Raw genomic sequence first — 56,704 nt, 5'->3', positions numbered from 1 at the left:
TCGGATTCGCGGCCCTGGTCCTCATCCCGCAACCCGGCAATCTCGTGGCGCTGATTCCGCGGATTCTGTTCGTCGGCATCCCACTCGTCGTGCTGGCGATGGTGACGCGGGAGCACTGGACCGCACTGTTCCGGAAGGTGCACGGCCGGGACGTTCTCACGATGATCGGCTTCGCGGTACTCAACCTCGTGGTCACGTCCGCGCTGGCGCTGATCGTGCAGGCCCTGTTCGGGGTGGCGTCCAACGAAGCCGTCGAGGATGCAGGCAAGGGTGGCGTGCTCGACACGGCCGCGTTCTACGTGGGAACCGGGATCCAGTTGGTGGGCGAGGAAGTCTTCACCATCGTCCCGTTCCTCGCGTTGCTGTATTTCCTGTACGCCAAGGCGAAGCTGTCCCGCAAGACGGCGATCGTCCTCGCCTGGCTGCTCAGCGCGGTCTGGTTCGGCGCCGCGCATCTGCAAACCTACGACTGGAACTTCGCTCAGGCGTTCATCGTGATCGGCGGGGCCCGGCTGGTGCTCACGCTCGCGTACATCCGCACCAAGAATCTGTGGGTGTCGACCGGCGCGCACATCATCAACGACTGGACGCTCTTCACCCAGGCGATCGTGATCAACGCCGCGCTCGTCACCCTGTAGGCGAGCTCGTCAGTTCGGAATCGGGATGACGATCGGCGGCAGACCCGGTATCTGCACCTGAATCTGTTGCGGCGGAGCGGGCACCGGCGCGGGAGCCGGCGGCGGGTTGTACACCGGCGGCTCGGGTGCGGGCGGCGGCACGGCGACGGGTGCCGGCGGCGGGGGAGGTGGTGGCGGCGGCGGTGGCGGAGGCGCGGGTTCCGGGGAGGGGACAGGCGCGGGCCGGGGAGCGGCCTGCTGCACCACGGCGGGCGGCGAATCGACCACCGGCGCCTGGGCTTCCACGGGGGCTACCGGATTCGGGCGCTCCGCGGGCTGCTGCGGACCGGAGCCTATCGGCACCGACGACAATCCGCCGGTCATCAGGTCGACCACGGCCACTTCGGTCATCGCCAGGTTGGAGGGCTGCACGACGTACAGCCGGTCCTGCTGGAAAGTCGGCCACGGATCGCCCTCGAGTTTCGCGTCCTGGTTCACCACCGGGGACAGCAGCGGGCTGCCGCGCATGCACCGGACGCGGGGAACGCCGTGGTCGTCGATCAGCACGATGGTCCCGGCCTGGAGCACCGACTGGAATGCCGTCGCGTGGCCGTCGTCGAAGCCGTGATTGGTGACGCGGGTGTCCGCGCGGAGCAGGACGGGGGTGAGGGTCCGGACGTAATTGCGCACGTCATCGACCTGGAACACACTCGACCAGGCCTCCAATCTCGCCGGATCCCCCTCGAGGTCGTCGACGAGACGCTGCCGGTCGCAGAGCACCCGGTCGGGGCTTCCGCCGTAGAGTCCGGCGCGGTCACCGATCACCCGGATACCGGCGGCCCGGGGCTCGCCCGGCAGGTCGGTTCCGGGCGGGCCGAACGGGACCGTCGTCGGCGTCTGCGGCGGGAGCAGCACCTCGGTCCACGGAAGTTGTCCCTGGTCGGTGGCCCGATCGAGGTCGATCGGGTCGGGGTTGCCCCCGGAACCGGAGGAGCATGCCACGGCCACCGCCGCGGTGAGGGCCCCAAGCACCGCCAGCCAGCTACGCGGTGCGCGCCCGGGGCGCGTACCGGCTCGAACGACTCGTCTGCGTCGGGCACGCCGTGCAGCCGGCCCGGCGTCGTCGGTGGCCACCCCGCCATCGTAGGCACAGTCGCTGATCGGCCGGGCCGTATTGCGGTGTGGTTGCCGGCCCGGCCGTCGGTCAGCCGGTGATCATGTCCTCTTGCGACCAGAACGCCCGCATCGACGTGATCTTGCCGTCGTCGTCGAAGGTCATGACGTCGATCGGCGCGATCTCGAGCTTCTGCTCACCGAGGTCGGTGACGAGGGAGAAGTGGAACGCCGCCGAGTTGCCGGCGATCTTCAGCGTCAGGAGTTCGCCGGTCTGCTTCAGCGGTTCGATCACCCCGTAGAACTCGTGCAGCGATTCCACCGAGGTCCGCGGCTCGGTGCCCACCGGGTCCTCCACGGTGGCGCCCTCGGCGTACAACGCGACGACGTCGGCGGCGGTCCCGGTGGCCACCGCCTCGATGTACCTCTCGACGGTCTTGCGGATGTCTTCTGCGGACGGTGCCATGATGCGACTCCTCAGTCGGATAGAACGTGTTCTAGCCGAGAGAGTAACGCAGCACTGCGCCGGTGGGGAGCCCCTTCTCCCAGGCAGCGGGACGTGACCGCGCAGGGGTCCGCCCCTGCCGACGGGAGCGAAGGTCGGCAGGGGAGGAGGAAGGCGATCTCTCAGGTTCGCGGCGCGGACGCCTCCTCCAGCTTCTCCAGCCGCGGAGCGCTCCTCCCCGTCACCGGCGCCGCGGACACGGACGACACCTCCTCCAGCGACTTGCCCTTGGTTTCGGGCGACATGAAGAAGCAGATCACGAACGCGACCGCCGTCAGGACCGCCCCGAACAGCATCGTGGTGCCGGTGCCCAGCGAGGAGATGCTCAGCGGCAGCAGGTAGGTGCCGGTCGCAGCGCCGAACCGGCTGACGGCGGTGGCGATTCCCACGGCCGTAGCCCGGAACTCCGTGGGGAAGAGTTCGTTCGGGTAGATCCACACCAGGATGCTCGGGCCGCCGGAGATGAACGCGTACGCGCAGAAGGCGGCGACGACGAACCAGAGCGGTCCGTCCGCCCACAACCACAGCCCGGCCAGCGGAATCACCATCAGCGCCAACGGGACCACGGCGATCGGGCGCCGGCCCCACTTCTCGACCAGGAACAGCGCGGGAATGGATCCGGCGACGATGAGCCCGATGATGACGGTCTCGACGATGAGCCCCGCGGAACCGTCGCCGGAGATCGAGAAGCCGGACAGGATCGTGGGCAGGAACGTCAGCAGCGCGTAGAGCGGGGTGACGACCGCCAGATACAAAGCGCTGCACATGATCAGCCGGGCGAGGTACTGGCCCCGGAAGTAGATCTTGATGTCCGCCTTCGGCTTGTCGGCGGTGTCTTCGACGGTGACGGTGCTCAGATCCAGCTTTTCGCCGTAGATCTGCTCGACCACGGCCTCCGCGTCCGCGACCCGGCCGTTCTTCAGGAGCCACCGCGGCGACTCCGGGATTCCGCGCCGCACGAGGATCACGATCAGGCCCAGAACCGCACTCGACGCGAGCAGCAGACGCCAGTGGTCGTTGCCGCCGGAGATTCCGACGACGAGCGCCCCGACCACGTAGGCGGCCACGGCGCCCGCCGACCATGCGACGGCGGACATCCCGACCATCGCGCCGCGTTTCCTGGTGGGGGTGAACTCGGTGAGGAGCGAGGTGGCGATGGGGTAGTCCGCACCGATGGCCGCGCCGATGACGAACCGCAGCACGATCAGCTGCCACGGCAACTGGACGAACACCGACAGCACGCACGCGACAACCAGCACCACCAGGTCGAGGGCGTACATCTTCTCCCTGCCGACCCGGTCGGTGAGGAAGCCGAACACGGTGGCGCCGAAGAAGATACCGATCAGCGAGGCCGCACCGATCAACCCCGCCTCGGCCGTCGTCGGGTGTAGCTGCTCGTGCACGCCGAGCAGGGCCACGCCGATGATGCTCATGACGTACCCGTCCAGGAATGGTCCGCCACAGCACGCGATCAGGAGCTTGGTGTGGAACCCGCGTTTGGCGGGTCTGTCCATCACGTCGAAGGAACTCATGTCGTCTCCACTACGTAGATTGGTGCCGTCACCCTCGGGGTGGCGGTCGAGTCGGCCGTACTCGGCCGGTACCGCTAAGGGGTTGTCTTGTTCAGCGCCGAGTAGGCGAGTTGCTCGAGCAGCAGCGACGCGTGGTGCGGGGCGTCCGCACTGACATCCAGCACCTGCTTGGTGATGCTCAGCGCCAGAGGCGAATACGCCGCGAGTTCGTGCGCGATGCTCAGGGCCTGCTTCACGTGCTCCGCCGGAGGGGCGATCTCGCTGACGACGCCCCAGCGTTCGGCGTCCGCGTGATCGAAGCGCCGACCGCGCAGGACGAGGTCGCGGGCACGGCCGGCCCCGACGATGCGGGTGATGCGGGTGACGCCGCCGGAGCTGGGGAGGATCCCGATGCCGATCTCCGGGAACCCGAAGACCGCGGCCGGATCGGCGACCCGGATGTCGGTGGCGAGGGCCAGTTCGAGGCCGCCGCCGAGGCAGTAGCCGGTGATCGCGGACACCGTGGGCTGGGGGAGCGCCGCGAGCGCCTCGTACACCGACCCGGAGGTCCGGTAGTACTCGGCGATCGCCTCCGGCGTCATGTCCCGCAGTTCGGTGACGTCCGCGCCGGCCGAGAACACCGAGTCGCCCCCGGTGACGACCACGGCCCGACTGGACTTCACCTCGGGTGAGCCCAGCGCGGCGAGCAGTGCGGCTTCCATGTGCGTGGACAGCGCGTTCCGCTTCTGTTCGCGCCGGAGGGTGACGACGGCGACGTCGCCGTCCCGGCGCACGTCGACGGTTCCGGTGTTCTCGGTCGGCATCGTGTTACTTCTCCCCGGCCTCGTAGCGGAAGGACAGCAGGTTCTTGAGACCCCGCTTGTTGGCCTCGTTCGCGATGACCAGGCGCTGGATCTCCGACGTGCCCTCCCAGATGCGGTCGACGCGCAGTTCGCGCCACAGCCGCTCGACGGGGTAGTCGCGGATGTAGCCGCGGCCGCCGAAGATCTGGACGGCCCGGTCCACCACCCGGTTGGACGCCTCGGAGGCGGCGAGCTTCACGGTTGAGGCCTTGGCGTGCAGGGTCTTTCGAAGGTCGGCGTCGTTCGGGTCGGCCTGGTCGAACTCCCACGCCACCTGGTGGGTGAGCGCCCGGTTGGTGGTGATGTCCACGACGGAATCGGCGATCATGCCCTGGATCAGCTGACGGTTGATCAGCGGCTCGCCGCCCTGCACCCGCTCCCGCGCCCAGTCGACGGCCAGGGTCAGCGCCCGCTCGGCCGCACCGATCGTGCGTGCGCCGATCATCAGCCGCTCCTCCGTGAACCAGTCCCGGGTGAGGTCGTGGCCCTGCCCGATGCCGCCGAGCACGGCGTCCGCGCCGACGCGCACGTTCTCGAACGTGAACTCGGGGTGCTCGTAGACGAACGTGTGCGTGTAGCGGGGGATGTGCTTGATCTTCACGCCCGGGGTGTCGACGTCGATCAGGAAGATCGTCGCAGCGTGATCGGGTTCGACGTTGGCCAGCACGATGAGGTAGTCGGCGACGTCGCCGACCGTGACGAACCACTTCTCGCCGTTGATGATGTAGCCGCCGTTGCCGTCGGGGGTCGCGGTGGTGCTCGCCGCGGAGAAGTCCGAACCGGCGTTGGCCTCGGAGATCGCGACGGCGTCGCGGCGGTCGCCGCGGGCGCCGGGGATCAGGTAGCGCTCCCGCTGTTCGGGGGTCGCGTGGGTCAGCGGGTTCGCCGGCCGCCACACCGTGTCCCACAGCGCATTGGTGAGCTTGCCGAGTTCGTCCTGCACGACGGCCTGCTCGAGCACCGTCAGTCCGGCTCCGCCGTATTCGACGGGGGTGTTGATCGCCTGCAGTCCCGATGCGAGGACGGCCACCTTGATGGTGGCGTGGGATTCGTCGGAGATCCCGTTGTTGCGTTCGCACTCGTCCTCGAACTGCATGATCGTGTCGGTCAGGGCGCGGGCGCGCTCCTTGAGGTCGGCGAGGCGGGGGCTGTATGCGAATTCCATGGTTCAGAACTTCCTTGTGTCAGTTGGTGTTCGATGAGTTCAGGACGATGCGCGCGTCGAGTCCGAGGGCTTGCTTCGGGGTGACGAGCAGGGGGTTGATCTCGAGTTCCGCGATCTCGGGGTGTGCGGTGGCCACGGCCGTGATCGCGGCGACGGCGTCCGCGGCGGCGTCGAGGTCGATCGGCGGCCTGCCGCGCACCCCTCGGAGCAGAGCGGACGCCCGCAGGTTGTCGAGCAGGCCGCGGGCGGTCTCCGCGTCGACCGGCGCCAGTGCGAAGGACACGTCGGCGAGAACCTCGGTGAAGATGCCGCCGAGACCCACCATCGCCACCGGACCGAACCGCGGGTCGGTCTGGACCCCGACGATGAGTTCGACGCCCTCGCTCAGGTCGGCCATCGCCTCGACGCAGTAGGCGGACGCTCCGAGCGAGGCGTCCATGCGGGTGAACGCGTCGGCGAGTTGTTCCGCCGACCCCAGACCCAGGGCGACCCCGCCGGAGTCGGACTTGTGCAGCAGGCCCATCGCTTTCAGGACCACCGGGAATCCGACGGTTTCGGCCGCCGCCACCGCCTCGGCGCAATTCTGCACCAGACGCGCTGCGGGGAATTCGACGCCGGCGGCGCGGAACAGTTCACGCGAATCCCAGTACGCGTCGCTGGTCACCGAGACGGACGGCAGGCTGTTCGTACTCGTCCGATGTTGCGGCGCAGCGGTTTCGGCGATGACGCCGAGCGCCCCGGCGGCGTCCTCCACCGCACGGAAGACGGGGACCCCGCTGTCGGCGAGCACCCTCGCCGCGGCGCTGTCGGGATGCATCGTGTGCACGACGACCGGCTTGCCGTGGGCACGCGCCGTTTCCGCCATCGCCCGGGCGGTGTCGATCTCCTTGCGCGCCAGGTTCTCGCCGTAACTGCCGTAGCCGCCGAAATATCCGGTGAGAAGCACGGAATCGACCGCCGGGCTCTGCAGGATGGTGTCGAGGACCGAGACGAACGAGGTGATGTCCTGTTCCCCGGCGCCCGCGAGGTCGACCGGATTGGTCACTCCGGCGGACGGCGGCAACAGGTCGCGCAGTGCGCCGCTGATGTCGGCGGGGAACTCCGGAACCGTGAGTCCGGCCGCCTCCACCACGTCGGACGCGACACCCGCGTGCCCGCCGCCGTCGGCGACGACACCGACCCGGCGCACCTCCGCCGGTCCGTACCCGAGGAGTGTCGCGGCGACGTCCGCCAGCTGCCGCGGACTCGACACCCGGTACACCCCGGCTGCGCGGCAAGCCGCGTCGATGACCGCGCTGTCGGACGTCAGCGATCCCGTGTGTGACTGCGCCCCGCGGATGGAGGCCTCGCTGCCACCCACCGTCAGCAGCAGCACCGGCTTTCCGGCCCGCGACGCCTGGGCGGCGGCATCGACGAACGCCCGCCCGTCGCCGAAGTCCTCGCAGTACACGGCGATGAGTTCGGTCTCGTCGTGCTCTACGCACGAGCGGATGAGGTCGGCGGCGCCGAGGTCCGCCTGGTTCCCCAGCGAGGCGAACCGGGAGAACCCGTGTCCGCGAGCCTCGAGGAACTGGCTGAGTTCGAGTGCCATGTTGCCGCTCTGCGAGAGCAGCGCGACCCGTCCGGCGGGCAGCGGGTTCGACGCCAGCGTCAGCGCGGTGCTCGAATCCAGCACACCCAGGCAGTTCGGCCCGAGGAGAACCGCTCCGGCCGCCCGCACCCGCGCCACCACCCGATCCTGCACCGCCTTTCCGGCAGCGCCGAGTTCGGCGAAGCCGGCGGTGACACCGACGATCGCGGTGGCGCCCGCCGCGAGGGCGTCGTCCACCGCCTCCTCGAAACCCTGTGCCGGAACGGTGATGACGACGAGGTCGACCCGTTCGTCGAGTTCCGACAGGCTCCGGAGCGACGGCTGACCGAGAATGCGCTCGCCGCGCCGGTTGACGAGGTGGACCGACCGGTGGCCCGTCATCCGGAGCGCCTGGACGCTGATCCAGTTGCCGTACTTGGTTTCGTCGTTGCTCGCACCGAGGACGGCGACCGACCGCGGGTCGAACAGTGCCGTGAGGTCGCGGCCGGTGATCGTGCTCATCGGGTCTCCTCGACCTTCGGTGCGGGGTGGCCCGTGCCCCAGGCGTCGGCGCCGCCGTCGATCACCAGCGTGGTCCCGGTGACGTAACTGCCTGCGGGCGAGGCGAGGAACGTGACGACCCCGGACACGTCCTCGGCCGTGCCCAGGCGTCCGAGCGGCACCGCCGACGTCCACTGCGCGCGGGCCTCTTCCGTGTAGTTCTCCTCCATGCCCTCCGTGGCGATGGTGCCGGGGGCGATGCAGATCGACCGGATTCCGTACCGGCTCCACTCCAGCGACAGTCCGGAGGCGAGATTTTCGAGGGCCGCGCGGGCCGACGTCGCGTGGACCATCGATGCGATCCCCCGGCGCGGGGAGAACGCCATGAAGAAGATGCATCCCGACCGCTGCGGAATCATCGCTCGGACGGCGACCTCCCGGGTGACCGCCCACGTGGCGTCGACGGCGAGACGGTGAACGGCGCGCCACCCCTTGCTCGTGATGTCCTCGGCAGGCGCCGCGAACTGACCGCCGGCGTTGTTGACCAGAATGTCGATGCGTCCGAACCGCTCCAGGGCCCGGCCGACCAGGGCGGTCACCTGCTCTTCGTCGCGAATGTCCGCGGGCACGGCGAGCGCCCGTCCGCCCAGTGCCTCGATCTCGGCGACGGTCTTCTCGAGGGGCTCGGGCCTGCGGCCGCTGATCACGACGTCGGCTCCACACCGCGCCATGTCCAGTGCGATCGCGCGCCCTATCCCGGTGCCTCCACCGGTGATCAGTGCCACCCGCCCGCGATGGACGTCGGGGCGCAGCACCTGCCCGGCGCCTCCACCTGGGTTCTCACATTCCATCGAGCGTTCGCCTCTCGTCGCTACTGTTCCGACCAATGGGGTCTGACTGATGCATCAGTTATACCGTGATCCAGCCCACAGATGTCAAGGGTTGCGTCGAAACTGATCCGACGATCAGATGTGAATTTAGCGTGATTACCACCATTTACCTGCTGTTATGCGCGTTCAGATCGGCCGTTGACGATTTCCGGGTCCGGAAACAGCTGTCTGACTGATGCGTCAGTTTGACGCGTATGATTTGATGAATCAGTCAGATGACAATCGAAGGAGGGACAGTGACCGCTCAACTCACCGAGGACGCGCGCCGAACGGCGATACTCGATGCTGCGGCTCAACTGATCGCCGAGCGCGGATACCACTCGGTCCGCATCTCCGACATCGCCCAGGTCGTCGGCACCAGCACCGGGGCGGTGCACTACTACTTCCCCGGCAAGAGCGACGTCCTGACCGCGGCCCTCCGCCACGCCATCGACAACGCCTTCGACCGGCAGAGCCGTGAACTCAAGGCGATCGACAACGCCCACGAACGACTGCTCCGCCTGATCGACATGCAGTTGCCCCGAGTCGGGCCGCTGCGCGACGAGTGGTCCATCTGGTTGCAGTTCTGGGCCGAGGCAACGCTCCGACCCGAACTCCGCCCCTTCCACAACACGTACTACGCGCGCTGGCACGAGACCGTCGTCAAGATCGTCCGGCGCGGACAACGGCAGGAAATCTTCCGCACCGACGTCGACCCGGAGACGATCGCGCAGCGACTGACCGCGCTCACCGACGGGACCGCCATCCAGGTCCTCACCGGCGCACCGAACATGACCGTCGCCGCGATGAAAGAGGTACTCGTGCAGTTCGTCCACGACGAACTCGTCGCGCCGCGCACATGGTGACCCGGCCTCCGCGGGCCGCCCGGCGCGTTCGGGCCCATGGTCGCTAGCACCACGGAACGGCGGACGCGCGGCGGCGGTGCGGTCGCCTGGGGATGCGGTGCCGCCTCCGCGATCGCGTACGGACTCACCCCCACGTTCGCCGCGATCGGCTACGCCGGCGGCGTGTCACCGGCCGTCCTCGTCTGCCTCCGCAGCCTCGTCGGTGCCGCACTGCTGTTCCTTCTCGCCTGGTCCACCGGAAGGCTGAAGGGCGTCACCTGGAAGTCCGCCGTCGGACTGTGCTGCGTCTGCGGCCCGCTGTTCGGCATCCAGTTGCTGTGCTTCTTCGCCGCGGTGCGGGTCACCGGTGCCCAGATCGCGGTCGTGATCGTCCACATCTACCCGCTGTTCGTGATGGCACTCGTCTGGGTGGTCACCCGGAACAGGATCAACCGCGGTCAGCTGGTGCTGGCCGTCGCGATGTCCGGCGGCATCGCACTCGTCGCGGGTGCCAGCACCTCCGCGGTCGCCGTGAACGGGGCGGTGCTCGCCCTCCTCAGCGCCGCCGGGTACGCGCTGTACCTGGTAGTCGGGGAACGATGGGTGCACCAGGTCAGCCCCGTCGCCGCGGGCGCACTCGCATCACTCGGCGCCGGAATCGCCACCGGCGCGATCGCCGTCGTCGACGGACAGTCCTGGACGTTCGCACCCAGCGGGTGGGGGTCCATCCTGGTCCAGGGACTCCTCCTGATGCCCATCGGGATCGGCTGCTCCTTCATCGCCGTGCGCGCACTCGGATCGGCGTCCGTCGCCCTCCTCGGGCTGCTCGAACCGGTGGTCGGGGTGCTCGCCGCACAGGCTCTGCTGGGCGAGCAACTGTCCCCACCGCAGTGGGCGGGGATGGCCGTGGTCCTCCTCGCGTCCGCGGCCCTGCCCGCGTGCGCTCCGCGCCCGTGAGTACTTATTAACCGCCCGTGGTTAATAAGTACTCACGGGGGCGAAGCCCAAACTGGCACGACAGGCGACCACCAGACGCGCGGTGGCCGGGCTGCCACCGTCACCGCAGGCCGGGCAGACCATCGTGACCGTCCGTGTCACCTCGTCCACGGTCACCGTGAGCGGCACGGCGCATCGACGGCACCAGCGGTGCCGGGTGATTGCGTTGACGTGGACCGGCGAGGCGACGCACTGGTGGATCCACCGCCGGTGCAACGGACACGTCGTGCGGTCGTCCGGGGACAGGCGCTGCGCGTCCTCGGCGGCGTCCTCCCGCGCGAGTTGATCATTCAGTGTCGCGTGGCGAAGGCGCGGGGCCGGCCGGATCGTGCAGGGGGTTGTCATGGGGTCACCTCGACGAGATCGAACCGGGAGTGCAGTTGCGCCCACGTCGTGCGACGGCGGCCGTCGGGAGTGCGGTAACCGCTGCCCGGCTCCGGAACCCAGGTTCGCATGAGATCGTCACGTACGGCGGGACGGTCGGCGGGTTCGGACGTGTGCGCCAGCCCGGCGACCAGCCACACGCGGGCGGTCTTGCAGTGCGATTCCGAGCGGGTCACTGCGCCAAGCGGATTCGTGTTCATGGGTCGTCCTAGTCCACTCCGGCCGCGGATCCGTACCCGAAAGGGGTTGCTCGTCGACGAGTCGAGATCCGCGTGGGTTTTTCTGTCTGACCTCATGTTCCGCCGACTGCGGCGCGGTGACTGTCTCATTTCCTGACACGAACGGAGGGATGACAATAGGTTGTCTGACGAACGGCGCGTCACACGTCGATGCCGAATTCCTTGATCTTGCGGTAGATCGTGGCGCGCGAGATGCCGAGAGCTGTTGCCGCGGCCTTCTTGTTGCCGTGGTTCTCTTCGAGGCTGCGCACGATAGCGTCGCGTTCGAGGGCTTCGATCTGGGTGAGGGTGTGCCGGCTCAGGGCCCGGCACATCGGGGGCAGCTGCTCGACTTCGACGACGCCGGAGCGCTGACGTTGGACGACCTCGTGCAGGACCTGCCGGAGTTCGGTGACGTTTCCGGGCCAACTGTACTTGCAGAGTTGGCGCATTGCCGCAGGCGAGAGGGACAGCTCCGCGCCGCGACCGAGTTGTCGTAGCAGATGCGGTACCAGACTGTGCAGATCGTCGATGCGATGCCGGAGGGCCGGCATCGTGACGGTGTGGCTGAAGTGGGGAAGGAGCAGTGCATCGAGATCGGTGTTGTGATCGGTGCCGCCGATGGTCGCGCCGATCCATCCGGCATGTTCGCGCCCTTGGATCAGGTCGGCGACAACCCGCTGCTGTGGCTCGCTGAGCAGGTCGATGTCGCGCAGGATCACGCTGAATCGTTCCTGGTCGAGTTCCTGTTCGAGGGCCGGCAGCGCAGTGCCGTCGTCGGAGAGTTCGGCTGCCGTGAAGATCCGGGTTCGAATGGGAATATGCTCGACGGCAACAGCTTTGAGAGCGGATCCGCGACCACTTCCGGGCTCACCCGACACGATGACCCACTGCTGCTCGCGTGCGCAGCGAGCGATCTGCTGGCAAGTGCGGCGCCAGGACGCGCTGGTGCCGGTGACGCCGGGAAGCACGGCGCTTGCCGGTGCAGAGGCGACAGATGATGTGGGGACGTCGAGGAGATGTACGTAGAACAAGGCCATCGGCCTGCGGGCTCCGAGCCCGAAGTCCTCGATCGAGGACAACCTGGCCGTCTGACCGCTGGGCAGGGCGACGATATGCCGATAGGTGGCGTTTACGCTGCTCAGGTCGACGGCGTGTTCGAGTAGCGCTGCCTGATCCTGGGCGTCCAGCGCCACGCGAAGTCGTCGGTTGACGAGGACGACATCGTCTCCGAGCGCAAGCACCCCGGTCTGCGGCGATCGGCGACACGCCTTGAGATACGCGTTGAGCAACGAGGTCTGGTCGGCGCTGGCCTGCGCCAGGAGACGGCCTTCGATCTGAGCCGTGGCGGATTTGGCGAGCGTGGCCAGCAACGGGCCGCCGTCCTCTACCCAGCCGGTGAGATCGAGTGCACCCACGAGAGTGCCGGACATCGGATGGGTGATCGGGACACCCGCGCAGGCCAGTTGCCCGAGGCAGTCGGCATAGTGTTCGGCGCCCGTGACGAGGGTGGGCTGGCGGGTTTCCAGGGTCGTGCCGATGCCGTTGGTGCCGGCGAACTCTTCCGAGTAGCTGTATCCGGGTATCAGTTGGACGTCGTCGAGGGTGCGATTGAGTTGCCGGCTGGCGGTGATCCTGGTCAGGATCACTCCGTCAGCCGACGTCAGGATCACGCTGACCGGTTCGTCGACCAGGCCGTCCGCTAGTTGTCGCAACACGGGTTCGGCGGCCGCGACGAGAGGACAGTCCAGATTCGGCTCTCGGACGAATGGGAGGTCGAGCTGATCGGGGCTCACCTTGAGCGACTTCGATCGTTGCCAGGAGAACGAGATGGGTTGGCGAACGGAGCTGTCGAGATCGTTGTCGGCGAGAAACAGCTCTCGCGCCTTCTGCAGGTCCTTGGTGGTCATGCCGTGTTTACGCCCCGTTTCTCCACAGGTCTATGAACCTGAGCGTACGTCGTCTCGATGTGAGACGCGTCTCAATATGAGACGGTCCGTCGGGGGGTGTTCGACCGCTGCCCGGGTACCGGTCAGTACTTCGAGGACGCTGGCGAGGTCGGCCGGTGTGAGGGTGCCCGGAACCGGAGGAGGGCCGGGTTCAGTGGCGGGACGGCCGCGCCGCCGTCCGGGGTGCGCTGTCATGGTCGGGGCCTTTCGTCGCAGGGTGGGGCGGATGATCGATCTGCTGTATGCGCTCGGTGCAGACGGCGAGAAGACGGTGCCGGAGTGAGGCGTCGAGGGGCGAGAACCGACGCCCGGCCAGGACCTGCAGTCGTCGGAAGTACCGCGCCTCCGTCCAGCCGAAGGTCATGAAGATGTCTTCGGCGTTGCCGCCGCCGAACACCGCCCACCGTGTGCCGAATTCCAGGACCAGGTCGTCGTCCCGCGTCGACCGGGCATGCAGGGTCGTGGTCGTCATATCGCGCGGCCCGGGTTCAGAATTCCGGTCGGGTCGAACGCCGCCTTGATGCCTGTCATCAGGGATCTCTCCACCGAGCCGATCATGGGTTCGAGGTAGCGGCGTTTGAGGCTGCCGACGCCGTGCTCGCCCGTGATCGATCCGCCCAGCGCCAGACATCGGGTCACCATCTCGTCGAAGGCCCGATGGGCCCGGTCGGCGGAGTCGGGGTCGGCCGCGTCGAACACGATCGTGGGGTGGAGGTTCCCGTCGGCGGCGTGCCCGAACGTGCCGATGAGCAGTCGGTGGCGGTCGGCGATCCGGGTAATGGCCTCGAGCATGTGCGGTAGCCGGGGGACCGGCACGGCCAGGTCGTCGAGCAGGGTGCTGCCGCGGCGTTCCAGGGCGGTCAGCGCCACACGGCGCGCCTGCATGAGGGCGTCACCTTCGGCGGCGTCGGTGCTCACGTACAACTCGGTGGCCGCGGCGGCGCGGCAGGCGTCCGCGCTGCGCTGGGCTTCCGCCTCTGCGGCGTCACCGTCGCACTGGATCAGCAGCAGCGCGCCGGCCGTCTCGTCGAGACCCATGTGGGTCATGTCGTTGACGGCCGCGATGGTGGTGCGGTCCATGAGTTCGACCAGGCTCGGGTCGGCCACCGCCTGAATCGCCAGCACCGCGTCGACCGCCTGGACGGTATCGGGGAAGGCGGCGGCGACGGTGGCCGTGTGCACCGGCGTCCGGCGCAGCCGCATGGTCGCCTCGACGATCACCGCCAGGGTGCCCTCGGACCCGACCAGTAGTCGAGTCAGGTTCAAACCGGCCACATTCTTGCGGGTGACGGCGCCGGTGTGGATGATCCGGCCGTCGGCGAGGACCGCCTTGATCCGGGCGACGTGGTCGCCGGTGACCCCGTATTTTGCACAGCAGGCGCCGCCGGCGTCGGTTGCGAGGTTCCCGCCGATCGTGGAGATGGCGCGACTGCCGGGGTCGGGGACGTACCACAGTCCGCGCGCTGCCGCCGCGGTCGCGAGGTCACCGTTGATCACTCCCGCCTCGACCGTGGCGGTGCGGGACTGTTCGTCGACGGCGAGGATGCGGTCGAGTTTCTCGGTACTCAGCACGAAGCAGCCGTCGATAGCGTTTGCTCCGCCGGCCAGCCCGGTGCCCGCACCTCTCGTTACGACCGGAATACCATGTCGGTGCGCTGTTTTCAGAGTCGCGACGACATGGTCGACGGTCCGGGCGCGGACGACGGCGAGCGGAAGCCCGGACGGGCAGAGTAACGCCTGATCGCGGGTGTAGGCGATCATGGTGTCGCTGTCGGTTACCGCGGCATCGCCCAGTTCCGCGATCAGATCCGCGACGGGGCCGCTCGTCACGACCGTCATGCCTTGTCCTTCCCTGCCGGCCGGATGTGATGCGCCGGCTCGGATCGATTACGAGGTGATTTCCAGTTCGCCCATGCGGGACCAGTCGGTACCGGGTAGGTCGGTGTGGATGATGCGCGGTGTCTCACTCAGCGCGGGACGCATCGCGTCCAGTCCCTTCCGGAAGTGGTCGGCGGCGACGTGGTCAGAACCGGCCTGCCCGTCCCGGAACGCCTCGATCAATACGAATTCGGCGGGGTCGTCGGCGCTGCGGTGCCACTCGAACCACAGATTGCCCGGTTCGGATCGGGTCGCGTCGGTGAACTCCTTGGTGACGAGCAGCCAGTCGTTCTGATGCTTGTCGAGGACCTTGAACTTCACCACGATGAAAATCACGATGCTTCACTTTCTTTCGGGCATACGGGCGCCGGAGGGGTGGGTTTGCGCGAGCAGCGAGAGCGGGTCACCGCCTCGTCAGACGGTCGTGGCGGCGACCCACTCGGCTGCATCAGTAAATGTTCGACGGGCGAACCATGCCTTCGGCGAGATCGCCGAAGCCGGGCGCCATGATGGCGCCGGGATTGCCGATGATCTCCTCCACCACAGCGGTTTCGGTGGTGATCAGCAGTGCCGCGATCGAGGCCGCACTTTCGAGTGCGGCGCGGGTGACCTTGAACGGGTCGATCACCCCGTCGTCGAACATGTCTCCGTATTCACCGGTGAGCGCGTTGAATCCGTGCCCGAGCGGGAGACCGGCGACCACCTCGACGACTTCGTCGCCGTCGAATCCGGCGTTGATCGCGATCCAGCGCAGCGGTTCGGCGAGGGCGCGCCGTACGACGTCGCACCCGATGGCCTCGTCTCCGGACAGGTCGAGGTCGGAGAGTGCCCGGTGTGACTGTGCCAGCGCGGTGCCACCGCCGGAGACGATGCCCGCCTCCACCGCCGCGCGGGTGGCGGCCAGGGCGTCCTCGACGCGCAGCATCCGCTCCTTGAGTTCGACACTGGTCGCGCCGCCGACGCGGATGACGGCGACCCGCCCGGTGAGCCGGGCGATACGCAGTTCGAGGCTTTCCTGATCTGCCTCGATCTTGGCGCGCTCGAGCTGGGACTCCAATTGGGCGATGCGCGCGTCGAGGAGGCGCTGGTCGCCGTGGCCACCGACGATCGTGGTCTCGTTCTCGGTCACCGTGATCCGGTCACACGAACCGAGATGCTCGACGCTGACCTCGGACAGTTCGATCCCGGTGTCCTTGGCGATCACGTGCCCACCGAGCGCCACCGCGAGGTCTTCGAGCTCGGCGACCCGACGGTGCCCGAAACCGGGGGCCCGAACGACCACCGACTGCATCGTCTTGTGCATGTTGCCGCCGACGAGCAGTTGCAGGGCCGGTCCGTCGACCTCCTCGGCGAGCACCACCAGCGGCCGGTCGGCGCGCTTGGCGACCTCGACGGCCGGCATGATCTCCTGGACCTGGGTGATCTTCTTGTTGGTCAGCAGGATCAGCGGATTGGTGTGGACCGCTTCCATCCGCTCCGGGTCGGTGACCATGTACCCCGAGGTGTAACCGTGGTCGAACTCGATGCCGTCGACGATGTCGACCGACAACCCGAGGGTGTCGCTTTCCTCGGTGGTGACCACTCCGGACTTGCCGACGTAGTCGACGGCCTTCGAGATGGCGTGTCCGATCACGTCGTCGTCGCTGGCGGCGAGCGTCGCGATGCGTTGCAGATCGCTCTGGCCGCCGATCTGCGAGGCCTGCTCGCGGAGGGAGTCGACGACGACGGAAACGGCTCGTTCGATGCCGCGTCGGACCCGCATGGGGTTGGCTCCGGCCTCGACGGAGCGCAGCCCCTCACGGACCATGGCCTGGGCGAGCACGGTTGCGGTGGTGGTGCCGTCGCCGACGACACCGTTGGTCTTCATCGCCACCTCCTTCACCAGCTGGGCGCCCATGTTCGCGAACGGTTCGCGGAGCTGGATCTCGCGCGCGATGGTCACGCCGTCGTTGGTGATGGTCGGCGGCCCGGTGAGTTTCTCGAGCACCGCGTTGCGCCCCTTGGGGCCGAGGGTCACCTTGACCGCGTCGGCGAGGGCGTTGACGCCGTGTTCGAGTCGGGCTCGGGCGTCCGTGTTGTACCGCAGCTCTTTTGCCATGGCTGATGGTCCTTTCCTACTTTTCTTATGCGGAGAATGCGGCGTGCTACGGGACGAGAATCGCCCGGCCGCGCACCCGCCCGGCATCGAGATCGTCGAGGGCTTGCTGGAAGTCCTCGAGCCGGTACCGGGTTGTGTGCAACGTGACCTTGCCCTGGGCGGCAAGGGTCATGAGCTCCTGGAGGTCGTTGTAGGAGCCGACGAGGTTTCCGATGAAGTTGATCTCGGTGGAGATCACATCGATGGTCGGGACGTCGATGTTCTCGCCGTATCCGACGACGTAATAGTTCCCGGCGCGGCGCAGCATCGCGATGCCTTCCCGGGTGGCGCCGCCTTCGCCGACGAAGTCGACGACGGCCTCGGCGCCGTGTCCGCCGGTCAGGTCGAGTACCTGCTGGATGTGGGTGCCGTCGGCGACGATGCCGTGGTCGGCACCGATCTTCACGGCCAGTTCGACGGCTTCGGGGTTGCGGTCGAGCACGACGACGGTGACGCCGGAGATGGCTTTGAGGACCTGGATGCCGATGTGGCCGAGGCCGCCGGCCCCGATCACCACGCAGACGTCCCCGGGCCGGGTCGTGTTCGCGGCCTTGGCAACCGCGTGGTACGCGGTCAGGCCGGCGTCGGCGAGTGCGGCGACGTCCGCCGGTTCGAGCGTGTCGTCGATCTTCACGACGCTACGGGCGGTGGTGCGCAGGTACTCGGCGTAGCCGCCGTTGACGTCGATACCGGGGAACTGGCTGTTCTCGCAGTGGACGTCGTCACCGAATCGGCATGCCCGGCACAGCCCGCACGTGATCAGGGGGTGCAGGATCACCTTGTCGCCGACCGCGACGTTGGTGACGGCATCGCCGACGGCGTGGACCCAGCCGGCGTTTTCGTGGCCGATCGTGTACGGCAGCGCGACACCGGATTTCTCCTCCCACTGCCCCTCGAGGATGTGCAGATCGGTGCGGCACACGCCTGCGCCGCCGATGCGCACGACGACGTCGAGGGGGCCCTCGACCGTGGGTTCGGGAATGTCGGTGAGCTGCAGTTTGGTGTGGTATCCCACCACTTGCACGGCCTTCATCGCGGGCTCCTGGTTCTGAGGTTGGTGATTCGCGGTGTGGCGCCGACGGATTCGGTGTCGGCGTAGCGGGTGGCGAGCAGGCCGCGGCAGAAGTGGGCGTTGCCCTCCATCGAGATGCGCACCGATTTGGCGAAGCGCAGTCGCAGCGGCACCGATTCCGGGGGGATGCGCTTGCCGTCGTCGTCGACGAACACCCGACTGGCCGGGCAGATGCTCAACCCGATGCCGATCCGGCGGCGCAGCAGCGCGGCCTTGGATTTTCCCGAAGCGAGGTCGCTGAGAGTGAGCCGGTAGATCTCGTTCACACCCAGATCGGTGGTCTTCAGGTGCGCCTCCACGCAGCGTTCCATCGCGGCGGCGTGCGCCTTGGACCGGAACGTTCGGCGCAACTCGTGCAGACTGTCCTCCGCCTCGGAACCGAACGTCCCGACGTATCCGGCGTCGGCGGCGAGGCCGGCGTTGATCTTGTCGCTGTCGTGATGGTCGTCGAGCAGCACCCGCACCTCACCGATGTCCTCGATCAGACGCAGCGCGTCGAGGGAATCGGAGGCCATGAGGTAGGCGAAGTTCGGCGAGCAGAACGCGGTGGGCAACCGCAGGTGCACGGTGACCCCGTCGTCGTCGAGGGTGACCGACCGGACGAACCCGAGATCGGTGATGGGTTCGTCCAGTTCCGGGTCGCTGACCGTCGACAGGGCCATCAGGACGTCCTCTTCGGTGCAGACGACGGCGGCGGTCATGACGGTACGGATTCCGGCTCTCGCGCCCCGGCGGCGGCCTCCACACCTTCCTGCCCGGCCGGTTCGGCCAGTTGCAGGTCGGCGGGAACGTCGATGTCGTACAGCGCTGCCGCGTTGAGGCCGAGAATCTTCTGCTTTTGCTCCACGGTGATCGGGGCGTACTCGCTCTGCATGTCCTCGGGGATCTGGAAGTCGACGAACTTCTCGATCAGCCACTTCGGGGTCCACAGCGCGTAGTCGCTGCCGAAGAGGATCTTGTCCTCGCCGATCCAATAGAGCAGTTCGCCGATGATCTGGGCGAAATAGCGGGGCCGGGTGTGGATGAACGGCAGGGCAACGGCCAGGCCACCGTACACATTCGACTCCTGGGTGGCGATCCAGCAGAAGTCCTCGAGCCGCGGCAGGCCCACGTGCTCGACGACGAATCGCAGGTCCAGGTAGTCGGTGGCGACCTTGTCGACGTCGGAGACGTCGAACGCGTCGCGGTCCAGGGGACGGATCGTCGGGCCCTTGTGGACGTGAATGTTCTTGATCCCCAGCGTGATGCACTCTTCGAGGTAGCGCCGCGACCACGGGTCGTCGAGTTTGTAGCCGCGGGAGTCGCCGTGCCATTCGGCGGTGTAGAGCTTGACGCCCTGCAGGTTCATCCGGTCCGCGTCCCTGCGGAGCTGTTCGAGACCGGCTTCCTCGTGACGCGGGTCGTAGGCGTGGTTGTAGGTGAGCTTGCCCGGATTCTTTGCGACCAGGGCCAGCGCTTCGTCCGTCTGCCCGAATCCGTTGTGGTAGAAGTCGCTCAGCAGGGTGGCCTGGAAGATCGCGTGGTCGACGTATCCGTCCACGAAGAGGTCGCGCTCGAAGCGTTCGCTGCCGTAGTACGTGTAGGTGTCGTAGTCCCACACGACCTCTTCGGGGCTGAGGTTCTTGTGGTAGTCGTAGAAGCAATCGATGAACTGTTTGCCGTGCACGTTCTTCTGGTTCGACTCGCGGCCGTCCCAGATATGCACGTGCCCGTCGACGATGAAGTACTTTTCGCCGTTCTTCTCATACATGCTGGAGTCTCCAATGCTCGGGAACTATTGGTACAGAATTGACTACGGAACTCCCGTAGCGGCATTCATCGGCTGATGGTCACCTTCAAGGCATCGTGTGAGTCCGCGTGCGCGAAGACGTCRTACGCGTCGATCATCTGGTCGAGACCGAAGGAATGAGTGCTGAAGGCGCCGGCGTCGAGTTTGCCGTTGGCCAGCAGGTCCAGCAGGGTCGGAATGGTGGTGCCGTTGACGAGTCCCGTGGTGATCGTGATGTTGTTGATCCACAGGTCTTCGAGATGCAGGTCGACGGGCTTGCCGTGCACACCGACGTTGGCAATGCGACCTCCGGGACGCACCAGCGTTGTGCACAGTTCGAAGGTCGCGGGAATTCCGACCGCTTCGACCACCACATGTGCGCCCAGACCATTGGTGAGTTCGAGAACTCGGGCGCGGACGTCCTCGGTGCCGCTGTTGATCGTCTCGTCGGCACCGAAACTCAGTGACCGCTTCAGTCTCGCCTCGGAGAGATCGACCGCTACGACGGTGGCGGCGCCGTAGAGACCAGCGGTACGGATCGAGGCGAGCCCGACCGGTCCGACACCGACGACGACAACGGTGTCACCCGGTTGTACGTGACCGTTCTGCACACCGATCTCGAATCCGGTGGGCAGAATGTCGGCCAGGAAGATGGCCTGCTCGTTGGCGACGGCGTCGGGCAGCACATGGACACTGGTCTCGGCGTACGGCACGCGAACGTACTCGGCCTGCGTGCCGTCGATGAGGTGTCCGAAGATCCAGCCGATACCACCGACCGAGGCGCAATGTGAGGGCATGGCGGTCTTGCAGGGACCGCACTTACCGCAGGAAGTGATGGCCGGCACCAGTACTCGGTCCCCGATCGCGAGCGACGTCACCGCCGACCCGACTTCGGTGATGACGCCGACCGCCTCGTGCCCGAGCACGCGGCCGGGGATGACGGCGGGCACATCTCCCCCGAGAATGTGCAGGTCGGTACCGCAGATCGTGGTGGTATCGACGCGGACCACTACGTCAGTGGGGTCGATCAGGCGTGCGTCGGGCACATCGGTCCACGACATCGTGCCCGTACCTTGGAACACAAGTGCTTTCACAGTGATCTCATTCTCTGAGGGGTTGGCGAAGCAGCCACCGCTTCCCGGGTTGCCTCTCGGTCAACCGGCGCCGCCCACCACTGTTCGGTCGGCGGCGTCGGCCCGGACAACTGCGGTCTAGTGCTCCGTGAGGTCGAATCCGATGTACTCGGCGGCATCCTCGGGGCTGGCGAACAGTAGGGTCTTCTCGTCGAGGTGGACCATGCGCCCGTAGTGGGTGGAGCTGATCTCCTCGAAGATCGAGCCGTCGAAATCCTGCCCCAGGGCGTCGGTCAGTTCCTCGTAGTCGAAGTCGAGCAGCTTCTGGCCGTCGACGCGGATCATCGACGGGTACTCGGTCAGCTCCACACCGTCCTTCGCGCCCATCACCTCCGCGACGACCCGGCCGATCGGGGTGTTCATCAACGTGACGCCGCACATGTTGGAGAACTCGGTGGACGATCCGAATTGCATGCTCACTGGTCCAACTCCTTGGGGATGTCGAGCCCGATCTCCTCGAGCAGGGAACGGAACTTCGCCGTGGCGGCGTCGAGACTGTCGGCGAAGGTGACAGCCTTGTCGGCGGGCTGCGACCAGATCGGTTGCAGCGCGCGGGCGGCGTCGAGGCAGCGGGGCACCCAGGTGGCCAGCCACGTGCCGAACAGTTCCTTGTTCGACTCACCGTGCTCGGGGTCGCGGGTGAGCAACCGGAACAGGTTACGGGTGTACGCGAGGTCGCGGTCGTAGTCGTGCTCACCGGTGCCGACGATCGTGGGGGTGATGTAGTCGCCGTTGCCTGCGGCGATCTGCATGACCAGTTCCGTGCGGAACAGCGAACCGACCAGCTGTTCGAAGACGATGTTGGAGCCGAACAAAAGCTCACACCAATCCGGAACGGCGGTGAGCCGCTCGACGACCTCCCGGGTCGGCTGCCACTCGGGCGCCGACTGCCAGACGGCCTTGTGCGCGTCGCCGTCGAAATCCTCGGTGGCCTCGGACAGGTCCAGGTTGAACAACGCCAGGTCCTGGGCGAAGCGCATCTTGTGGGCGGCATTCACCGCGACGGCCGTGTTGATCATGTTGGTCGGCCCGGACCGCTGGATGGACGTGAAGACATGCAACGCCAAACCGTTCTCGGCATGCATCCACGCGCCGAGATTGCGGGAGATGAACGTCAACCAGGGGGTGTTCCAGGCGTCGTAGACGCGGGCGCGCTTGGCGTTGGAGAGGCACAATTCGACCTGGTGGACGACCTTGGAGTTGTTGCGAAAGATCGTCTGGTCCCACTCCTCGTTCGGGTCGAGGAAGGCATGCCAGTTCGACGACTTCGCGACGGTCCAGTCCTGCGGATATCCGCCCGGTCCATTGCCGAATCCGTAGATCCACCCCTGGGAGAGGTGGCGGTCCGGGTCGGGTTGGACGTCGACGGTCACGTCCTCGTACATCGTGGACCGCTTCTTGGCCGGCGTGTAGTAGTTGAACGTACGGCTGCGGGAGCTGGGGAACTCCAGCGCACCGGCTTCGGAGTCGGTGAACTCGATCTTCGGAAAGCTCCGCTGCTTGGGCTCGGAGGTTGCGGTCATCTCGTTTCTCAGTTCTGTCGGGGAAAGAGGGCTGTGAATTCCTGTGGTGGGCTACTCGAAGGCGGGGCTGGTGAACTTGTCGTAGAAGATCTGATCGCTCGGGGTGCCGGTGGCCTCGAGCAGGGCGAGCGCCGCGTCGACCATCGGTGGTGGTCCGCAGAGATAGACCTCGGTCTTGCCGATGTCCGGTTCGCGGCGGCTCACGACGTCGGTGACATTGCCTTCTTCGACGACGATCGACCCCGCCGGCTGTGGGACCATCGATTCCGACAGGCAGGCCACGAACGTGAAATCCGTGAGTCCCTCTCCGAGTCGGAGAATCTCGTCGACGTAGAACAGGTCGGCGGGCGTCCGGGCACCGTAGTAGAAGTGCACCGGTCGGGTATTGCCCGTCTCGCTCATGTGCCGCAGGAGTGAGAGGACGGGGGCCATTCCGGCTCCGCCGCCGATCAACACGATCGGCAGGACGTGACCTTCCTTGAGGGTGAACGACCCGTAGGGACCGGTCAAGCTGATCTCGTCGCCGACCGAGATGGCATTGTCGAGCAGCCCGGCGAACTTTCCGCCCGGATACTTCTTGATGAGGAATTCGATATGGCCGGGTGTCGACTGTGTCGTTGCCATCGAGAAGGACCGATGTTCCTCGGTCCCCGGGATCTTCAGGTCCGCGTACTGGCCGGGCCTGAACTCGTAGGCGGCGGGTTCGACGGGCTGCAATCGCAGCGAGACGATGTCCTTGGTCATCGACTCGATCCCGGTCACCTGGGTGCGTACATCCTGGATGGGGACACCGCCGAGGAGTTCGTCCTCGTCGAAGTTGAGCAGCTCGATCGTGCAGTCGCTGTACGCGGTTGAGCGGCAGAGCAATACCATCCCCTCGTCGACCTCGGATTCGTTGCACGCAAATGTCGAGTAGTTCTCCATCTGGATGTCGCCGTCCAGGACGAACGACTTGCAGGCCGAGCACCGCCCCTCGCGGCAGCCGTGCATCAGGTGGATGCCTTGCCGGAATGCGGCGTCGAGGATGTACTCGTCTTCGCCAACTTCCATCTCGATGTCGACGGGCTCGAAGTTGATACGGTGCTTGTCGGCCACGGGGGATTCTCCTGGGCTTGTGAAGTGAATGGTGAAGCGGTGGGTGGCGCCGGAAGTGGCCGCGGCGCCACCCACCGAGCCTGGATCAGGCAGGAACGGTGCTGCCTGCGCGGTACGCGGCGATGTGAGCGTCGCGTTCGGCGTCGGACATCTGGTTCAACAGCACGTTCGGGCTCTGGAAGGTGTTGCCCCGCACGTCGTCGAGGGTCCACAGCTTCTTCGGGTCGTCCAGATCGAGGTGCGGCTGACCGACCAGGGTCTTGCCGTCGTCGCGGACGTAACCGAGATCGGAGACGATGTCGGCGAGGTCCTTGCCGTGGTGCAGGGTCTCCCATTCACGGAACCCGGTGAGCCGTCCCATGTTCGGGGTCGGCTTACCCTGGTATTCCTCACGGAACGCGACGGCGTCGGTCCAGTAGCAGGTTTCCGAGCAATAGGTCCGCCACTGGTTGTCTACCTTCTCGACGACCATGTCTTCGCGGATGAGGGCGGGCACCATGCAGGTCCAGCACCGGTGCGGGTACTGGTACCCGACCTCTTCGAATGCGATCGGCTTGTTGCGACCGGGGTAGGCGAGCCGGTTGTACTCCTCCCACCACTTGCCGTACTTCGAGTACCAGCCCGGGTACTTGTGCTCGAACCACTCGAAGTCCTTGTCGGTCATGGCATCGATACGCCAGTAGTTGACCGGCCAACCGGTGGCGAAGAACCGGGCCACCTCGTGGACGTAACCCTTGTCCGTGATGCGCTTCCACGCCTCCTCGACCAGGTCGTGCGGAATCGTCAGGCCGTACTTCTCGAGCGGGATGAGGTAGCTGCGGTAGTAGTCGTCGTAGATCCAGCGACGCCACATTTCGGCGTAGCTCTCCCGGTCCTTGCGGCGGTCCTTGGTGCCGTATTCGATGAAGGTGCCGATTGCGGCGTCGACGACGCAGTGGTTGTTCCACCATGCGTACCGCAGGTCGCGTTCGAGCAGTGGGCGATTCCGCTCGTCGGCGAGGGCCATCAGCAGGATCGAGTAACCGTTGGAGATGTGCCGCGACTCGTCGGACTGCACCGAGTGGAAGACGGTCGGCAACAGGTAGTCACCGTTGGCGGCGGCCTCGTCGGGCATGGCGACGAACAGGGTGTTCGTGAACGCGGTCTCGGCGACCACGGTCAGGTAGATGTTTGCCGAGGTGATCGCGTCACCGGTGATGAATCCTTCGCCGAACTGCCGGCCGATGGTGCCCGCGTAGTTGTTCGCGAACGCCTTCTCCGTCATGTCGAACCCGGCCGGGTCGATGTAGTTGTTCATGTACAGCTTCTTGAGGTTCATCTGAATCGTCGAGTGACGCACCTCGTCGATCATCTGCACCGCGAGACCGTTGTGGATCTCCGGGTTGGGGACGGCGTCGATGGCCATCGGCATCGCTCGGGCGGCCGAGATCTCGGGGAACGGAATGATCGACAGGAACAGCTTCTGCCATTCGAGCCACCGTTGCTGCACCTGGCGGAACATGTTGCCGCGGATGGCACCGTCCATGGCGCCGTACACGCGGTTGTCCTTCTCCTCCTCCATCGGGAAGTAGGACCGCATGATCTGCTTGAGAGGATCCTTCTTCGGAGCCTTCTCGAAGGTGTAGTCGGTGCCGAACCGGGTGGCCGGGGTTGCGAATGTCGGATCCCAGGACAGTTCGGTGATCTTCGCGTGGGCCTTTGTCAGGCTTTGCCTACTCAATGTGCGCCTCCTGGATCAAGAGCCGGCCGGGTGCCGGCTGCGGGGGACGTTGTGCAATGAATTGAACCGTGTGACCCAGCTCTCGACCGTCTCAGTGTGAGACGGCTATCACATCCAGGCGTGGCGGGTGACGGGCGACGGGCGACGATCTACCGCACGATCCGCGAGTTCGGCATCGTGTTCCGAACGGGCTCACCGGGGGATGTCAAATTGAGACGCCATCGCGCTCGGTCCTGAGGGAAGCTCTCGCCGAACCACATTCACCCGACCAGCGCCGGGTGACAGACAGGAGAAATCGATGACCAACCCGAACGGACTCACCACCGTCGCCGGTGCACCGGTACCCGACAACCAGAACAGTCTCACCGCCGGCGCGCGCGGTCCGATGCTCTTGCAGGACGTCTGGTTCCTCGAGAAGCTCGCGCACTTCGACCGCGAAGTCATCCCCGAACGCCGGATGCACGCCAAAGGCTCCGCCGCCTTCGGCACCTTCCGCGTCACCCACGACATCACCGCGCACACCAATGCCGACGTCTTCTCCGAAGTCGGCAAACAGACCGAGATCTTCCTGCGATTCTCCACCGTCGCGGGCGAGCGCGGCGCCGCCGACGCCGAACGCGACATCCGCGGCTTCGCCGTCCGCTTCTACACCGCACAGGGCAACTGGGACGTCGTCGGCAACAACACCCCCGTCTTCTTCTTCCGCGACCCCCTCAAGTTCCCCGACCTCAACCACGCGGTCAAACGCGACCCGAAGTCCAATCTTCGCTCGGCGCAGAATAACTGGGACTTCTGGACCAATCTCCCCGAGGCCCTGCACCAGATCACCATCGTGATGTCCGACCGCGGCATCCCCGACGGCTACCGGCACATGCACGGCTTCGGCTCACACACCTACTCGTTCGTCAACGACGCCGGGGAACGCTCCTGGGTGAAATTCCATTTCCGCACCCAGCAGGGCATCAAGAACCTCACCGACGAAGAAGCCGCCGTCGTCGTCGCCGGCGACCGCGAGTCGGCGCAGCGCGACCTCTTCAACGCAATCGAGGAGGGCAACTACCCGAAGTGGACCCTCTTCGTCCAGATCATGCCCGAAGCGGACGCCCAGACCTACCGCTACCATCCCTTCGACCTCACCAAGGTGTGGTCGAAGAAGGATTACCCCCTCATCGAGGTCGGCGAACTCGAACTGAACCGCAACCCGGAGAACTACCACGCCGACGTCGAACAGGCGGCGTTCTCCCCGGCGAACATCGTTCCCGGCATCGGATTCTCCCCGGACCGCATGCTCCAAGGCAGACTGTTCTCGTACGGCGACGCCGCCCGCTACCGCCTCGGCGTCAACCATCACCAGATCCCGGTCAACTGCCCGAGAGGCGCAGCGCACGTCAATTCCTTCCACCGGGACGGTGCCATGCGAGTGGACGGCAACCAGGGCAGCATCCCGAGCATCGAACCCAACTCCCACGGCCGGTTTGCCGACCAGCCCAGCTACGCCGAACCGCCGCTCGGAGTGGGTGCCGTCGCCGACCGGTTCGACTACCGCGCAGACGACGACAACTACTTCGAACAGCCCGGGAACCTCTTCCGCAGCATGAACGCCGAGCAGCAGACTGCACTGTTCGAGAACACCGCCCGCGCCATCACCGGGGCGTCGGTGGCCGTCATCGAACGCCACATCGCCCACTGCACCCAAGCCGATCCCGCCTACGGCGAAGGTGTGCGCCATGCGCTCCGCGCCCGTGAGTACTTATTAACCGCCCGTGGTTAACAAGTACTCACGGGTGCGAAGCACATCGAGGGCGATGTCGGTGATCATGTCTTCCTGTCCGCCGACGAGGCCGCGTTTGCCGACTTCTTGGAGGATGGTGCGGACGTCGATGCCGTAGTTCTTCGAGGCGGTTTCGGCGTGCCGGAGGAAGCTGGAGTAGACGCCGGCGTAGCCGAGGGTGAGGGTTTCCCGGTCCACGCGCACGGGCCGGTCCTGCAGGGGCCGGACGAGGTCGTCGGCGGCGTCCTGCAGCGCAAACAGGTCGGACCCGTGCTCCCAGTCGTGGAGGTTGGCGACGGCGACGAACGCTTCGATCGGGCAGTTGCCGGCGCCGGCGCCGTGCCCGGCGAGGGAGGCGTCGACGCGGGTGACGCCTTCTTCGACGGCGACGACACTGTTCGCGACGGACAGCGACAGGTTTTCGTGGGCGTGGATGCCGATCTGGGTGCCGGGGTCGAGGATGTCGCGGTAGGCGCGGACCCGGTCGCGGACACCGTTCATGGTGAGCCGGCCACCGGAGTCGGTGACGTACACACAGTGCGCCCCATACGATTCCATCAACTTCGCCTGCTTGGCGAGGTTGTCGGCGGGGGTCATGTGGCTCATCATCAGGAACCCGGAGACGTCCATGCCGAGTTCGCGGGCCTTGGTGATGTGCTGGGCGGCGACGTCGGCCTCGGTGCAGTGGGTGGCGATCCGGATGGAGCGGACCCCGAGCTTGTGGGCCTGTTCGAGTTCGGCGATGGTGCCGATACCGGGCAGCAGCAGGGTCGTCAGGGTGGCGTGGGTGAGGTTGTCGGCGGCGGCCTCGATCCACTCCCAGTCGGTGTTGGAGCCGGGCCCGTAGTTGAGGGAGCCGCCGGCGAGACCGTCGCCGTGCGCGACCTCGATGGCGTCTACCCCGGCGGCGTCGAGGGCGGCGACGATCCGGCCGACGTCGCTGGGGGTGATGCGGTGCCGGACGGCGTGCATGCCGTCACGCAGGGTGACGTCCTGGATGTAGAGCTTGGTCATGGTGCGACCTCCGCGGGGATCGTGTTCTGGATGCGTCGGGCGATGGATTCCGCGGTGCGCAGGGCGGCGGAGGTCATGATGTCGAGGTTGCCGGCGTAGGCGGGCAGGTAATGGGCGGCGCCCTCGACCTCGAGGAACACCGACACCTTGGTGGTGACCGGTCCGGTGCCGTCGGGGAGCAGGGTGTGGACGGGTTCGCCGTCGGGGATCGGGGTGAACTGGACGTCCTGCTTGAGCCGGTACCCGGGCACGTACTCGGCGACGCGGGCGGCCATCTCGGTGATCGAGGCGCGGATGGCGTCGTGGTCGGCGTCGCCGATGAGGGCGAGGACGGTGTCGCGCATCAGCAGGGGTGGTTCGGCGGGGTTGAGGACGATGATCGCCTTGCCGCGGGCCGCGCCGCCGACCTGTTCGATGGCGTGCGACGTGGTTTCGGTGAACTCGTCGATGTTCGCCCGGGTGCCGGGGCCAGCGGACTTCGACGCGATGGACGCGACGATCTCGGCGTAGGCGACCGCGGTGACGGCGGAGATGGCGGCGACCATGGGGATGGTGGCCTGCCCGCCGCAGGTGACCATGTTGACGTTGTCGACGTCCCCGTCGAGGTGCTGCTCGAGGTTGACCGGCGGCACCACGTACGGGCCGATCGCGGCCGGGGTGAGGTCCACCAGCTTCTTCCCGTAGGGGGCGAGGGCGGCGACATTGGCCCGGTGGGCCCCGGCGGAGGTGGCGTCGAAGACGATGTCGATGTCGGCGAAGGTGTCGAGGGCGATCAGACCCCGGACGCCGTCTGCGGTGGTCGGGACGTTCAGGCGGGCGGCGCGGGCGAGGCCGTCGGAGTTCGGGTCGATGCCGACCATCGCGCCCATCTCGAGGATGTCGGAGTTGCGCAGGACCTTGATCATCAGGTCGGTGCCGATGTTGCCGGAGCCGATGATCGCGACCTTGATCGTGGGGGTCTCGCTCATGAGTGGGTGCCCTTCGAGAAGGTGGCGGTGACGGTGCCGAGGGTGGACAGTTCGGCGCGGACGGTGGTGCCGGGTGGGGTGGGGACCATCGGGCCGAGGGCGCCGGAGAGGATGACCTGCCCGGCGCGCAGCGGTTGCCCGTACTCGCGGGCGGTGCGGGCGAGCCAGGCCAGGGCCTGTAGGGGGTCGCCGAGGCAGGCGGCGCCGGTGCCCTCGGAGACGAGTGCGTCGCCCGAGTACAGCCGCATCACGACGTCGCGGGGTTCGAATTCGTCCAGGGTGAGCCAGTTCTCGCCGAGGACGTACAACCCGGAGGAGCCGTTGTCGGCGACGGTGTCGGTGATGGTGATGTCCCAGTCGGCGATCCGCGAGTCGACGATCTCCAGCGCGGCGGCGGCGCGGGCCACGGCGGCACGGATCTGGGTGTCGTCGAGGTCGCCGTCGATCAGGTCGGCGCCGAGCACGAACGCGATCTCGGCCTCGGCCTTCGGTTGCAGCAACCGGCCGCTGGGCACCTCGGGCAGGGCGGTGACGTCCATGTCGGCGAACAGCACCCCGAAATCGGGCTGGTCGACGCCGAGCTGCTGCTGCACGGCGGGGGAGGTCAACCCGATCTTGCGGCCGGTGACCGTCCCCCCGGCGGCGAGACGCCGGTCGGTCAGCAGCTGCTGCACGGCATACGCCGCGCCGATGTCGGTGGTCCCGAGCAGGTCCCGCACGGGCGCACACGGTCGTGCGGTCGCGGCCGTGAGCCGCTCCGCGGCGGCCTGAATCGACGAATTCGGGAGGGCCGTAGAGGTAGTGGGTGGCATCGATGACCTCGCTGTGGGCTGGTTCGAGTGGGACGTTGCGCGCGTTGCTGCTTGTACTGTGCTGGGCCGAATGGGGATACTCAACGAATGAGTCCCGTAGAACGGAACACTTCGGCAGCGGGTGACGAGCCGACGTCGGTGGTCCGGCGGATATCGGATCTGCTCGCGGCGTTCGGTCCCACCGACACGACGCTGGGTGTCAACGAGTTGACCCGGCGCACCGGGATCCCGAAGGCGACGGTGTCGCGGCTGGTGAAGGAGATGGAGGGCGTCGGGTTTCTCGAGCGCAGCGGCGTCAAGGTAGGGCTCGGACTGCGGCTGTTCGAACTCGGGGAACGGGCGTCGCGGCGACGTTCGGTCCGGGAGGTGGCGCTGCCGTTCCTCGCCGACCTGCGGGAAGCGACACGGCAGACGGTGCACCTGGCGATCCTCGACGGGGCCGAGGTGGTGTACGTCGAGATCCTCCCGGGGCGGGATGCGCCGTGGCTGCCGTCCGGCGTGGGTGGGCGTCTCCCCGCACACGCGACGGGGGTGGGCAAGGCTCTGCTCGCGGGATCACCGCCCGCGGCGTTCGAGGCCGTGGTCGCGGCCGGGCTGTCGCGGGTGGGTCCGCGCACCATCACCGCGCCCGGAGCGCTGGTACGTCAGTTGCGGCGGATCGCGTCGACCGGCATCGCGTACGAGCACGAGGAGTCGGCACCCGGCGTCGCGTGTGTCGCCAGTGCCGTCCGCGTCGACGACGGTCCGCCGGTGGCCGCCGTCTCGGCGTCCGGGTGGATCGGCAAGGTCGACATCCGGCGCGTCGGGCCCGCCGTGCACACCACCGCACTGAGCATCACACGAGCGCTCACCGAGGTCGGGGATCGAAGTACCGGTCGGTGAGGTCGGCGCTGGAATCAGCCGGCCGGCGACAGCAGGACGAGTAGGGCCCTCGTCCCTCGGCCATATCGAAGTGCGCCTGTGTCACTTCCGCCAGAACAGGTGGTGGGTCACGCCGCTCGGGCTGGGCACGACGTCGCAGTGGAACCGGTCGAGCAACTCGTCGGGAGATTCCCAGAGTCGCGCCCCGGATCCGAGTTCGATCGGTGACACCACCACGTGCAGGGTGTCGACGAGGTCGGCGTCGAGGAACTCCCGGATGGTGGTCGCCCCGCCACCGAGCCGGACGTCCTTACCCTGCGCCGCCTCCCGCGCCTGCTCGAGGACCGTGGCCGGATCGGTGTCGACGAAGTGGAACGTGGTGTCGGAGAGCGTGAACGACGGACGGACGTGGTGGGTCAGCACGAATACCGGGGTGTGGAACGGGGGTTCGTCGCCCCACCAGCCGCGCCACTCGTAATCCGCCCAAGGCCCGCGATGCGGACTGAACTTGTTACGGCCCATGATCTCGGCACCGATATTGCAGTCATAGTCGCGGATCAAGTAGTCGTCGAGGCCGCGGCTCCCGCCGGGGCCGGTGCGCATGTGCCAACTCGCCGTGGCACCCGCCCACGCGAACAGGACACCAGGGTCGGCGTGACCGAACGGCCTCTCGAAGCTCTGGCCGTCACCGGCACCGAACCCGTCACGCGACACGTTGAAGTTCTGGACCCTCAGCAGTTGACTCATTCGGTTCCTCCTGCGCTCTCGACGATGGTAACGAGGAAGAGACTCCGAGGGCAGGACAAACTCATCGGCGCGGGTTCCTGGGGCCTGGTTCAGTGGACGTCGTCGGGGTGAGGTCCTGTTCGCTCGTTCCGGTCCAGTGCCGTGATCTGCGCGATCTCGTCGGCGTCGAGCGCGAAGTCGAACACGTCGATGTTCGCGCGCATTCGTTCCGGTGAAGACGATTTCGGCAGAGGGATTGTGCCGCGCTGCAGATGCCACCGCAGCACGAGCTGAGCGAGGGACACGTCGTGCCGGCGTGCGAGTTCGGTGAGTACCGGATTCTCCTGCAGCCGGCCACGGGCGAGTGGTGCCCATGCCTGGGTGTGGATGCCCAGGCTCCGGTGCAGTTCCACCATCGGCTGCTGGGGGAGCAGTGGATGTATTTCGATCTGGTTCACCATCGGACGCACGGCGGCGACCTCGAGCAGCCGGTCCAGGTGATCGGCCTGGAAGTTCGAGACTCCGATCGCCCGGATCCGTCCGGCGGCGTGGAGTTGTTCGAGTGCCCGCCACGTGTCGAGGTACGCGCCACGAGCGGGGGCGGGCCAGTGGATCAGGCACAGGTCGACGTAGTCCAGGCCGAGGCGGGCAACGCTGCTCTCGACGGCGTCGAGGGTCGACTGGTAACCCTGGTCCTCGTTGGAGACCTTGGTGGTCACGAACAGTTCCTCGCGGGGCACACCGGAATTGGTGAGAGCACGACCGAGGGAGCGTTCGTTGCCGTACATCGGAGCGGTGTCGAAGGCCCGGTACCCGGCCGCCAGTGCGTGCCGGACGGTGGTGCACATGGCGTCGTCGGGAATCTGAAACACCCCGAATCCGATGGCGGGCATCACGACCCCGTTGCTCAGGGTGACCGACGGAATCGTCGTTGCTTCGGTCATGTGATCGAGTACCCTCCGTCGACGGGCAGCACGACGCCGGTGACGTAGCGGGCGGCGCCGGAGACGAGGAAGAGCACGACATCGGCGACGTCGTCACCGTCGGCGAACCGCTGCAACGGAATCCGGCTCAGCTTCTGGGCGCGGAACTCCTCCTGGCCGAGCACCTCGGCGGTCATCGGGGTTTCGATGTAGCCCGGCGCGATCGTGTTCACGCGCACGCCCTGCGGCCCCAGTTCGACCGCCAGGCCCTTGCCGAGTTGGGTGAGCGCCGCCTTGGTCGCACCGTAGGGCACGATGCCGGGCACCGCGCGGTCGGCGGACAGCGAGGCGATGTTGACGACACTGCCGCCCGACGCGATCAGCGATTTCATCGCCTGCCGGGTCAGCCGGTACACGGCCGACAGGTTCACGTCGACCAGCCGCTGCCAGCCGTCCTCCTCCACATCGATCGCGGGGGTCCGCAGCTGGATGCCTGCCGCGTTGATCAGGATGTCGAGGCTTCCGGCCACCTGCTGGGCGAGGTCGACGGCGGATGCGCTGAAGGCTGGATCGGTGAGATCCCCGCACAGCCCGTGCCCGCCGATCCCGTCCATGACCTCGGTGATCTTCGGGTCGGCGTCGACTCCCACCACCACGACGCCCTGCGCCGCGAGCGCCCGGGCGATAGCGGATCCGATTCCTCCGGCCGCGCCGGTGACGATGGCGGCCTTGCCCTTCAGTTCGGTGACCTGTGTTGATGCGCCCACGGTGTGGCTCCCTTCGGGTGGCGCGGCGACGGCGAACAATGCCGACCCAGTCGCGCCGGAAAATGCTTTCAGTGAATGAACTGAGACTCAATACGGTCTAGACCTTGCTATTCATCACAGTATATCGTGATCCATACTTCAGCAAGAAAGCGATTTCAGGAGATTTCATGGCCTCGATTGTTCTTCCCGACCTCGATCGTTCGACCGGCACGCTCGTGCTCGGTGAGCCCGCCCGGCTGGACACCCGGTCCACGGCACCGACCAGCAGAGCGGTGTACGCGGCCTCGCACGTGGTCGCCGATCCGCTGCGCGCGTCCGCCGAGAACGCCGCGGACCAGATCGACTGGGACGCCACCCTGCAACTGCGCCGCGACCTGTGGTCGCTGGGACTCGGGGTGGCCGAGTCGATGGACACCGCGCAGCGGGGCATGGGGCTCGACTGGGCCGGCGCGCGCGAACTCGCGGTCCGCACCCTCACCGAGGCGAAGTCGGTCGGCGGCCGGGTAGTCGTCGGTGTCGCCACCGATCAGCTGAAAACGGATTCGCCCTCGCTGGAGGAGATCCGCGACGCGTACCTCGAGCAGGTCGAGGCGATCGAATCCGCCGGCGGCGAGGTGGTGCTGATGGCCAGCAGGCACCTCGCCCGGGCGGCGAGCGGCCCCGACGACTACCTCTCCGTCTACGACGCGGTGCTGTCGGCGGCCACCCGGCCGGTCGTGCTGCATTGGCTGGGTTCGGTGTTCGACCCCGCACTCGACGGCTACTGGGGATTCTCCGACCCGTCAGCGGCGATGGACACCGTTTTGCAGATCATCGACAACCACCGCGAACGGGTGCGTGGCATCAAGGTGTCGCTGCTCGACCCCGCCCTCGAGATCGCCCTGCGGCGGCGGATGCCCGACGGTGTCCGGGTATTCACCGGCGACGACTACAACTACGTCGACCTGATCGCCGGCGACGGCACCCACACCAGCGACGCGCTCCTCGGTGCGTTCGCCGCGCTCGGCCCGTTCGCCTCCGCCGCGTTCGCCCGCCTCGACGACGGCGACGAGCAGGGCTTCCGGAACATCCTCGGCCCCACCGAAACCCTGAGCCGGCTGCTGTTCGCCGCACCGACGCAGTACTACAAGGTCGGGGTGGCGTGGCTGGCGTACCTGGGCGGCAAGCAGGACCATTTCCGGATGATCGGCGGCTTCGAAACCGGCCGCAGCCTGACGCATCTCGCCGAACTGGTCCGCGCCGGCGACGCGATCGGCCTGTTCACCGATCCGGACTTCACCGCCGCACGCGCCTCTGCGTACTTCGCGGTGCACGGGATCCGCTGACATGGACCTCGCGCGGTGCAGCCTGAATTCCGTCACCGTCAAGGGATCGGGATTCACGGAGGTGGCCGACCTCGCCGAGATGTGGGGGTTCGGCGGCGTCGGCCTGTGGCGGGACGTGCTCGAGGACCTGGACCTGACCGCGGCGGCCACCCGGCTGCGGCAGTCGGGCCTGCGGGTCAGCAGCGTCTGCCGCGGCGGGATGTTCCCGCAACCGACCGCCACGCTGCGGCGAAAGACCATGGACGACAACCGGGTCGCCGTGGATCAGGCGCACGCCCTGGACGCGGAATGCCTCTACCTCGTGTGCGGCGCCGCCTACGGCGACCTCGCAGGCGGCCGCAGGCAGGTCTCGGACGGCATCGCCGAACTCGAGCCCTACGCGCGAGCGGCCGGTGTGCGGCTCGCCGTCGAACCGATGCACCCGATGATGGCGTCGAGCCGATCCGTCATCACGTCGCTGCAGGAGGCGAACGATCTGGTCGAGTCCATCGACTCCGACCTGGTGGGGATCGGGATCGACTCGTATCACGTGTGGTGGGACGCGGCGCTGCCGGAACAGATCGCCCGGGCCGGCGACAAGCTGTTCTCGGTCCAGCTCGCCGACTGGGTGACCCCGATCCACGGGGAGTTGAGCAGCCGCGGCATGCCCGGCGAGGGCTGCATCGACATGACCGGATTCGTCGCCGAGTGCGAGCGCGCCGGTTATCGGGGACTCGTGGAGGTCGAAGTCCTCAGCGACCGCTGGTGGGCCGAGACCGCCCTGGCAGCCACCGAGGCCGCCACCGAAGGCCTCGCCCGCATCTGAGCGTCCGAGCGTCGGCCTCGGGTGAGGCCGGCGCTCGAACCGGTGTCACTTCGCCGGGCCGGTGGAGTCGCGGATCACCATGTCGGCGGACAAAAGCGGGGGCGAGGTGCTGGGTGCGGACGCGAGTGCCGCGTGCATCAAGGCCCACGCCTGGTCGCCGAGCCGGGACTTCGGGCTCACCACGGTCGTCAGGCGAGGGTCGATGTGCCGGGCGACGGCGATGTCGTCGAACCCCGTGACCGAAATGTCTTCGGGCACGGAAAGTCCGAGCCCACGTAGCTTCGAGATCGCCCCGAGGGCCGACAGGTCGTTGAAGCAGATCAGTGCGGTCGGCTCATGGGTGAGCGCCTCGTCGACGGCGGTGTACGCGCCCTCGATGGTGCCGTCCGAGGCCACCTCGACCGCGTCGATCCCGAATGCCCTCGCCATCTCGAGGCCGCGCCACCGTTCCCGGTTCTGCCACGACAGTTCCGATCCCGCGAGGTAGACGACCCGGCGGTGACCGAGCCGGGCCAGGTGCCCGCACAGCTGCATCATGGGGGTGAAGTTGTCGATCGCGACCATGGGCAGGTCGATTCCGCGTTCGATCCGATTCACCAGCACCACCGGAGCCGGCTGCCGGGCCAGTTCCGTCAGTCCCGCCAACGGAATTCGCGAAGACAGCAGAACGAGCCCGTCGACCTGGCCGAGCAGGTCGAGGGCGGTGGCGTATTCGTCGGCCGCCGTACCGGAGTAGTCGGCGACGAGCATCCGGTATCCGTCTTCGGTGGCGCCGTGATGCATCTGCTTGACCACGTCGAAGAAGTACGCGTTCGCCAGGTCGGGCAGGATCACACCGACACTGCGCATCGACCCCAGCACCAGGCCCCGGGCGGCGCTGCTCGGGCGGTAGGACAAGTCGTCGGCGGCCTTGTGCACCCGAGCAGCGAGATCCGGTGTCACAGCGGAGCTTCCACTCAGCACCCGGGAGACAGTCGCGGTCGACACCCCGGCGGCCTTCGCCACCGTGATGATCGTCGGACGACGGCTCGCTGACGCTCGGGTCCGCTGTGCCACCGGATTCCCCTGTTCTTCGACGGGTCGCGTCGTACGGTCAGTTGCGGGCGGCAGAGACCGCGTCGAGGGGGTCGTCGAGGTCGCGGTTGATCGGGTCGGGGGTGATGTACGTCGTGCCGATCGTGATGAGGGTGAGGATGCACAGGTATCCGGCGATGAACACCCACGATCCCAGCCCTGCGCCGGGCACCTCCTTGCCGCCGTCGGCGGCGACGACCATCGCGATGATCCAGGCGCCGATCAGCGGTGCGATGCCGCCGGAGAGTACCGCGGAGACCTCACGGGCCACCGACACGCCGAGGTAGCGCTGACGGGACCCGAACAACTCACTCATGAAGGCGCTCTGGGATCCGAACATGCCCCACGTGCCGATGCCGAGCGCGAGGGAGATCACGACGATCGTCAGCACCACGCTGCCCTGGCTCAGTGCCCACCAGATCGGGAAGGCGGACACCAACTGGAAGTAAGCGAAGGCGCGGTACGTCTTGACCCGGCCGAAACGGTCGGAGAGTTTGCCGGCGATCGGAATGACGATCGATCCGAGGGAGGCGGCGAACACCAGCGAGAGGGCGCCGATGGGGCCCTTGATGCCGACGGCGGCACTGGTCACGTATGCGACGGCGAGGGCCTGGTACATCGAGGAGGACCCGTTCTCGGCGAGCCGCAACCCGATGCCGCGCAGCAGGGAGGGACGCGAGTGCTTCAGCAGGTTGTGCAGCGGACGCTCGTCGATCTGGTCCTTGGCTTCGAGTTTCTTGAACGTCGGCGATTCCTTGAGGTTGACCCGCAGGTACATCGCGACGGCGAGGATGACGACGCTGGCCAGGAACGGCACCCGCCAGAGCCAGGTGTCGGTGATCTCGCTGTGCCCGCGGTAGACGAGGAAGTACACCAGGGCCGCAACGACCGTGCCGACCTGCACACCAAGGAAGGGCAGCGAGGCGTAGAAGCCGCGTTTCTTCGGCGGCGAGTACTCGGTCATCAGGATCGACGCACCAGCCATCTCGGCGCCGGCCCCGAGGCCCTGGGCGATGCGCAGGACGATCAGCAGGATCGGCGCGAGCATTCCGACACCGCCGGAGTACCAGTCGCCCTCGCTGCCGTAGTAGGTCGGCAGCAGACCGATGCAGGTGCTGGCCACACCCATCAGGATGATGGTGGCCATCAGTACGAACTTTCGGCCCAGCCGGTCTCCGAGTCGGCCGAAGAACACCCCACCCAGCGGGCGGACGGCGAAGCCGATGAAGTAGGTAGCGAAGCTGAGCACCAGGCCCGTCGCGGGATTGTCGGTCGGGAAGAACAGGGGCCCGAACACCAGCGCGGACGCCAGGCTGTAGAGGGCGAAGTCGTAGTACTCGAGCGCGCTGCCTGCGGAGGCGCCCCAGGCGGCCTTGCGGACGTCTTCCTTGGTGACCACCGGGACCTGGGTGTCTGCGTCGGGGTCTGCCGCGGGGTGAGGATCAAGGGTCATGGATCTGCCAATCCGTTCGAGGGGATCGCTGCGGGAGGTGCGGGGGTCAGGAGTTCGTGAAGGTGGGGGTGGTCTTGTTCTGGAATGCCGTGACGCCGATCGCGAAATCGTCGGTAGCCGCGGTGAACCCACTGGCGAGCGCCTCGAGGATCGAGGACGGGGCGCCGGCGGCGGCCGCGTCGACGAGTTGCTTGCTCACCTGGACGGCGGTGGGGGCGCCTTCGAGGATGCGGTCGACCATCTCTGTCGTCACCGTGTCGAGGTCGTCACGTTCGGCGACCGCGTTCAGCAAGCCCCACCCGAGGGCGGTGTCGGCGTCGAGTTGGCGGCGGGTGAAGATCAGTTCCTTGGCACGGGCCGCGCCGACCACTGCGGTGAGCCGTTCGGTGCCGCCCCACCCGGGGATGGTGCCGAGGCTGGTTTCCGGCAACCCCAGGCGCGCCGTGCCGGCGCCGACCCGCAGATCGCATGCCAGGGCGAGTTCGAGTCCGCCGCCGACGGCAATCCCGTCGACGACGGCGATCGTCGGCTGACGCAACCGGGCCAGGTAGTTGAATACCCGGTGCCCTTCGGCGATCCACCGCTTCCACATGTGCGCGGGCGTGAAGTGCGCGAACTGAGTGATGTCCGCTCCGACGCAGAATGCCTTCTCGCCCGCGGTCTTCACCACCACCGCCCGGGCGTCGGAGTGCTCGATCGCCCGCAGTTCGGTGTAGAGGTCGTCGAGGAGCTCGAGGGTGAGGGCGTTGAGTTTGCGGGGGCGGTCGATCAGGACGGTCGCCATCCGGCCCTCGTGGGAGTAGCGGACGGTGATCCGGCCGGTGTCGGTGCGGACGTCGGTGGGAGTCATGTGATGGTCCTCGGTCGGGGTGGTTGCGGTCATGCCCACACCGCCTGCACGCGCGGGTGCTCGGGCAGCGGGGCCAGGGTCAGGTTCTGCGGCTGCGGGCGAAACAGCTCGGCCGCCATGGTTTTCAGGTTCGGGTCGACGCGCAGCTCGAACTCGGATTTGTCGAGAACGTCCCGCTGCAGGTCCACACCGGGGGCGATCTCGATGACGGTCAACCCTTCCGGTCGCAGTTCGAGCACTGCCCGCTCGGTGACGTAGAGAACCTTCTGCCCGGTGGCCAGCGCTCGCTTTCCGGAGAAGGTCGGGGAATCGACCTCCTTCACGAATTTGGTGTGCGGGCCGTCGGCCCGGATCTGCAGGGCGCCGTTCTCGATGCCGATGTCGCGGCGGCCTGCCGTGAACGATCCGACGAACACGATGGACGGGGCGGCGGAGGTGATGTCGGCGAACCCGCCGACTCCGGCGGTGACGTGCCTGCGCTTGGGCAGACTGTGCACGTTGACGTTGCCGTGCTGATCGATCTCGAGGAACGACAGCAGGGAGTGCTCGAACCCGCCGCCCTGCAGCAGGGTGAATTGATCCGAACTCTGCATGATCGCATCGGGGTTCTGCGCGACACCGAAGACGAAGTCCAGCAACGGTACTCCGCCGACGGGGCCCTGTTCGATCACCCAGGACACCGCGTCGGCCAATCCCTCCTCGACCAGAACGTGCGGCACCAGCGCGGAGACACCGAAGCCGAGGTTGGCGATCTCCCCGGACTGCAACTCGGCCGCGGCGCGGCGGGCCATGATCTTCTCGAGGGTGAACGGCACCGGCTCGAGGGTGCTCAGCGGACGTCGCATCCCCCCGGAGATTGCCGGGTCGTACTCGGTCTGGGTGGTCTGCAACTGATCCGGCGCCAAGACCAGGGCGTCGACGAGGATTCCGGGCACCTGCACCGCCTGCGGGCTCAGGCTGCCGCCCTCGGCGAGGTACTTGACCTGGGCGATGACGACACCGCCGTTGTTGTGGGCCGCGTAGGCCAGGTCCAGGGCGCCGAGCGGGGACGCCTCCTCCTCGAACGTGAGGTTGCCGTGGGTGTCGGCGGTGGTGGCGCGGATGATCGCCACGTTCGGGACCAGAGCGTCGTAGAACAGCCATTCCTGGCCGTCGAGTTCGTGCACGCGGACGAACGCGTCCGGGGTGACGGTGTTCATCCGGCCGGCGCTGATCCGCGGGTCGACGAAGGTGTCCAGACCGACCTTCGAGAGCACACCCGGCTGCTTCGCGGCGGCGGCCCGGTGCAGCTGATACAGCACCCCGGACGGGAAGTTGTAGGCCTCGATCTCGTTGTTCTCGATCATCTGCCAGATCCGCGGCGGCTCCGCCGACGACGGCCCGGACGGGTACGACCCGGCCACCACCCGGGACAGCAGACCGGGCCGAGCGATGTGGTCGATCCCCTTGATGCCCCACATGTCGCCGGCGGCGATCGGGTGAATGCTGGTCAGGTTCTTCGGCGACCGGGTTTCCTCGTACCGCTGTCCGAGACCGGCGAGCACGGCATCCGGGCAGCCGAGCCCGGACGACGAACTGACGGTGACGATGTCGCCGTCGTGGACGAGGTCGGCGGCCTGGCGGGCGGTGAGTACGCGAGGGGTGTGCATCGGAAAATCTCCTTGAAAGCGCTTACTTGGCGGGTATAGGTGCAGCGGATCCGTGCTGGTCTACGCGGAAGGGGTCGCGCTACGGGCGACGAGGCCGCCAGGCAGCGGTGGAGGCACGCACCCGAAGTGCGGGGGCGACGAGGTGATGGCTGTGCGCGGGCGGGGAGCCGGCACCGTTCGGTGTCAGCGATTGGCCGATCCGGTCGAGGATCAGTTCGCCGCACTTCTCACCGATCTTGGTCGGGAAGGTGGCGACGGTGGTCAGGGGTGGGGTGCGGTGCGCGGATCCGGCGATGTCGTCGAAGCCGCCGACGGCGATGTCGCGGCCGGGTTCGAGTCCCCGGCGGGTGAGTTCGGCGTATACGCCGACGGCGACGATGTCGCTGTACGCCACGATCGCGTCGGGAATCTCGCCGCGGTCGAGAAGCCGGCGGGTGGCGTCGGCGCCGCCGTCCGGGGTGGCCTCCCCGAACAGGCCCTCGGTCGGGGACATGGTCATGTCCGACCCCGCGATCGCGTCGAGGAAGCCGTCCTCGCGCTCGCGGCGAGCCGAGGTGTGCTGAGGACCGCCGACCATGGCCACCGTCCGCACGCCCATTGCCCGCAGATGGCGGCCGAGCAGGCGTCCGGCCTCGACGTTGTCGGCACCGACGTAGTCGTGGCTGAGATGGAAGTGCCGGGCGAGCAGCACCAGCGGGATGCCACTGGACGCGAGTAGTTCGTCGATCTCAGCGGCCTGTGTGTCCCCGGCCGGGAGCAGGATCAGGCCGTCGATGCTGCGTTCGACGAAGCGGTCGAGCAGTCTGCGCTGTCGAGCCGGATCGTCACGGCTGTAGCCGATGAACACCGCGTAGTTGCTGCGATCGGCGACGTCCTCGAGCGTCATCGCGAGTTCGGCGAAGTAGGGGTTCTGCACCTCGGTGACGACCAGCCCCAGGGTCATCGACCGCTGATTGCGCAGCATCGCCGCGTGCCGGTTGTAGACGTAGCCGAGCGCTTTCATCGCCTCCCGAACCTTGCGGGTGGTTTCCGGTGCGACGCTCGGGCTGTCGTTGAGCACCAGGGACGCGGTCGAGCGGGACACTCCGGCATGCCGACTGACGTCGGTGAGGGTGACTCGGCCCATGTCCGGCCCCTTTCTGCTGATCGGTGTGAGCTGCGATACAGACCATACCGCACAACGCTGGATCGATCCAAGAGGCAAATGGACCACGTCAGGCGAAGATATGCCGATTCAGGTCCCCGAAACTGCGGCGATCAGGGAAAACATTGCTGGATCGATCCAAAACATTTTGTCCGGTCCGTTCCGAAAACAAGGGCCCGACGACGAGGGAACTGGGTGTTGGAGCCGACCAGGCGCGCATGACCCAGGCATGTTCCTATCCGGAGGCCTGCACCGCGGCGCGGGCGGAGCAGCGAAATCGACTTCCTCCGAATGCCTTCCGGCGAGACGCTGATGAACCGACTCGGCCACTCGGCCTCACCGCACCGCTCGAAGGCGCAGCGCTCTGCCAGACGGGTCGCTGCTCAGCCGTCCGCGTCGTCGCTCGGGCTTTTCGGCGTGCTCTCGAGTAGTCGTTCGAGGTAGTTGAGGTCCTGCCGGAGCAGTGCGATCGCCCGTGCGGGTCCTTCGAGCCCGGTCGGGGTGGACTCTTCGTGAACGACGGCGCGCAGTGCCATGTCCGCGAGTTGAGCGGCGACGGCGCGGTCGTCGTCCTCTTTCCCCGGCTGGTGCCACCAGGCGATCCAGTTGAGCATGCCGATGATGCCGAGTGCCGAAGTCCGCGGATCGACCGGACGCATCTCGCCGGCTTTGATGCCGTCTTCGATGACGGTGATGAATTCCTTCAGCACGTGCCGTCGGCTCTGCTGGTACCTGCGCGCGATGTCTTCCGGAAGTTCCGCTTCGGATCGGATGATCAGCCTGAACCGGTCGGGGTTCTCACCTTGGTGCATGGCGATGGCGACCGCCATTTCGCGCAGTTTCTCGGTGGGGCCGAGTTCGGTGCGCTCGTTGATCTCGTGCAGCAGGGCGGCGGGAGTCTCGGTGCTCTCGCTGACGAGCCGCGAGAGCAGTTCGTCCTTGTTGGCAACGTAGTGGTAGAGGGCGGGCCGGGTCAGACCGGTGGCGTCGGCGATGTCCTGCAGGGTGGTGCTGGCGAATCCCCGCTCGGCGAACAACCGGGTGGCCTGCTCCATGATCTGCTTCTCGACCAGCTCGCGGCGGGGATTGCGACCGGCTGCGCTGTCCTCGGAGGGCTGCGCTGCCGGGCCTGCCGATGCCTTGCCGCGGCCTCGCCGGCTGGGCGTGGCCTGCTCACGTGTCATGTCCGAAGGATAGTGGGAGCCGGAAGCGGTCCGCGCGGTCATGTCGGCGCTCCGGTGCCGGACATGATCGGCTCGGGTTCCGCGGACGCCGGTTCGGTGAAGAACGCGAGGTGCGCTCGTGCGCTCGCCAGGCCGGCCGCCACATCGGCGCGGTGGGTCTCGGGGGCCTCGACGACGACGGTCGCCGAAGTGGCCCGGAGTAGACGTTCGGCGAGGTCGAGGCGGTTCAGCACGGCGGCGCGGGAGTCCGGTCCGGTGAGCCAGAGGATCTCCGCCTGCGGTGCGTTGTCGACGACGGTGTCGGCCTCTGCGTCCCAGGCGGCGGTCGATACGACGTCGAGCTTCGCCGTCGTGGGTGCGTCGCGCAGGTCTGCCGGCGCGATCCTGGTGGCGAAGTCCGCACCGTGGTAGGCCAGTGGTTGTGCGAGGATCCAGTCCGTGATGTCGGTGGGGGACACGGTGCCGGCGGGCCGGCTCGCGTAACTCGCGAGGCCCTGGGACACGACGGTCGGCGCCGACTCGGCGAACCGGTCCAGACCGACCTTTCCCGCCCGGGTCATGTACGCGATCATCAGCTGGTCGACGGGCAGGTCCATGCGCTGCGGGAACGATTCCCACCAGAGTTCGCTGCGGTGGGCGATCTGCTGAAGGTGTTCGACGGCGGGGCGACGGATCCGCTCGTATTCGGTGAGGGCATCGTCGAGGTTCGCCGCGCTCGTCAGGGCGTGGTCGAGCGCGATGGCGTCCTCCATCGCGAGTTTGGTGCCGGACCCGATCGAGTAGTGCGCGGTATGGGCGGCGTCGCCGAGGAGCACGACGTTGCCACTGTGCCAGCGCGTGCAGCCGACGGTGCGGAACCGCATCCACTTCGTGCGGTTTCCGATGAGCCGATGATGCTGCAGGGTCTCCGCGAACGCGTCCTGGAGGTACTGCAGTGAGACCTCGTCGCTGTCCTGGGGTGCGGTGCGATCGGTGGACGCGTCGAATCCGGCTCGCCGCCAGGTGGCTTCATCGGTTTCGATGAGGAAGGTGCTGCGGTCCGCCGCGTACGGGTAGGCGTGGGCGACGAACGTGCCGTGTTCGGTGATGACCGGGACGAAGATGGCGCTGGGGAGAGCGAAGTCGGTCCCGCACCACAGATACAGTCCGGCACCGGTGTCGATTCGCGGTTCGAACTCGTCGGTGAGCTGCGTGCGGGTGGCGCTGTTGATCCCGTCCGCCGCGATGACGAGGTCCGCGTCGAGATCTGCGGCCTCGCGCCGTTCGCCGAAGCGCAGGTGCACGCCGGCATCCTGGGCGTGCTGTTGCAGCACCGCGAGCAGCGTCGTGCGCGCGATCGCGAGGAGATCGCCGTGCGCGAGCCGGGCGACCTCGCTCCCGACCTGCATCGACATCTCGTGCGGGTGAGCGGCGGCCACGATCGCGTCCAGCGACGCGGCGTCGGCGTCACGGAGGTTGCGCTGGGTTCGGGAAGCCAGACCGACACCGAATCCGAATGTCGTGTCCGGAGAACTCTGTTCGTAGACGGTCACTTCGGCGTCCGGGTGGCTTCGCTTGAGCAGTCTCGCGGCGTAGAGACCGCCGGGGCCGCCGCCGATCACTGCGACTCGCTCGAGGTTCATGGGCTGACTCCAGTCTGTGTGACGTTTGTGTTGATTATTCTACGTATATGTCGATTGGTCAATCCAGTGGCGACGAATAGGGGTGAACGACTTTCGGGGCACACCTGTGCAGGCATGCCCCGAAAGTGTTGATCCGCAGTCGATTCGCGCTGCGGTCCCTACACGACCGCGCGGGGCGCGTCCGCCTCGGCGAGGAGTTTCGCCGCGATCTCGGCACGCAACCGCTTCTTGTCGATCTTGTTCACGTTCGTGTGGGGCAGGGTGGGTACCCACTCGAGTCGTTCCGGCCACTTGAACTTGGCGACGCCGAGTTTCGCGAGGTGCTCCTGAATCTCGGTGAGCGGCAAACCTTCCCCGTCCCTGGCGATCAGATACGCACACGTCTTCTCCCCGAGGCGGGGATCGGGCATGGCGACGACCGCGGCATCCGCGATGCCGGAATGCTCGAGAAGGAGTAGTTCGAGTTCCTCGGCGTTGACCTTCTCACCGCCCCGGTTGATGAGGTCCTTGATGCGGCCCTCGATCGACAGATAGCGCCCGCCGTCGATGACGGTGATCGCGGCGAGGTCTCCGGTGCGGTAGAAGCCGTCGGGAGTGAAGGCGGCCGCGTTGTGGTCGGCCGCGTCGAAATAGCCGGGAATGGTGTACGGCCCACGGCAACACAATTCACCCACCTCACCGTCGGCGAGTTCCCTCTCGCCGCCGGGTTCGAGGATGCGAATTTCGTCGTCGGAGGCGATCGGTGTGCCCACCGTGGTCAGGCGGGCCCGCGCGGGGGAGTCGAGCGGGGTCACCGTGAACAGTCCCTCGGACATCCCGAACAACTGCCCCGCCCAGTGGCCGGCACCGTCGTCGACGCGGTCGAACAATTCGGCGGGGACCTTGGCACCGGACAGGACGACGCGACGCAGCGTTTCCCGTGCCTTGTCGAAGTCCGGGCCCAGCACCGCCTGGTAGTGGCCGTGTCCGATGAGGACTTCGGTCGCCTGCGCCTTCGCCATCAACTCGAAGGCCGTCGGCGCATCGGCGGTGGCCAGCACCAGGCAGGCACCGACCGAGTGCGCCGCGTGCAGCCCACACGAGATTCCGGCGTTGTGGATGATCGGGATCAGGTGCGCCACCCGGCTGTCCTGGTCCCATCCGAGCCGCTGCGCGTACATCCGGGCGTTGTTCCAGTACTCGGCGTGGATCCGCGGAATGACCTTGGGGACACCGGTGGTGCCGCCGGACAGCTGGAACGCGGCGACGTCGAGCGGATCGGTGTGCGCCTCGATCTCCTCGACGGCGGCCCGGGCCGCACCGGGATCGGTGCCGGCTCCGAGATCCTCGAGTCGAATCACGTCCGGCCCGCCGGAGCCCGCCCCGTCCCCGACGGTGATGACGTGCCGGATGCTGGGGTGGCCGTCGGCGTGCTCACGGGCGAAGTCGACGAGGTCGAACGTGGGCAGTCCGGCCTCCACGACGTGGGCGACGGCGCCGACCGTGCGGCTCACGTGCCCGATCTCGTGCATGCGGTGCGCGGCCAGGGTGGCCACCGGGACCAGCCCGGCCTTGATGCATCCGTACCACGCAAGGACCGTCTCGAGCCGATTGGTCAGCTGAAAGATCACCGGATCCAGTCGGCGGAGTCCGAGCCCGATCAGCCCGGCCGCGATCTCGTCGGTGCGCCTGTCCAGCTCGGCGAAGCTCATCGAGCCTTCCGCGCTGATCACCGCCGGCCGATCCGGGAACCGGATGGCGACCTGATGCAGCCGCCGCCCGGTGGGGTCGTCGCTCCACGCCCCGCTGTCGCGATAGCGGGCGGCCCGGTCGCCGGGGAACGTGACGAGGCGTCCGCCCCAGTCCGAGAATGTCACCGCGGTCCTCCTTCCCTCCATTGTGCGATTACCCGGAAAGTCACCGCTCCGCCACCGCGGGCAGGAGCCGGGCCACATCGAGGGCGTGATCGGGGTGATCGGCGGGCACGATGCCGGAGTAGACGGCCGTCCAGCAACCGGGGCAGCACAACTGCCGGAAGACGACCGGGGCGTCCACGTACTCTGCCGGATCGGACGTGACCTGCGGCCCGGCCGTCGACGACGGGCCCTCGAACCGCGCCAGATCGAGGGAGGTGCTGTTCTTCTCGTCGCCGAGGAGGCGTCCGCACTGGGCGCACGCGATCACCCGGGTGTCTCCGACGGTGACCTCGGCCAGGTTGTCGTCGAGCCTGCGCGCCCCGGCGAGGTCGACCACGGGGGCGTCCGGCAGGGTTCCTCCGGAGCGATTCCGGCGCTCTGTGCGCATCGCGTCCCGCCGATCCGAGGTCCGGATCTCATCGGCGTCACCGTCGGCGAGGACGACACCGTAGACGGTCTCGGCACCGTGCTCGGTGACCTTGCCCTCGCGGACGTCGGCGGCCACCGCGACCGGATCGCGCAGCAGGGGGTCACCGTATCCGCCGCCGCCCTGCCAGTGCATGTAGAGCACTTCGCCCGGGGCGACATAGCTTTCGGCGTAGCAGGCACCGAATTCGCGACCGCCGCCGAGGTCGTCCAGCGAGCCCGGGATGCGGCCGGCAGCGAACTGCTCGACCACGCCGGTGTCGCGGGCGAGGACTTCCACCCCGGTGTTGCCGGGGTAACCGCCTGCGAGTCCGTTGTTCTGGGCGACGGCCTTGCCCGCGGACGCCAGGACCAATCCCATCGGCAGGCTGGTGCCGTACGGGGTGACGGCGATCGAGGCACTCACACCGCCGCGCTGGCGTCCCGGCCCGCCGGAGTCGGGTTCCTCCCGGCGCCACAGCGTCAGCAGCGGGTAGAGGAATTCGGTCATCTCGGTGTCCGGGATCCGGCCCATCGGGATGCAGAACAGGCCACCGGTGTCCATGCCGTCGGCGGTCGGGCGGGCCCCGTACCCACCGGACATGGGTTCCATCATGATGTTCAGGAACGGCACCGACTGCTCGGGCCGCTCGTCGAGACCGGCGATCACCGCGGTGTCCCACGTGCCGCAGCACGCGGCCTGAACGCTCTTGCCGAGATCGACGGAACGGTCGAGCATCTGGGACAGGCACTCGGCGATCAGCGTGCCCGTCAGCCAGGCCGGTCCGATCGGACCGCGGCTGACCGCGGCGGGGAACGTGGCGTTGTTGATCGTGCCCTCTTCGGAGACCAGATCGAAGCAGCGCATCAGCCCGCCTGCGGACCACGGGATGTCACCCGCGAGGATCGGCAGGAGGGCGAGCATCACGCCGCCGCGCATGCCGGCGTACGTGCAGTTGATGACACCGGTCTGCGGATCGGTGCCGGTGAAGTCGAAGGTGAGATGGTCCGCGGTCTTCGTCATCGCCACGGTGATCTTGTGGATTCCGCGGTCACCGGTGTGGGACTGGTCCTGGTAGCCGGTGGCCTTCCACGTGCCGTCCGGCAACGAGTCGAGTTTGCCGCGCAGACGCCCCTCGGCGTCCGCCATCATCCGCTTCATCACGGCCTTGACGGTGTCGGCGCCGTACTGCTCGATCACCGCGAGCAGACGGTTGCGGCCGACGGTGTTGGCGCCGATCTTCGCGCGCAGGTCGAGGCCGACGAGCATCGGCACCCGCGACCGCCGCACCCAGGCGTCGGCGACGTCGCGCTGCAGTTCGTAGTCGCGGACCACCTTGATCGGCGGGGTGGGCAACGACTCGGAGAAGACGTCCTTCGCCGACGGGTCGAACGAACCGAGCCCGGACCCGCCGAGGTCGGGTTCGTGGCAGATGGCGCTGGTCCACCCGAACAGCTTGCCGTCGTAGAAGACCGGCTGGTAGACGATCACGTCGCTCTGGTGCAGGCCGCCCCCGACCCAGGGGTCGTTGCACAGGAACATGTCGCCCTCGGTGATGCCCGGGTTGGTGGCGCGGTGCCGGAGGGTCCAGTAGATGGCGAGGTCGACGGCGCCGACGAGCATCGTGTTGTACAGACCGACCTGGACTTCCTGGCCGATCTCGTCGCTGATCGCGAAGTCGAAGTCGTTCGCGTCGGTGACGATGGGGGAGCCGGACATCCGCTTGAGGGCCTCGCCCATCTCGTCGGTGACCGACCACAGCCGGTGCCGGATGACCTCGTAGGTCAGCGGGTCGAGTTCGTCGATCTGCTCCTGGGTGACGCTGTGGACGGGCAGCGACGGCGGCAGTGAGCGTGAGAGTTCGTCGGGGTCGATCGGTCGGCTCGAGAAAATTTCGGCGCCGGGGATTTGCATGGTCATCTTCGGGTGCTCCTACTGGGCGACGATGTTGAGGTTGCCGAGGCGGTCGACGGTGCCGGTGGTCTCGTGCGGGACGACGACCGTCGTGGTGGGGACCTCGACGATCGCGGGGCCCTGGAGGACGTGTCCGGCGAGCAGTTTGCTGTAGTCGTAGACGTCGGTGTCGGTGTAGCCGATCCGCCCGTCCAGGCACACCTTGCGGGTGCCGATCTTTGCGGCGGACGCGTCGGCCGAGTCCGCGGATTTCAGTTCGGGCAGGGTGGGGGAGAAGGGCAGGACGCCGGTGACGCGCACCCGGTAGGTGATCGCCTGGATCCCGGCCTCCCGGAATCCGCTGTCCTGTCCGTAGAGTTCGGCGTAGCGCTGCTCGAACAGGTCCGACGCCCGGGCGACTCCCTCGGCGTCGAGGCTTCCGGCCGGCACCGGTGTCGCCACCTCCGCCAGCTGCATGGTGTAGCGCATGTCGATCTCCCGTTCGACCTCCACGCCGGTGAACTTCAGCCCCTGCCGGTCGAGCGCTGCCCGGACCTGGTGCTCGAGCTGGTCGAAGTTGCGTTCGGCCCGGACGGGATCGAGTGGCATCGCGGCCGGGTCCGACAGCTCGGCGGCGAGCACGATGTTCGACGACGCCAGACCGTAGGCGGAGAACGCGGAGGCCACCTGGCCGAGCGGGACGACGACCTCGCGGACCCCGACCTCGCGGGCGTAGGCGGCGCAGTGCGCTGGGCCGGCACCGCCGAATGCGTAGAGCACGAAGTCGCGAGGATCGTGTCCGGCCTCGACCACGGTCTTGCGGAGCAGGTCACCGGTCTGGGCGTTCTGCACCGCGTAGATCGCGGCGGCGGCGTCCTCGATCGACAGGCCCAGGGGTTCGGCGATCCTGGTGCGGATCGCTTCCCGTGCGAGTTCTTTGTCGAGTGGTTTGCGGCCACCGAGAAGGCCGCGTTCGGGCAGGATCCCGAGCACCAGGTTCGCGTCGGCGTTGGTGGGTTCGGTGCCGCCCTGCCCGTAGCAGGCAGGCCCGGGCACGGCCTGCGCGCTGTGCGGGCCGATCTGCAGGTTGCCGCCCTGGTCGACCCAGGCGATCGCGCCGCCGCCGGATCCGATGGCGTGCACCTCGAGGGTGGGGACGTTGATCGGGTGATGGTTGATGATCGTGCTGGACGCGCGCACGGGCTCACCGTCGACGACGAGTCCGACGAGGAAGGTGGTGCCGCCGACGTCGGTGGCGATGATGTTGCGGTGCCCGAGCTGGGTGCCGAGCGACACCGCTCCGACGACGCCGCCGGTGAGCACCGATCCGACGGTGCTGATCGCGTTCTTCGGCGCCTCGGCGGCGGCGACGGCGCCGCCGTTGCTCTGCATCACCAGCAGCGGTCCGGCGAGCTTCCGGTCACGCAGCTTCGTCTCCAGTTCGCCGAGGTAGTCCCGCAGCCCGGGGCCGATCTGGGTGCTCATGATGGTGGTCGCGTTGCGGGCGAACTCGCGGATACGCGGGCTCACCTCACTCGACAGGGACACGAACATCGTCGGGTCGATCTCGTGGACGAGTTCGCGGATCCGCTGCTCGTGCGCCGGGTTGCGGAACGACCAGAGCAGCGAGACCGCGATGCCCGACACCCCGTCGTCGACGAGGGCGTGAATCGCCTCGCGGGCGGAATCCTCGTCCAGTGCCACGACGATGTTGCCGTCGCGGTCCAGGCGCTCCGTCACTTCCAGGGCATGCTTCTTCGGCACCAGGCCGTGAGACTTGCTCTGCCCCATCACGTTCTGCAGCTGCTCCGGGGAGCTGCCCAGATACCGCCCCTCGACGTTCATGATGTAGATCGAGTCGCGGTGTCCCTTGGTGGTGAGGAACCCGACCGGCGGCACGTTCCCCATGACCAGGGCATTGAGCGAGGACGTGGTCCCGTGCGCGATGTGGTGTGTGTTCGCCAGCATCTCCTCGACCGGACACCCCAGTTGCTCGGCGAGCACGTCGAGGACGTCGATCACGCCCTGCGAATAGTCCGGCGGGGTCGAGGGAGCCTTCGCGGCGAGAACTGTGCCGGCATTGTCGTCCAATACCGCATCCGTGAACGTGCCACCGACGTCCACTCCGATCACATATGCCATTACCTCTGCGCTCCTTCGAAATGAGGTGGAAGTTCCCGACCGGTGCGAGGTCGTCCTCCAACACCGTCTTACGTCAATGTCGAGTATTCGACGTGTCTGATGACATGTCAAGAGCGGGCTGTGAGAGCAGTCACGTCCTGGGCGCTGCCTGCGGGCCCGGACGTGGGGGCTTGACGAATTGTCGCGAACGTCGAATACTCGGCATGAGCGTAAATCACCGCGCGCCGGGGTGCTCACTCCCCCGCTTCGCGACAAATCGACATCAGAAGGGCACACCATGGGGATTCATCGCATCGGACTCGTCGTCCCGAGTTCCAATGTGACCGTCGAGACGGAGATGCCGGCGCTGCTCGGTCAGCACGCCGACGCACAGTTCTCGTTCCACTCGAGCCGGATGCGCATGCAGGCCGTCTCGCCCGAGCAACTGCGGGCGATGAATGCCCAGCGTGAGCGGTGCATTCTCGAACTCGGCGACGCCGGAGTCGACGCCGTCCTCTACGCCTGCCTGGTCGCGCTGATGTCGGTCGGACCGGGTGAGCATCAGCGCGTCGAAGGGCTGGTCGCCGAACAACTCGCCACCGGCGGCTCCGAGGCGGCGGTCCGCTCGAGTGCCGGCGCGCTGATCGAAGCGCTCCGGGCGATCGGGGCCGAGCGCATCGCGCTCGTCACCCCCTACCTGCGCCCCCTCGCGGAGCAGGTCGTCGCGTATATCGAGGCCGAAGGCATCCAGGTCCACGACTGGCGCGCACTCGAGGTCGCCGACAACGCCGAGGTCGGATGCATCCCCGGCGACCGGGTGATGGACGCCGCCCGATCCCTGGACCTGCAGGGCGTGGACGCACTCGTGATCTCCGCCTGCGTGCAGATGCCCTCGCTTCCCCTGGTGCAGGCCGCCGAGGACGAGTTCGGGTTGCCCGTCCTCTCCGCCGCCACCGCCGGCGCCTACAGCCTGCTGCGCGCCCTCGACCTCACCGTCGACATCCCCGGCGCCGGCAGTCTGCTCCGCGCCGACGCACCGGCCGCCGCCCGTCAGTAACCCCGAACCCCTTGGAGTTCACCATGTCCGAACTGCAGCACACCGTCAAAGGCGTCGATCACGTCGCCTATCCGACCTTCGATCCGGCCGGCACCGTCAAGTTCTACCGCGACGTGCTCGGGTTCCCGGTCGTCCACTCGATCTGCGCGGCCGGGTGGGGACCGGAGAAGCACCCCGACTTCATCCACTTCTTCTTCGACATCGGCAACGACGACCGGCTGGCCTTCTTCTACTACTTCGGTCTCGAACCCTTCGACGGCGGACCGCAGGGTGACTCGTACTCCCGCTTCGCCGAGGACGTCCCGATCTTCTTCATCCGCTCCCGGCACCTCGCCATCCACGTCGACAGCGAGGACGACCTGATGGAATACCGCCACCGCCTCGACGGCAGCGCGTGGCCGGTGGAGATGCAGATCCAGCACGAGACGATCGAGTCGATCTACACCCACGACCCCAACGGCTACATGATCGAGATCACCCGGGCGCTGCGCCCGGTCACCCCGCAGGAAGACCTCGACGCCAACCTCACCATCGACGCCCTCGTCGACGTGGTGACCGGGCCCGACCCCAGCATGGACGCCCTGCTGACCCGCAAGGCAGAACTGATCACCGAACGCGCCGCCGCCTGGCAACAGCAACAGGAATCGAAGGAGATGGCGACCCGATGACCACCCTGTTCGTCCTCGACGTCCCCGAGAACACTGCGGTCGCGGAGGTCGCGGGCCGTGATCCGGCGGTCACCGTCGACCACGTCGGACCCTACTTCCGGATCGTGTCCGACTCCGACATCGTCATCGACCGGCGGACCACCGGCTGCCGTCACGCCGTCTGGTACAGCAGCGTCGCCGGACTGGCGCAGTCCCGGATCACCCAGTGGGACAAGGACGCCATGCGGATCGAGCCGCGATGAGCGCGGACACCCGGCGGCTCGGCGCCGGCCGGTACATCGACGCCGCGCAGGCGCCGGACAGCACCGTCACGTCGGTGCACGAACTCGCGACCGCGGACGGGGCGAAAATCACCGGTGTGCTGCGGGTCGTCCCCGGCGCCCGTACCGTCGTCGCACTCATGCACCCCCGCCAGGACCTGACGCACCACGTGCTGGTGCCCGAACTGCTCGCCCGCGGTTACGCGGTGTGGACGCAGGGCACCCGCTCGGTCAACAACGACGTCGCCCTGGTGCACGAGCAGGCTCTGCTCGATGCGGCGGCCGGTCAGGTCTTCTTGCGCGAGAAGAGTTTCGAGCACGTCGTCACCCTGGGGCACTCGGGCGGCGGCACCTTGTTCGCGTTCTATCACCAGCAGGCCGGTCTGCCCGGGGCGGAGCGGTTGGCCCACACTCCCGCCGGACGACCGATCGATCTGGCCGGGGCACAGATGCCGCTGCCCGACGGCGCGGTGTTCATGGCCCCGCACCCCGGGCAGGGCGCCCTGCTGCTCCGATTGATCGACCCGTCCGTCGTCGACGAATCCGATCCGTTGACGGCCGATCCCGAGCTGAATCCGTTCGATCCGGCCAACGGATTCGCCGAACCCCCACACAGTTCGGCGTATGCACCCGAGTTCGTCACCCGCTACCGGGCAGCGCAGCACGACCGCGTCGCCCGCCTCGACGAGATCGCCCGGCAGCGTGTCGACGAGGCCGCCGACGCGCGTCGCCGGTACAGGGGCACCGCCGAACCGGCCGACCGACGCGCCGCGCTCGTGCCCCGCGTCCTCACCGTCTACCGCACCGACGCGGACCTGCGGTTCACCGACCTGTCCCTGAGCCCCAACGAGCGCCCCTACGGGTCACTGTTCGGTCGGCGGCCGGACCTGACCAACTACGGACTCGTCGGCTTCGGCCGCTTCGCCACCCCCGATGCCTGGCTGTCGACGTGGTCCGGGCTCAGCACCAACGCCGACTTCCTGCGCTGCGCGCCCGCCGTGACCGCCCCCGCCCTGTTCGTCGAACTCACCGCCGACCAGGCCTGCTTCCCCGACGACGCCAAAACCATGTGCGATGCCCTCGGGTCGGCGGACAAGACCCACGTCCGGGTCGCCGGCACCCACTTCGGCGGACCCATCGCCGAGGGCGCACCCACCGGGGCAGCCCTCGCCGCGGCCGACATCGGCGCCTGGCTGTCCGACCGATTCTCCTGACCCCCTTTACATCCGGGCACCCGATACCGCGCCGCGGTCGTCGGGCGCCCGGTCGAGCGGAGTACACATGACTGCCCGCCCCACCACCGCCCCCGTCATCGGTCTCTGCCTGATGGCGCTGGTCCTCGAGGGGTACGACCTGCTGATGTACGGCACCGTCGTTCCCTCCCTCCTCGCGTACGCGCCCTGGCAACTCGACGCCACCGACGTCGGCATGCTCGGCTCCCTCACCGGCGTGGGAATGCTCGTCGGCGCGCTGGTCGCCGCCGGCGTCGCCGACCGCTGGGGCCGCCGCCGCACCCTCCTCGCCGCGGTCCTGGTGTTCTCCGCCGCGATGGGTGTCTGCGCACTCGCGCCCACCCCGGCGGTATTCGGTGTCGGCCGGATGGCGGTCGGAGTCGGCGCCGGCGTCCTCATGCCGACCGCTGCCTCCACCTTGATCGAGTTCTCCCACAGTCGAACCCGGGCACGCTCGGTCGCGATGGGATTCGTCGGCACCAGCATCGGCGGAATTCTGGCCGGTGTGCTGTCGCTGTGGCTCGTGCCCACGTTCGGTTTCCGGGCGATGTTCGTGGCCGGGCTGGTTCCGGCACTGCTGTTCCTGCCCCTGATGCTCCGGTATCTCCCCGAATCGCCCGCATACCTGACCGCCCGCGGCCGCACCACCGCGGCCACGGCGATCGCCGCCCGGTACGGGCTCGAACCCGAGCCCGCCACCTCGACCGGTCCGCACTCCGAACGCCGACTGCGTGCACTGTTCGGCAGCGAACGGACGACCGCGACACTGTTGTTCTGGGGCATGACCCTCGTGTGTCTGCTGGTGCTCTTCGGTGTCGCGACGTGGCTGCCCGCCCTGATGAAGTCGGCCGGATATCCACTGGGGGCCGCGCTGTCCTTCCTGCTGACCCTGAACGTCGGCGGCGCAGTCGGAGCCCTCGGCGGCGCCGCACTCGCCGACCGGTACGGGATCAAACCCGTCACCGCACTCGGATTCCTCTGCGCCGCAGTCTCACTGATCCTGATCGCCACCGGTCCGCCCATCGCCGTCGTCTACCTGCTGGTGCTGCTCGCCGGCGTCGGCACCACCGGAACCCAGATCCTGCTCAACACGTTCATCGGCGGTCACTACCCCGCGGCATGCCGGACGACCGGCATCGGAATGGCACTCGGAGTCGGACGCATCGGGGCGATCATCGGACCGACGTACGGCGGCTTCTTCGTCGCCGTCGGAGCGGGCACCACCTGGCAGCTGCTGGCCTTCGCCGCCCCGGCCGTCGTGGGCGCAGCACTGGCCGCACTCGTACCACTGCGAAGGGACGACGTGAACCCGACACCGGCCGTGTCGGCCACCGACCCCACCGACCGGGAAGCTGTGCGATGACCCTCGGCGCAATTTCCGGATTCGTTGCCGCGCAACATGGTTGGCGACTGATGCGATCCATCGAACCCGTCAGTTCGAGCACGAAGCCGCCACGCCATTCAAGTCGGAAGATGACAGGGCTTGTCCGCAATTTCGCTCGAAACTGAGGGATTCCCTGAGTTCCGACTGGAAATCCGCGTGGTGTTCATCGGCGCAGTGTGTGGGAGGGCGGTTCGCCGAACTTTTGCTGGTAGAACCGGGCGAACCGGCCGAGGTGGTTGAAACCCCATCGGTAGGCGATGTCGCTGACGGTGGCCGTGTCGTCGGTGGCGGTCAGAAGGTCGGACCGCACGCGTTCGAGGCGGACACTGCGCACGTACACCGAGGGGCTCATGTCGTATCGGTCCCGGAAGAGTTTTTGTAATTGGCGTGCGCCCACACCGGATACGCGAGCCAGGTCGGTGATGGTGTGCTGGGCGCCGGGGGTGCTCTCGATCAGTTCGACGACCTTCTGCAATGCCCTCGGATTCTCCGGGGTGTCGTCGGCGTGGAGTGCTTCGGTCAGGGAGTGGCTGTGGTTGAGCAGCAGCCCGGTGATGAGGGCGCGTTCGAGGAGGTCGACCTGGGCGGCGAGGACCCGACGGGGGATCGGGCCGGGGTCGTTGATGGTGTCGACGAGAATCTGCAGTGTCGACCACCACCGGCGTCCCGGTGGTGTGGTCAGGTCGAGACCGATGTCGAACTTCACTCGCCGATCGAGGGGCCGCCCCAGGATGTGGGTGAGTTCGGTTTCGAGTGTTCCGCGGTCGATCTTGATGCAGATCTGGGTGGCGTCTGCGCTCCACGAGGGCAGGATGGTGTGCTCGTTCGGGGTGAAGACGGCGGCATGTCCTGGGGTAGCGATGGTCTGCTGCGCACCGCATCGGGAATCCACTGCCCCGGACAGGGGGATGTTGATGTGGTAGCCGCCCACATCGCCGGGGTCGATGAGTACCTCGGCGCCGAAGTGCACGATTCCCAGGGTGAGGTGGCTCAGTCGCACGGCGGAGAGCCGGGCGTGCGTCAGGTGTGTATGCGGCCTGACCAGGTCGAGGCGAGCGGGGTAGAAAACACTGTTGACGCCGGCCCGGTAGACGTCGAGATCGTCCGATCGGTACACCGTGCCGCCCGGCAGCTCGACCGGGAAGACCTGCGCCGTGTCCGGTGGGTCCTGAGGATCGATCACACGCATTACGTCCTTTTCTCACTGTTCGAGCACCCTCGGCGCCGGGTTCCGAAGGCGTCCGCGTCGGCACCTGGGTGTGGGTTCGCAAAGCGGCCAGGCCCTCTCCGAAAGGGGATTTCCGCCCGCCGCACACACCTCTACCGTCGGATTTAGCACGACAGAGTGACCTACGCAACAGACCTTCTTGCGTGGTGTTGCGAGCCACCCCACCGAGGAGCACTCACA

The 56,704-nt window shown here is 67.5% G+C and carries 51 protein-coding genes (1 of these 51 cut by a window edge); 12 read left to right on the top strand and 39 right to left on the bottom strand.

Annotation, left to right across the window (positions count from 1 at the left end; all coding sequences use genetic code 11):
- Positions 1 to 638: the 3' portion of a CPBP family intramembrane glutamic endopeptidase gene (locus tag AC1DWT_RS10095; protein WP_206014105.1), read on the top strand. Its footprint begins 172 nt before the window's first position; 638 of the gene's 810 nt are visible here — the last part of the coding sequence; its start codon lies off the left edge, out of view; the stop codon is at positions 636 to 638.
- Positions 639 to 647: 9 nt separating this feature from the next.
- Here AC1DWT_RS10095 and AC1DWT_RS10090 read toward each other — a convergent pair whose 3' ends face one another.
- From AC1DWT_RS10090 to AC1DWT_RS10060, 7 genes are all read right to left on the bottom strand, one after another.
- Positions 648 to 1,751 (bottom strand): DUF6777 domain-containing protein, encoded by a 1,104-nt coding sequence (locus tag AC1DWT_RS10090; RefSeq protein ID WP_206014106.1) that lies wholly within the window; start codon positions 1,749 to 1,751, stop codon positions 648 to 650.
- A 70-nt stretch (positions 1,752 to 1,821) separates the two neighbouring features.
- Positions 1,822 to 2,196 carry a nuclear transport factor 2 family protein gene (locus tag AC1DWT_RS10085; RefSeq protein WP_072942565.1) on the bottom strand — a complete coding sequence of 125 codons (375 nt, stop codon included), beginning with the start codon at positions 2,194 to 2,196 and terminating at the stop codon, positions 1,822 to 1,824.
- A 161-nt stretch (positions 2,197 to 2,357) separates the two neighbouring features.
- Complete coding sequence (locus AC1DWT_RS10080; protein ID WP_206014107.1) at positions 2,358 to 3,767, bottom strand: MFS transporter; 1,410 nt, start codon at positions 3,765 to 3,767, stop codon at positions 2,358 to 2,360.
- Positions 3,768 to 3,841: 74 nt separating this feature from the next.
- A complete protein-coding gene (locus AC1DWT_RS10075) occupies positions 3,842 to 4,570 on the bottom strand; it encodes an enoyl-CoA hydratase/isomerase family protein (protein WP_206014108.1) in 729 nt (242 codons plus the stop codon).
- Positions 4,571 to 4,574: 4 nt separating this feature from the next.
- Positions 4,575 to 5,774: an acyl-CoA dehydrogenase family protein gene (locus tag AC1DWT_RS10070; RefSeq protein ID WP_206014109.1), complete on the bottom strand. Its 1,200-nt coding sequence runs from the start codon at positions 5,772 to 5,774 to the stop codon at positions 4,575 to 4,577.
- A 19-nt stretch (positions 5,775 to 5,793) separates the two neighbouring features.
- Positions 5,794 to 7,866, bottom strand: a complete 2,073-nt coding sequence (locus AC1DWT_RS10065; RefSeq protein WP_206014110.1) for an acetate--CoA ligase family protein — start codon at positions 7,864 to 7,866, stop codon at positions 5,794 to 5,796.
- The gene (locus AC1DWT_RS10060) at positions 7,863 to 8,696 is read right to left on the bottom strand and encodes an SDR family NAD(P)-dependent oxidoreductase (RefSeq protein WP_206014111.1); all 834 of its coding nucleotides are present in this window, start codon (positions 8,694 to 8,696) and stop codon (positions 7,863 to 7,865) included. Before AC1DWT_RS10060 ends, AC1DWT_RS10065 begins: the two co-directional genes overlap by 4 nt.
- Positions 8,697 to 8,950: 254 nt before the next feature.
- On the opposite strand from AC1DWT_RS10060, the gene AC1DWT_RS10055 reads away from it, so the two are divergent.
- The gene (locus AC1DWT_RS10055) at positions 8,951 to 9,580 is read left to right on the top strand and encodes a TetR/AcrR family transcriptional regulator (RefSeq protein ID WP_005249163.1); all 630 of its coding nucleotides are present in this window, start codon (positions 8,951 to 8,953) and stop codon (positions 9,578 to 9,580) included.
- A 36-nt stretch (positions 9,581 to 9,616) separates the two neighbouring features.
- A complete protein-coding gene (locus AC1DWT_RS10050) occupies positions 9,617 to 10,516 on the top strand; it encodes a DMT family transporter (protein WP_206014112.1) in 900 nt (299 codons plus the stop codon).
- Between the two features lie 21 nt (positions 10,517 to 10,537).
- Here the strand turns inward: AC1DWT_RS10050 and AC1DWT_RS10045 are convergent, their stop codons facing one another.
- The 15 genes from AC1DWT_RS10045 to AC1DWT_RS09975 form a co-directional block, all read right to left on the bottom strand.
- Positions 10,538 to 10,900, bottom strand: a complete 363-nt coding sequence (locus AC1DWT_RS10045; RefSeq protein ID WP_072942577.1) for a hypothetical protein — start codon at positions 10,898 to 10,900, stop codon at positions 10,538 to 10,540.
- Positions 10,897 to 11,139, bottom strand: coding sequence for a hypothetical protein (locus AC1DWT_RS10040; RefSeq protein ID WP_072942579.1), 243 nt, complete (start codon positions 11,137 to 11,139; stop codon positions 10,897 to 10,899). The genes AC1DWT_RS10045 and AC1DWT_RS10040 overlap by 4 nt, the downstream gene beginning before the upstream one ends.
- A 179-nt stretch (positions 11,140 to 11,318) precedes the next feature.
- Positions 11,319 to 13,067 (bottom strand): sigma-54-dependent Fis family transcriptional regulator, encoded by a 1,749-nt coding sequence (locus AC1DWT_RS10035; protein ID WP_095865403.1) that lies wholly within the window; start codon positions 13,065 to 13,067, stop codon positions 11,319 to 11,321.
- A 190-nt stretch (positions 13,068 to 13,257) separates the two neighbouring features.
- Positions 13,258 to 13,578 carry a hypothetical protein gene (locus AC1DWT_RS10030; protein ID WP_095865404.1) on the bottom strand — a complete coding sequence of 107 codons (321 nt, stop codon included), beginning with the start codon at positions 13,576 to 13,578 and terminating at the stop codon, positions 13,258 to 13,260.
- Positions 13,575 to 14,945 carry an FAD-binding oxidoreductase gene (locus tag AC1DWT_RS10025; protein ID WP_072942585.1) on the bottom strand — a complete coding sequence of 457 codons (1,371 nt, stop codon included), beginning with the start codon at positions 14,943 to 14,945 and terminating at the stop codon, positions 13,575 to 13,577. Before AC1DWT_RS10025 ends, AC1DWT_RS10030 begins: the two co-directional genes overlap by 4 nt.
- A gap of 48 nt (positions 14,946 to 14,993) precedes the next feature.
- A complete protein-coding gene (locus tag AC1DWT_RS10020; RefSeq protein ID WP_072942586.1) occupies positions 14,994 to 15,320 on the bottom strand; it encodes a putative quinol monooxygenase in 327 nt (108 codons plus the stop codon).
- Positions 15,321 to 15,432: 112 nt separating this feature from the next.
- On the bottom strand, positions 15,433 to 17,082 hold the full coding sequence (groL, locus tag AC1DWT_RS10015) for a chaperonin GroEL (protein WP_072942588.1): 1,650 nt from the start codon (positions 17,080 to 17,082) through the stop codon (positions 15,433 to 15,435).
- 46 nt (positions 17,083 to 17,128) lie between these two features.
- On the bottom strand, positions 17,129 to 18,154 hold the full coding sequence (locus AC1DWT_RS10010; RefSeq protein WP_072942590.1) for an NAD(P)-dependent alcohol dehydrogenase: 1,026 nt from the start codon (positions 18,152 to 18,154) through the stop codon (positions 17,129 to 17,131).
- Complete coding sequence (locus tag AC1DWT_RS10005; RefSeq protein WP_206014113.1) at positions 18,151 to 18,894, bottom strand: iron-sulfur cluster assembly protein; 744 nt, start codon at positions 18,892 to 18,894, stop codon at positions 18,151 to 18,153. The genes AC1DWT_RS10010 and AC1DWT_RS10005 overlap by 4 nt, the downstream gene beginning before the upstream one ends.
- Positions 18,891 to 19,943, bottom strand: a complete 1,053-nt coding sequence (locus tag AC1DWT_RS10000; protein ID WP_072942593.1) for an amidohydrolase family protein — start codon at positions 19,941 to 19,943, stop codon at positions 18,891 to 18,893. Before AC1DWT_RS10000 ends, AC1DWT_RS10005 begins: the two co-directional genes overlap by 4 nt.
- A 65-nt stretch (positions 19,944 to 20,008) precedes the next feature.
- Positions 20,009 to 21,055: a zinc-binding dehydrogenase gene (locus AC1DWT_RS09995; protein WP_206014114.1), complete on the bottom strand. Its 1,047-nt coding sequence runs from the start codon at positions 21,053 to 21,055 to the stop codon at positions 20,009 to 20,011.
- 117 nt (positions 21,056 to 21,172) lie between these two features.
- Positions 21,173 to 21,514: a propane 2-monooxygenase effector subunit MimD gene (mimD, locus tag AC1DWT_RS09990; RefSeq protein WP_072942597.1), complete on the bottom strand. Its 342-nt coding sequence runs from the start codon at positions 21,512 to 21,514 to the stop codon at positions 21,173 to 21,175.
- Entirely contained in the window at positions 21,511 to 22,617 is a 1,107-nt protein-coding gene (locus AC1DWT_RS09985) for an aromatic/alkene monooxygenase hydroxylase subunit beta (protein ID WP_072942598.1), read from the bottom strand. The genes mimD and AC1DWT_RS09985 overlap by 4 nt, the downstream gene beginning before the upstream one ends.
- Positions 22,618 to 22,668: 51 nt before the next feature.
- A complete protein-coding gene (locus AC1DWT_RS09980) occupies positions 22,669 to 23,712 on the bottom strand; it encodes an FAD-binding oxidoreductase (RefSeq protein ID WP_072942600.1) in 1,044 nt (347 codons plus the stop codon).
- Between the two features lie 85 nt (positions 23,713 to 23,797).
- Positions 23,798 to 25,432 (bottom strand): ferritin family protein, encoded by a 1,635-nt coding sequence (locus tag AC1DWT_RS09975; RefSeq protein WP_072942602.1) that lies wholly within the window; start codon positions 25,430 to 25,432, stop codon positions 23,798 to 23,800.
- Between the two features lie 298 nt (positions 25,433 to 25,730).
- On the opposite strand from AC1DWT_RS09975, the gene AC1DWT_RS09970 reads away from it, so the two are divergent.
- Positions 25,731 to 27,203, top strand: coding sequence for a catalase (locus AC1DWT_RS09970; RefSeq protein WP_206014115.1), 1,473 nt, complete (start codon positions 25,731 to 25,733; stop codon positions 27,201 to 27,203).
- On the opposite strand, the gene dmpG is transcribed toward AC1DWT_RS09970, so the two are convergent.
- From dmpG to AC1DWT_RS09955, 3 genes are read right to left on the bottom strand one after another with little or no spacing between them, the layout of a single operon-like run.
- Positions 27,186 to 28,217: a 4-hydroxy-2-oxovalerate aldolase gene (gene dmpG / locus AC1DWT_RS09965; RefSeq protein ID WP_206014116.1), complete on the bottom strand. Its 1,032-nt coding sequence runs from the start codon at positions 28,215 to 28,217 to the stop codon at positions 27,186 to 27,188. The two genes, AC1DWT_RS09970 and dmpG, sit on opposite strands and share 18 nt — an antisense overlap.
- Positions 28,214 to 29,185, bottom strand: a complete 972-nt coding sequence (locus tag AC1DWT_RS09960; protein WP_072942606.1) for an acetaldehyde dehydrogenase (acetylating) — start codon at positions 29,183 to 29,185, stop codon at positions 28,214 to 28,216. Before AC1DWT_RS09960 ends, dmpG begins: the two co-directional genes overlap by 4 nt.
- Complete coding sequence (locus AC1DWT_RS09955) at positions 29,182 to 29,997, bottom strand: 2-keto-4-pentenoate hydratase (protein ID WP_072942608.1); 816 nt, start codon at positions 29,995 to 29,997, stop codon at positions 29,182 to 29,184. Before AC1DWT_RS09955 ends, AC1DWT_RS09960 begins: the two co-directional genes overlap by 4 nt.
- Before the next feature lie 87 nt (positions 29,998 to 30,084).
- Here AC1DWT_RS09955 and AC1DWT_RS09950 point away from each other — a divergent pair, with 87 nt between their 5' ends.
- Positions 30,085 to 30,879, top strand: a complete 795-nt coding sequence (locus AC1DWT_RS09950; protein WP_072942609.1) for an IclR family transcriptional regulator — start codon at positions 30,085 to 30,087, stop codon at positions 30,877 to 30,879.
- Between the two features lie 81 nt (positions 30,880 to 30,960).
- On the opposite strand, the gene AC1DWT_RS09945 is transcribed toward AC1DWT_RS09950, so the two are convergent.
- From AC1DWT_RS09945 to AC1DWT_RS09935, 3 genes are all read right to left on the bottom strand, one after another.
- On the bottom strand, positions 30,961 to 31,605 hold the full coding sequence (locus AC1DWT_RS09945; protein WP_095865414.1) for a dihydrofolate reductase family protein: 645 nt from the start codon (positions 31,603 to 31,605) through the stop codon (positions 30,961 to 30,963).
- An 89-nt stretch (positions 31,606 to 31,694) separates the two neighbouring features.
- The gene (locus AC1DWT_RS09940) at positions 31,695 to 32,528 is read right to left on the bottom strand and encodes an aldo/keto reductase (protein WP_072942612.1); all 834 of its coding nucleotides are present in this window, start codon (positions 32,526 to 32,528) and stop codon (positions 31,695 to 31,697) included.
- Entirely contained in the window at positions 32,525 to 33,274 is a 750-nt protein-coding gene (locus AC1DWT_RS09935; RefSeq protein ID WP_072942614.1) for an SDR family NAD(P)-dependent oxidoreductase, read from the bottom strand. The genes AC1DWT_RS09940 and AC1DWT_RS09935 overlap by 4 nt, the downstream gene beginning before the upstream one ends.
- A gap of 167 nt (positions 33,275 to 33,441) precedes the next feature.
- Here AC1DWT_RS09935 and AC1DWT_RS09930 point away from each other — a divergent pair, with 167 nt between their 5' ends.
- Together AC1DWT_RS09930 and AC1DWT_RS09925 are read left to right on the top strand one after the other, a co-directional pair.
- The gene (locus AC1DWT_RS09930) at positions 33,442 to 34,599 is read left to right on the top strand and encodes a dihydrodipicolinate synthase family protein (protein WP_206014117.1); all 1,158 of its coding nucleotides are present in this window, start codon (positions 33,442 to 33,444) and stop codon (positions 34,597 to 34,599) included.
- A gap of 1 nt (position 34,600) precedes the next feature.
- The gene (locus AC1DWT_RS09925; protein ID WP_072942617.1) at positions 34,601 to 35,404 is read left to right on the top strand and encodes a sugar phosphate isomerase/epimerase family protein; all 804 of its coding nucleotides are present in this window, start codon (positions 34,601 to 34,603) and stop codon (positions 35,402 to 35,404) included.
- A gap of 45 nt (positions 35,405 to 35,449) precedes the next feature.
- On the opposite strand, the gene AC1DWT_RS09920 is transcribed toward AC1DWT_RS09925, so the two are convergent.
- The 10 genes from AC1DWT_RS09920 to AC1DWT_RS09875 form a co-directional block, all read right to left on the bottom strand.
- Positions 35,450 to 36,460: a LacI family DNA-binding transcriptional regulator gene (locus tag AC1DWT_RS09920; protein ID WP_072942619.1), complete on the bottom strand. Its 1,011-nt coding sequence runs from the start codon at positions 36,458 to 36,460 to the stop codon at positions 35,450 to 35,452.
- A 37-nt stretch (positions 36,461 to 36,497) separates the two neighbouring features.
- Positions 36,498 to 37,931 (bottom strand): MFS transporter, encoded by a 1,434-nt coding sequence (locus AC1DWT_RS09915; protein WP_477920382.1) that lies wholly within the window; start codon positions 37,929 to 37,931, stop codon positions 36,498 to 36,500.
- Between the two features lie 46 nt (positions 37,932 to 37,977).
- The gene (locus AC1DWT_RS09910) at positions 37,978 to 38,814 is read right to left on the bottom strand and encodes an enoyl-CoA hydratase/isomerase family protein (protein WP_241031411.1); all 837 of its coding nucleotides are present in this window, start codon (positions 38,812 to 38,814) and stop codon (positions 37,978 to 37,980) included.
- Positions 38,811 to 40,430 carry an acyl CoA:acetate/3-ketoacid CoA transferase gene (locus AC1DWT_RS09905; protein WP_072942623.1) on the bottom strand — a complete coding sequence of 540 codons (1,620 nt, stop codon included), beginning with the start codon at positions 40,428 to 40,430 and terminating at the stop codon, positions 38,811 to 38,813. The genes AC1DWT_RS09910 and AC1DWT_RS09905 overlap by 4 nt, the downstream gene beginning before the upstream one ends.
- A gap of 79 nt (positions 40,431 to 40,509) precedes the next feature.
- Positions 40,510 to 41,556 carry a LacI family DNA-binding transcriptional regulator gene (locus AC1DWT_RS09900; RefSeq protein ID WP_072942625.1) on the bottom strand — a complete coding sequence of 349 codons (1,047 nt, stop codon included), beginning with the start codon at positions 41,554 to 41,556 and terminating at the stop codon, positions 40,510 to 40,512.
- Between the two features lie 401 nt (positions 41,557 to 41,957).
- Positions 41,958 to 42,758 (bottom strand): TetR/AcrR family transcriptional regulator, encoded by an 801-nt coding sequence (locus tag AC1DWT_RS09895; RefSeq protein ID WP_174705500.1) that lies wholly within the window; start codon positions 42,756 to 42,758, stop codon positions 41,958 to 41,960.
- A 38-nt stretch (positions 42,759 to 42,796) separates the two neighbouring features.
- A complete protein-coding gene (locus AC1DWT_RS09890) occupies positions 42,797 to 44,380 on the bottom strand; it encodes an FAD-dependent monooxygenase (protein WP_206014118.1) in 1,584 nt (527 codons plus the stop codon).
- A 158-nt stretch (positions 44,381 to 44,538) separates the two neighbouring features.
- Positions 44,539 to 46,236, bottom strand: a complete 1,698-nt coding sequence (locus AC1DWT_RS09885) for a (2,3-dihydroxybenzoyl)adenylate synthase (protein ID WP_206014119.1) — start codon at positions 46,234 to 46,236, stop codon at positions 44,539 to 44,541.
- A 40-nt stretch (positions 46,237 to 46,276) separates the two neighbouring features.
- Complete coding sequence (locus AC1DWT_RS09880) at positions 46,277 to 48,601, bottom strand: hydantoinase B/oxoprolinase family protein (protein ID WP_206014120.1); 2,325 nt, start codon at positions 48,599 to 48,601, stop codon at positions 46,277 to 46,279.
- A 12-nt stretch (positions 48,602 to 48,613) separates the two neighbouring features.
- Entirely contained in the window at positions 48,614 to 50,716 is a 2,103-nt protein-coding gene (locus tag AC1DWT_RS09875) for a hydantoinase/oxoprolinase family protein (RefSeq protein WP_072942633.1), read from the bottom strand.
- 277 nt (positions 50,717 to 50,993) lie between these two features.
- Between AC1DWT_RS09875 and AC1DWT_RS09870 the strand changes: the two genes are divergently transcribed.
- The 5 genes from AC1DWT_RS09870 to AC1DWT_RS09850 all read left to right on the top strand — a co-directional run bounded on the left by AC1DWT_RS09870 (position 50,994) and on the right by AC1DWT_RS09850 (position 55,275).
- The gene (locus AC1DWT_RS09870; RefSeq protein ID WP_072942635.1) at positions 50,994 to 51,752 is read left to right on the top strand and encodes a maleate cis-trans isomerase family protein; all 759 of its coding nucleotides are present in this window, start codon (positions 50,994 to 50,996) and stop codon (positions 51,750 to 51,752) included.
- A gap of 23 nt (positions 51,753 to 51,775) precedes the next feature.
- Positions 51,776 to 52,420 (top strand): VOC family protein, encoded by a 645-nt coding sequence (locus AC1DWT_RS09865; protein WP_072942654.1) that lies wholly within the window; start codon positions 51,776 to 51,778, stop codon positions 52,418 to 52,420.
- The gene (locus AC1DWT_RS09860) at positions 52,417 to 52,662 is read left to right on the top strand and encodes a hypothetical protein (protein ID WP_072942636.1); all 246 of its coding nucleotides are present in this window, start codon (positions 52,417 to 52,419) and stop codon (positions 52,660 to 52,662) included. Before AC1DWT_RS09865 ends, AC1DWT_RS09860 begins: the two co-directional genes overlap by 4 nt.
- Entirely contained in the window at positions 52,659 to 53,894 is a 1,236-nt protein-coding gene (locus AC1DWT_RS09855; protein WP_072942638.1) for an alpha/beta hydrolase, read from the top strand. Before AC1DWT_RS09860 ends, AC1DWT_RS09855 begins: the two co-directional genes overlap by 4 nt.
- A gap of 67 nt (positions 53,895 to 53,961) precedes the next feature.
- Positions 53,962 to 55,275, top strand: a complete 1,314-nt coding sequence (locus AC1DWT_RS09850; RefSeq protein WP_206014121.1) for an MFS transporter — start codon at positions 53,962 to 53,964, stop codon at positions 55,273 to 55,275.
- Positions 55,276 to 55,459: 184 nt separating this feature from the next.
- Here the strand turns inward: AC1DWT_RS09850 and AC1DWT_RS09845 are convergent, their stop codons facing one another.
- Complete coding sequence (locus tag AC1DWT_RS09845) at positions 55,460 to 56,479, bottom strand: AraC family transcriptional regulator (protein ID WP_241031412.1); 1,020 nt, start codon at positions 56,477 to 56,479, stop codon at positions 55,460 to 55,462.
- Positions 56,480 to 56,704 lie beyond the last annotated feature (225 nt).

The organism is Rhodococcus sp. P4_B6 (assembly GCF_056402215.1).
Note: the sequence above shows the minus strand (reverse complement) of the source record. Positions and strands in the feature narration are given on the sequence as shown.

Bases quoted from the DNA above. Each gene is read 5' to 3' on its own strand.
- AC1DWT_RS09925 (WP_072942617.1), top strand. From the start codon at position 34,601: ATGGACCTCGCGCGGTGCAGCCTGAATTCCGTCACCGTCAAGGGATCG.
- AC1DWT_RS09855 (WP_072942638.1), top strand. From the start codon at position 52,659: ATGAGCGCGGACACCCGGCGGCTCGGCGCCGGCCGGTACATCGACGCC.
- AC1DWT_RS09960 (WP_072942606.1), bottom strand. From the start codon at position 29,185: ATGAGCGAGACCCCCACGATCAAGGTCGCGATCATCGGCTCCGGCAAC.
- AC1DWT_RS10065 (WP_206014110.1), bottom strand. From the start codon at position 7,866: ATGAGCACGATCACCGGCCGCGACCTCACGGCACTGTTCGACCCGCGG.
- AC1DWT_RS10000 (WP_072942593.1), bottom strand. From the start codon at position 19,943: ATGTATGAGAAGAACGGCGAAAAGTACTTCATCGTCGACGGGCACGTG.
- dmpG (WP_206014116.1), bottom strand. From the start codon at position 28,217: ATGACCAAGCTCTACATCCAGGACGTCACCCTGCGTGACGGCATGCAC.
- AC1DWT_RS09900 (WP_072942625.1), bottom strand. From the start codon at position 41,556: ATGGGCCGAGTCACCCTCACCGACGTCAGTCGGCATGCCGGAGTGTCC.
- AC1DWT_RS10050 (WP_206014112.1), top strand. From the start codon at position 9,617: ATGGTCGCTAGCACCACGGAACGGCGGACGCGCGGCGGCGGTGCGGTC.
- AC1DWT_RS09890 (WP_206014118.1), bottom strand. From the start codon at position 44,380: ATGAACCTCGAGCGAGTCGCAGTGATCGGCGGCGGCCCCGGCGGTCTC.
- AC1DWT_RS09940 (WP_072942612.1), bottom strand. From the start codon at position 32,528: ATGACCGAAGCAACGACGATTCCGTCGGTCACCCTGAGCAACGGGGTC.
- AC1DWT_RS09880 (WP_206014120.1), bottom strand. From the start codon at position 48,601: ATGACCATGCAAATCCCCGGCGCCGAAATTTTCTCGAGCCGACCGATC.
- AC1DWT_RS10040 (WP_072942579.1), bottom strand. From the start codon at position 11,139: ATGAACACGAATCCGCTTGGCGCAGTGACCCGCTCGGAATCGCACTGC.
- AC1DWT_RS10055 (WP_005249163.1), top strand. From the start codon at position 8,951: ATGACAATCGAAGGAGGGACAGTGACCGCTCAACTCACCGAGGACGCG.
- AC1DWT_RS10075 (WP_206014108.1), bottom strand. From the start codon at position 4,570: ATGCCGACCGAGAACACCGGAACCGTCGACGTGCGCCGGGACGGCGAC.
- AC1DWT_RS09915 (WP_477920382.1), bottom strand. From the start codon at position 37,931: ATGACCCTTGATCCTCACCCCGCGGCAGACCCCGACGCAGACACCCAG.
- AC1DWT_RS09985 (WP_072942598.1), bottom strand. From the start codon at position 22,617: ATGACCGCAACCTCCGAGCCCAAGCAGCGGAGCTTTCCGAAGATCGAG.
- AC1DWT_RS09870 (WP_072942635.1), top strand. From the start codon at position 50,994: ATGGGGATTCATCGCATCGGACTCGTCGTCCCGAGTTCCAATGTGACC.
- AC1DWT_RS09895 (WP_174705500.1), bottom strand. From the start codon at position 42,758: ATGACACGTGAGCAGGCCACGCCCAGCCGGCGAGGCCGCGGCAAGGCA.
- AC1DWT_RS09950 (WP_072942609.1), top strand. From the start codon at position 30,085: ATGAGTCCCGTAGAACGGAACACTTCGGCAGCGGGTGACGAGCCGACG.
- AC1DWT_RS10035 (WP_095865403.1), bottom strand. From the start codon at position 13,067: ATGACCACCAAGGACCTGCAGAAGGCGCGAGAGCTGTTTCTCGCCGAC.
- AC1DWT_RS10060 (WP_206014111.1), bottom strand. From the start codon at position 8,696: ATGGAATGTGAGAACCCAGGTGGAGGCGCCGGGCAGGTGCTGCGCCCC.
- AC1DWT_RS10085 (WP_072942565.1), bottom strand. From the start codon at position 2,196: ATGGCACCGTCCGCAGAAGACATCCGCAAGACCGTCGAGAGGTACATC.
- AC1DWT_RS10045 (WP_072942577.1), bottom strand. From the start codon at position 10,900: ATGACAACCCCCTGCACGATCCGGCCGGCCCCGCGCCTTCGCCACGCG.
- groL (WP_072942588.1), bottom strand. From the start codon at position 17,082: ATGGCAAAAGAGCTGCGGTACAACACGGACGCCCGAGCCCGACTCGAA.
- AC1DWT_RS10025 (WP_072942585.1), bottom strand. From the start codon at position 14,945: ATGACGGTCGTGACGAGCGGCCCCGTCGCGGATCTGATCGCGGAACTG.
- AC1DWT_RS10030 (WP_095865404.1), bottom strand. From the start codon at position 13,578: ATGACGACCACGACCCTGCATGCCCGGTCGACGCGGGACGACGACCTG.
- AC1DWT_RS10070 (WP_206014109.1), bottom strand. From the start codon at position 5,774: ATGGAATTCGCATACAGCCCCCGCCTCGCCGACCTCAAGGAGCGCGCC.
- AC1DWT_RS10005 (WP_206014113.1), bottom strand. From the start codon at position 18,894: ATGACCGCCGCCGTCGTCTGCACCGAAGAGGACGTCCTGATGGCCCTG.
- AC1DWT_RS09875 (WP_072942633.1), bottom strand. From the start codon at position 50,716: ATGGCATATGTGATCGGAGTGGACGTCGGTGGCACGTTCACGGATGCG.
- AC1DWT_RS09955 (WP_072942608.1), bottom strand. From the start codon at position 29,997: ATGCCACCCACTACCTCTACGGCCCTCCCGAATTCGTCGATTCAGGCC.
- AC1DWT_RS09860 (WP_072942636.1), top strand. From the start codon at position 52,417: ATGACCACCCTGTTCGTCCTCGACGTCCCCGAGAACACTGCGGTCGCG.
- AC1DWT_RS09865 (WP_072942654.1), top strand. From the start codon at position 51,776: ATGTCCGAACTGCAGCACACCGTCAAAGGCGTCGATCACGTCGCCTAT.
- AC1DWT_RS09945 (WP_095865414.1), bottom strand. From the start codon at position 31,605: ATGAGTCAACTGCTGAGGGTCCAGAACTTCAACGTGTCGCGTGACGGG.
- AC1DWT_RS09905 (WP_072942623.1), bottom strand. From the start codon at position 40,430: ATGCACACCCCTCGCGTACTCACCGCCCGCCAGGCCGCCGACCTCGTC.
- AC1DWT_RS09910 (WP_241031411.1), bottom strand. From the start codon at position 38,814: ATGACCGCAACCACCCCGACCGAGGACCATCACATGACTCCCACCGAC.
- AC1DWT_RS09970 (WP_206014115.1), top strand. From the start codon at position 25,731: ATGACCAACCCGAACGGACTCACCACCGTCGCCGGTGCACCGGTACCC.
- AC1DWT_RS09850 (WP_206014121.1), top strand. From the start codon at position 53,962: ATGACTGCCCGCCCCACCACCGCCCCCGTCATCGGTCTCTGCCTGATG.
- AC1DWT_RS10010 (WP_072942590.1), bottom strand. From the start codon at position 18,154: ATGAAGGCCGTGCAAGTGGTGGGATACCACACCAAACTGCAGCTCACC.
- AC1DWT_RS09930 (WP_206014117.1), top strand. From the start codon at position 33,442: ATGGCCTCGATTGTTCTTCCCGACCTCGATCGTTCGACCGGCACGCTC.
- AC1DWT_RS10080 (WP_206014107.1), bottom strand. From the start codon at position 3,767: ATGAGTTCCTTCGACGTGATGGACAGACCCGCCAAACGCGGGTTCCAC.